Origin of the sequence: Lentibacillus halodurans, assembly GCF_900112045.1 — a bacterium.
GTDB lineage: Bacteria > Bacillota > Bacilli > Bacillales > Amphibacillaceae > Lentibacillus > Lentibacillus halodurans.
Genome location: NZ_FOJW01000009.1, coordinates 115,343 through 173,013, shown reverse-complemented (window position 1 = coordinate 173,013; position 57,671 = coordinate 115,343). Strand labels below are relative to the sequence as shown.

The following is a 57,671-nucleotide window of genomic DNA, read 5'->3' as shown; positions in this document are numbered from 1 at the left end:
TCTTCTTATTCAGTGGGGCAGGTTAAGATCGTGACGTCCTGTCGCAACACCGGCACTAGCACGTCCTGTGCGTCGAAGAATCCCACTGAATGCAGTTTCACTTTATTGACTGACGGCTTTGTGTACTGGTGAAAATGATTTCCTGTGATATGGTGAAACACCCTGTTCGGTCAGTGTGTCCAGATGTTGTTTTGTGCCATATCCCATATTGGACGCAAAACCATACGCCGGGTAGTCCTTATGTATTTCCTTCATTAAATTATCCCGGGTAACTTTTGCCAATATGCTCGCAGCTGCAATCGATATACTCTCCTGATCACCCTTTGTTATCGATTCAGACGTACAAGACAGCTGATCTAGTGACACTGCATCAATCAATATATGATCCGGTGCAGGATTAAGCTGCCAGATTGCATTATACATGGCCAGTTTCGTAGCTTCATAGATATTGACCTGATCGATTTTTTGATTATCGATCATGGAAATCCCATAACTCACAGCTTCATTTTTAATGATTGTAAAGTATTCATTCCGTGTTTCCTCATTTAATTGCTTGGAATCATTCAGTCCAAGCAATTTAAATTCCCGCGGTAAAATAACTGCAGCTGCAACAACCGGTCCTGCCAGCGGTCCGCGACTTATTTTACTTTTTAAACTCATGCATATATCGGGTGACTAGACCAAAACATATGATACCACAAGATTTCAGCTTATCTATCAATTAATTTTTGTCTAAGTACCTTTAATCCAAATATGTCTAAGTATAACCACCTGAAATCAGGTTATGTTCTACGATTTTTCATACTAATTTGTATGACCTGTGTATATCTATTCTACCATATAATCTATTCCTTACATTTCCTAACATAGAGCTTTTTATTAAATTAATAACGTTAAACAAAACATTTATGTTATTTATCGGCTCCATAAACTTCGATTTTACTTCTGGTCCATCATGAAATCATGGAAATGCCCTCTCCTTTTTACTACCCTTCAATTCAAACGCATCAATCTATTTTAAATCCTTCATAGAATATTAATTATTTTGATTGCTGACCCTCAATTTAAACATCTTGCCCTACTAGAAAAAACTTCTCTTAACCATTATAACTGTTTAGTTTGGGGTCACTTTCATTTATATATAAATTTTTTCTTCTATTATATATCATTATCTCTTCCGCACAGACTTTGCTTTTCTGATTTTTGTTAATTTTAATGAATAAATAAGTTGAAATGAATAAAGCCCGCCAAAAGGCAGGCTTATAATCCACTTTATATAGTGGAGTATTTATGGCCCTTGTGTCCTCAATCCAAAAATTGGTGACGCTTGTCCTTCCTCACGAAGACAACAAGGGTTGATAAAAATATCGGTGTTCCATTTAGTAGCATCCAAATCACTCCTGAAAGTTTAGTTAATTCAAGTAAATTAGCGATATTGGTGGATAATAAGCCAGCCCATAGGATTCCGACAAACCATCCTTTTCCACTTAAATGCATTGACAACGATTTGAGAAAGTGTGGTACCGCCCCACAACCAATAAATTGGTAATCTTTATAATTAAAGAATAATACAAAACAAAATTATTTTCAAGTTGATATCACTTGGTAACCTATTTGTCAAACACTGGTACAAAAAAATAGCAGAGGTGGTAAAAACGCTGACCGTAATCACACCTGATTACGGCCAAAAGAATGTACCGCTTCTGTCATCTTTTTTACCAGTGATTGCCACAAGACTTACCACTTGTTGCCACCGCATTTACCAATGGGGTAATATTTAAAATAATGAAGGATAAAAAAGTCTATTTCCTCCTTTTTTCAGCAAGGAATTAGGCGTTTGGTCTTCAACAATCGCGCCCGTTTGCGTAAGATCGATGGCACAAATATTGGCTCTCTCTATAGTGTGCTTCTACCATGTATCTCCACCTGTAGGAGGTGGCCACTGATTCAGAAAGCGTCTGATAATCACAACTTGCCCGGAATGATAACTATTATGGGAAATTAACGAAAGAAGATGCTCCATCTGACCATTTGAAACGCCATGCTCGTTTTCTGCAAATCGTACAGCTTCATTTAAACCATCTGTAAATTTGTTAACAGCCAATTCCCAATCCTTTTTGGCAGGTGGTTTTACCTCTGTTGGCCATGTCTCTGAAGCATGTTTTGGCGATACTGTCTCTTCTCCCTTCAAAAGACGTAAAATATATTCTTGCCAGTAGATCATATGATTTAGAATTTGCCAGATTGAATGCTGGTTAAGAACCACCTCACCTGCTTGCTCGATGCCTAATCCATCGAAAATCGTCAATGTGTTAACGTGAGCATTTTCTCCGTATAATCCTTTGGTTAAATGGTTCATAGCTTAGTCACCTCTATGTAAAAACTACTGAAACATTCCATCATTATTAAATTTTTGCGCCCGATTGCTTAGGAACCCAAACACTTTATCAACATCTTAATTTTAAAAGCACAACAACCCATACAACACCGCCATATCATCACGAATTGACAACGGTAGTTTCTTCGTTAGTTTTAGTGAATAACTGCTTTGATTTTAATGAATATTTTTTCTCTCTTTTCTCAAAAGCATCTTCTCCTCCCTCAAGGATTTCACATACATGTTCTTTAATACCTTGATGGGTGAGAGTTTCACTACTTTCACTATCATAATTTACAACTCTAAAAGTATTCTCTAATGAACCGGAAATGTAGGAGAGACTTTCAGAATCGTTGTGGGCAACAATAACTTGATCAGCATCAGCATTAACTACAATATTTGCATTGTGTGTTACGACAATAATCTGTCTATACTCCTTTAAATCATTTAGGACCGGCATTAATTTATCAACTATAAACTTGTTATCCAGATCATCTTCAGGCTGGTCAAAAATAAATGGGTTGGAAAAAGGATCAGTCGCTAATTTTAGTGAAATAAATAATGTCCCACGTTGTCCTATACTCAACTCGCCTGGCTTTTTACCATAGTATTCAACCCTAGGTATTACTTTCAGGTATTTTTCTCTTTCGGTAGATGTGTAAAGAATACTGATTAATTCAGATTCCCCATCACCACTCAGAAACTCCGGGTAATAGTCCAGCAGCATTTCTAATGAAATATACGGCTTGTCTAAATCCAAACATATTATTTCCTCATTTGATATTAATTTTAAATAGTCCCGTTCATTACGTACGTTAAAGAATTTTTTTAATTTGTCTATCTTGGATTCATTATTAGCTCTAGCGGTCCTAAATTTCACACCATTAACACATTTTTCTATAACCTCATAGAATTTATCTTCATCAAAAAGAATTTCTCCGTATACATTTATCCCATCGAGAATTTTTTCTATCAGTTTTCTTTGTTTTTTTGTCCAGCTTGGGTTTGACTTTAATTCATCCCACTTTTTGTCTATATCATCTTTTTGTTGATCTAATCTATGTTTAAGATATTCACTAAATTTCTTCCTTCGACTAAGATAATCCGCCAATTCATTTCGTTTTTTTTCATTCAATTTTAACTTATCGTCGTGTTTTTCTATTTCGTCTTGAAACCCTTTGACTTTACTTAGCAGAGTAGATATATCACCTTCTAAGCCTTTCTCTCTAAATTCTTTCTCAATCTGATTGTTCTCTTGACTCGAATTTTTTAGTGAGTCTTTGATTTTGTTTTTTAAGTCTTCAATAGACTGTACATGGCTTTTTAAATCAATTGTATCAACAGTTATATCGAATTTATTTTCGTTCAACTTTTTAATTTTATTGTTTATATGTGTCTGGGTTTCATCAATGTATTTTAACAGCTCTTCTGTTTCTTCTTTTAATTTAATACTGATATTGTTACTTTTATTATTCTCAGTATATTTTTCAATTAGCCTCCTATTCTTCTCATTAGTTATACTTTGTATTCGCTTTTCATAATCTGATTTCAAACGGCTATTGTAATCATTTGAATTTATTCGATTTCCCTCTTCATCCTCTGTAAAAAACCAATCCTTTAAAACCTTAATTTCGGAGTTTATATTCGAAATTGTTGCTTCTTCTCCTTCTGTTAAGGTATTGGAGTGCAACAATAGTAAACCAAATATTGTTTGTCCTAATTTTTTCGGATCTTCGACTATGGATTGAACCTCACTTTGACTAACATGAGTATATTCTAAAAAATTATTTTCACTATTACCTGAATAATACTCACTAAGACTACTATCTTCATGGCTGTATACAATTTCAAAATCCTGTAAGGAATTCATTTTTGTTACTCTTTTAGTAAAATCCGTTTTGTTAAGAGTTTTCGCAATAGAATCTAACAAAAGGCTCTTTCCTGTTCCACGTCCCCCGATAATTGCTACCATATCCCTGTTGAGTGACAAATCACACTTCTTAAAGCTAACATCTTTATCTTCAAATATTTTGCTTTCCGGTATTCTAATCTCAGAAAAATAGGGCTTTAAATTATCATGAATAGGGTTATTATATTGTATCTTAATCCTTTTTGGCTCATGGGAAATCTGTTTTAAACCTTCGAAAGTTGGATCAGCTTTAATCCATGTGTTACAGCTATAATTATCAAAAGTTGTTAAATCATGGATGTCCAATGAATGAAAAAGACTTTTTGTACCAAACGCGGATAAAGTATCCTGCTTCTTAGGAATATCCTCAAGCTTTGAGGCAGTAAATATTGCATCAACATTGTCATATAAATTTTGCTTCAAAGGCTTTACTTGGTTACCCTTATCAGTATTAACCCATTCTTTAAACCCAAGAAACAGGAATACTTCTTCTCTCCACCTATCTCCCTTTATTAATTCAAAAACCTCTTCTGTTTTAGGACAGTGCTCTTCAAAACCTTTTTGCAACGTTCCATCACTTGACGCTTCAACAAAGCTTTTACGACTAAGTGCTTTTGTTGGGTGATGCCTACTAAGATTCACCCTAGATATAAACTCATCTTTAATGTCCTGCACTTCTGCTTTATAATTTTCCATTTCTACGTTGAATAAAATATGTAAGTTAGTCTTTAAAAAATTCTTGCCATTATTTGTTCCAAAGGTATCCACCCTAAACTCCAAAACGGGAAGAATAAGTTCTAAATTGGACATTCGACCTTTATTAATTTTATAATCCATAACTTTCTCATATCCATCAATAAAGTAATAATCGTTTATGCCTACCACTTTTACTGCTTCGGGAAGTTGTTCTAACTTAGATATAAACTCCTCCCAAACCTTGTCATCGTCTCCCCCGTAATTATTCTCGATTGATTTAGGGGTGTGAATATGTAAATCCCATATACGCCAGTCAGCCCCTTTTGGATAGATAACACTCATAGGAAACTCCTCCTAAAATGACAATATCATTGTAGTTCTTTAATCATGAATTTTCTATCGATTATATTACTCCGCCTCCCATCTTAGGTATTTGACTTTTTGGCTCTATATTTCACTTTCTCCAATCGGTCTAGCATTAATTTTAACATATATTATTCAACAAAATGGCCCTTTTCCGCAGGATTCGGAATTGCGCCCGCTTTCGGAACATGGTTTTCTATCACCAGTACTGCAGTATGTAATTCCCTTATAATATTAAAACGAGAAACCTATTCCTGTCCGAAGCCAAGTTCGTTACCATCCAAATCTTTAATAGTAAATTTCCGACTGCCATATGGAGTATTGAACAATTCCTCAACTACTTCAACTTCAACTTTATCTTTAATCTCTTCCCAAAAAGCGTCAACATTTTCTACCTTAAAATTAAATCGCCCACGCGAAGGGAATTCATCATGTTCCATAATGGAAAACGTTGCCCCTTTATCAAATTCAAAATGAGCATAATTCGGATTTTCATGTGGCCAATAACCAGTTACCTTTAACCCCAAGGTCTCCTCATACCATTGAATAGACTTTTGCAAATTTGAGACATTCGCCCTTACTTGTTCCAAATAAATATTCAAAACAATCCCCCTCGTAAATTAATCTCTTTGTTCTGTATTGCTGCCGATTTACTCAAAATAATTATGTCAAAATTTCGTTATTTATACAATGAGTTATTCCATTAACTGGCCCGATTGTTGAAGACGTTTCTTATTTAAAATCAATCAAATTAGTACAACAAGTATAACATTTATAATTCAAAATACGTATGGCTTTTAACTTAAATCAACCAGAAGATGTGGTGGTAATTATCTGTCATTTACTGGTACATTTCCTTGGCTGAAATCATCACACCAGAGAAATTGGCATTTTGGAATTTAAGAAGGTCACATAATCAGATGGCAATGACTGGATTGTGAACGGGAATGAGAGCGGGAGTGATTGGAAGGACAGAGCTACGATATTGCCATTTTTCAACATTCAGAAAAGCAAAGGAAAAAGAAAAGCCCTTCAGAGATTTTTATCTACAGGACTTAACTTCTAGTCAAAAACTTCCATTTGACATTTTTATGCAGTGACTACAAGCCCCCCCTTTTCCTTTAAAGGGGGATAACAATCACCAAAAACTATATTTAAAAATCATTAATTATATTATTTATTTCATTTGTGATTTCCATTTTATAAACGTTTATATCTCTGTTATCAATCTTTATATCTGAAACATTGTTGTTAAAAATTGCCCCGTATAACGTTAGTAGAAATCCTATAAGAGTTACTGAATCTAAGATAATCTCTTTGATTGACTTTGAAGTATTCCCCTGAACATTCCTATTAAAATTTTCAATATGAATGTATGGGACTGAGTTGAATTGATTGTTAATTTGTTTTAGCTTCTCCCCGAGGATATTTAAAACTAAAAAATGTTTTTTGTAATCAAACGTATTACTACTTTCAATATAGTCATCTATTAATACTTTTGTGAATTTATCACTGTTAATATTTTCAAATACAAGGTTTACTAATTTCTTTAAATGTTCTTTAACATATGCCGCCTCTGAAAATTTCATAACAAAATCAGACGGTATTTCTACATTAGAAATATTGCGCAGATAATCAACTGAAGAGATCTTTGAGCTTAACTCTTTTAAATCTGCATTAATTTCCTCCACACTTTTATTTTCATTAATCCTACTCATAATTAAAGTCTCTAAACTTTTTCCCATAATAACTCCCTCTTAAAAGATATTATATCACAACATATGGCCAAAGACTTTTCCCAAATACACTTAGCATCATCTAGAGAAATGATTTTCCTCCTATATACAACTAGATTCCTTTATATCTATTACAGTTCAAATTACACATACCAAGGGGAAAAGTTAAAACAACAGACAATCCACCCCAAAGCCCACTTTTTTCTGATCGTTTCTCTTCATTTATGAAAAAAAGAATCCCCTACTGAGAGCAATCTCAAAAGAGTAGTCTTCAAATCTTCCACTTACTCGTCATTTTCACATCTACATAGAGGTGTATTACATAAATCTCATTTCCCATGTCAGAAAGATGCCTTGTGTAAAAACTTGGCAATTGTTGTTCTTCAAGATATGGGAATAAATCTAAGATATTCCCATTTGCTTTAACTGAATAACTGCTATCATTCCATGAAAGCACAATATCTTTATACTTCTTCCATAACGTAGATGGGCTATCACTAAACCCCCAATTGATGAGAAAGTAAAAATGGGCATCACCTGCGTCGTATCGGAACAGCTTTTGAAAATGAGATAGAATGTCTTGCTTATTCGCATATGAAAGGCGTAAACCTTCTATAATTGTTAATTCTCGATTATTACCGTCGTAAATGACAACATCACGCTCTCCTATACCACCCTTCGCATTCGCTTGATTTCCTGTAAATCCTCCACGGGGTTGAGTTGAAGCTGTCCAACCAAGAGATTTAAAACTCTGATTTAGCAATATCGCAAGAATATCATTATAATGATCCTCTTCCCCTTGCTTTGGTTCACCGTTGTCTACATATTTTAATAAGGTGGGGGCCATCAATTTCATTTTATTACAAGCATCGAATAATTCCGCTACTAAAACATCCTTTACTTTAGCATCAGCTTGATTGAAGTAAGCTCTTGCTTGATCGTAAACAGTTAAACCTTTTATTGAAACCCTTGCTGATCCAACAAACTTCCAATCAACTGGAGATAAAGCCATTGTTGGTGCTAAAACTGTAGTCATTGACTCCTTTTCTTCTATTTCCTTTTTTAGTTCTACCAACATATCATTGTTACCATGCCTGTGTAATAAATCTTGTAACAGAAGATTTGCATGTTCCCAATCTTCCTGTTCGAGACTAACCTGAACAGCATATGACCCAACTTTTAAATTTGTTTTCAACTCTTCATCTAGGGAAGAATATACATTCCAAAAATCAACTTGATCTTTAATTAAGATTGACATATATAGTCGATTTTCCACCAAGATAGCCGCACCACTACGATTATTATCTAAAGAAATATCGGATTTATATTCCTCAAAAAGTTTACTAATCTTTTTAACATGCTTGTGGATTTCATTGGTATCTGTATCACTGGATTTAACATATTGCTCTAACAACCTAACATTTGCTGCAATTAAGTTAATTTTATAACCTATATTTTCAGGTTGGGTACTTATTAAGCCTTCAAAAGTTTTAATTGATTGCGCAATTTTATTACCGTCTTTACTATTTAAAAGTACTAATCCCTGATAAAATTTACGAACATCTTTGGTCTTTTTCCTGTTTTCTAGGTTCTCCGGAATTATGGCACTTAATATCTCTTCACCATTTCCTAAAATAAAGTTGGCACGCAGTCTCTCGCCAAACTCCCACTCCATCCAATCTATAAGATTTCTTTTCTTGACCAACTCTGCGTAACGGTCCATAATATCAATGGCCATTCTTGCTAACTCTTCATTTTCAGTATTCAACATTTCCCTTACCATATTTTGTACATCTGGCAGCATACCAATCGACTCTAAACTCTTATCAACCAAACTAGGAGTAATAGATTGAATAATAAATGCCTTATCCTTCTGTCTATCCATTGCATTATATAATGTACTTAATCGATTAATATTAACTTGATTATCCTTAAATTCACGAAGAGTATCTTTTCTCGTGTTATCAGCAAAGTTATTAATGGCTAATGACACTTTTTCAAATAAATAAGAATTTATATTACCAATAAATGGATTATATTCATAATGGGAATCAAATACATCAACTTTACCATCTTCAGGTTTATCAAATTGAAAATGCAGCAGAAGTCTAGAAAGCATCGGGTTAATAACGTTTAGTAATTCTTCATTTTTCAAATGTAAAGATAGATAAGATAGTAATCTTATGTGGGTTCTAATTTTTCCTATAGTCTCTCTTCGCTCTTTACTATATTTTTCATTATCTTGATCAACTAAGTTTTCAAATTCAGTAGGAAAAAGAAATTTCCCCCAATGTTCCCTTTCCATAACATAAATTTTGTCGGCTATAAACATCCAACCTTCTGATTCAACTTCCTTTTCTATTACTTCAATCCAGCGATCATATGGCTCTCGATTAGAAAAAGATTGAATATAATACCCAGCTATTTTTTCGGCAAACATATTAAGTATATTATTCTTATCCTCTAGATGCCCTTTATGAGCTTGCTCAAATAGCCACAGTCCAAATGGCCATAGTTCTTCCTTTAACGGACAATCGCTGTTGTTGTAAATAATATTTAATTTTTTTATCAACTCTGGCAATAAGTCCTCTAGGAATAAATCATCCGTTCTTGAGTGTCGAGGCATTTCCAGTAATAATTGTAAAATACTATTTAATTGACTTTTCCTTCTAAAATGATTTTTAGAAGAATGGATGCTAGGTTTTCGTATTTCACGATAAAACCACTCGACTAGCTCTAAAATAAAATTTGTCGCCTTTTTAGGAGTTTGCTTGTGAAGCTTATATGCAAGAAATGAAAGACCTTCATCCCAAATCTCCTTAGTTTTATCCTCTCGTATTTTTGATTCACTTCCACTTAGAATACCCATATTTTCTGCCTCATAGTGAATAAGTGCATACATACCAATTAAGGAAGCACCATCTTCAAGCAGTAGATATGGTATTATATGAGATTGATATTTGTCTCTTGATAGCATTTTATAAAAGTAAGGTCTATCTTTTCTATTGTTTATTAAACTCTTCACACGTAATTTTCCTCCATCATCATATCGGAGAACGATTGAAAAAATCACGTCTAACATTTGCCTTGGCCGATCCATTAAAATACCCGCATCAAAACTCCCAATAGAAGTAAGCCAATCCATTCTATCTAATTCTTTCTGCGATGAAGGAGAGTAATAATATGAGAGATCTGGCAAAATAGTCATTTTTTCAGGATATCTTGATAAACCCTCGACTGATAACTTTACCATTTCCTCTTCCCAGCCAATACAATCCTCTTCAGAAAGGAGTCTTTCAACGGCAGCATCTAGAAAGTTACTTTTACTATTGTTATTTATATATTTAAAGAAAGACAATCCCGTTCCGAAAACCTCAAAATAATTTTTCCACCATGTTAATCGTTCTGTAATGTTTAACGGTCCAACAACTTCTTCCTCCCATAACTTCGCTAGAAGAAATGATGAATAATGGGCAACAAAATTATGGCGACAATTTAAAAATAAGTCATTTTCATTTTCAAAAATAATTTCTTCTGATAAAAACCAATCTAATTCTGGTAGTTTCGGATAGTGTTCCCGATGCAAATCCAATTCTTTTGAAACAGAATTAAGTTTTAACTTCCTTTCATCTGGATAAGGAACTTGACTTAGTAACTGCATAAAAATAACTAATGGATTATTAGAAGATTTTTTTCTGGAATAAATAAATTCTTGAGGAAGATACCATCTATCCCATACTACTCGGACCCACCCATTTTGAATCACCTCATCAAGTGTAAAATCTATATTAGGATAATCCACGCAAAATTCTTCCCATATGTCGACTAATTTGTCATAACTGCGTGGGTCCTTTTCAACTTCACCTTTTTGTATCAAACGGAGAAGTAGAATATCCAATCCCCACTTCGATTGCACTTGATCAGCATCCTTATCTACTGGTTTATAATGAGACTTTCTATGTAAAAGCTTATTGAATAATTGGTTAACTACTTCTTGTTTTTGATAATCAAGATATAAATAATCGTAATTGTTCCCCATAAAATCACCTCTATTTCGGATGCATTTACTTCTTTTACTATTACGGTAGCAAACTCAAGATCACATGCTAATATTAAAACTAAGTAGTCTTAATTTTTGATCTAGCACGTCAAGTATAATACTGTAAAATGTTAAACCCCCGTATATTAACCTTTCTGTACTGATGCCTATTTATCTTTTTATTGCTACCCCAATACTTCTGTAAAATTAACACTTGGCAACATTAAAGAATAAAAGTTATTAACCGAGGTCAATATTATCTAAATCTAAGTCATTGATTTTTTTATCTTGGTTAATAGTAAGGGTGAAATCCATTGAAATTGGTTTTGAATCAGATCCAACATTTTGGATTTCATCTTCTTCAATAGCCCAAGTAGGGTTAAGAAAACCTACATTAAACTCAATATTAGCATCTAAAAATCCGGTAATGACAACTGTATCAAGTACAACTTCGACATTAATGTCACCAACATCAATTAACTCAATGCTAGTTGCATCAAGTTCAAAATCAACATAATCGGGTTTCATTTCATAATGGTACTTGGTAAATATGCGATCAGAATACATATGTAAATAATCCCATACTTCCTCAAATATTTCATCGCAACATTGCTCTTCTAATAAGTCCAAAACTACTTGTGGACTATTCTCAAAGTCTTCACCTTCGACCCAATTAACTAAATTCAATGTCTTTTGCAGTTGTTTTACCTGATCGGTGTTTTGAAAGAACTCCTGTGTATTTTTATAAAAAATAAAAGCGGTAGAATCTTCTTGCAAGTCAGGATGGATTTCACCATTTAAGGTAAAATCGCTCGTATTATTAGTGATAAAGTAGCAAGTACCAATAAAACGTTCTCTTGCTTTCGTGAAATTAGCATAAGTAAGCCAGATGATTCCATCACGAAATTCCTGCTTTTTATCGGTAAATGGTTTCTTACGTTTAATCGAGCGCTCAACAAGTTCAGGTAAGATATTATTATCAAAATCCAACACATTAATCAGGCCATAGTCCTCTAATTCTTCGTAATGCTCTTTTAATTTTAATACATACTCTCCAACCGTTACTTTCCAGTCGAACGGTAATCGCTCATTTTCCCTTAATATTTTCTTAATTTTGACTTCACTTTTTTCAATTTCCTTATAATACTTGGATAATTCCTTTTCGAAGTTGTTTATGATTTCTTTCTTTACAACTTCAGATATATAAATTGTAACGAAGTCTTTTTCAGCAAGTTCTAATAGAAGTTTATTATATATATTTTTATTCATAAATGGATCGGTAAAAACAACATTTGAATCTAGAAATATATTCACCTTTGACAACTCCTATTCCCATAGATACATAAATTCCCCCACATTACAGAGAGGGATAGTTGTTTTAGAACAATACGGAATGAATAGCTTACATTGCTAGTTAGCATTGAAATTATTATTCTGCACTTCGATAGTATAGTGAAAATGGCAAAGTAAACTTTACTAATTGTACATTTTTGGGAATGAAAGAAAAGGAAACGCCCTGCAGAGATTTTACTTTCTACGAGCTTTCCTGTCAATGAAATGCGAAAACCGTCCCCGTGTTCCAGAGAAATATCTTTTTCGAATGTTCACCTTCTACTCAAATGATTTAATTTACGTAGGTTATTATCCATTTATAAACATTATGACAAGATAACTAGGCATTGAGAGAATTTTTATATTGCTCTCACTTCCCAATCTGTATCGTATCTAGATGAAAATCCTATTCATTAAGGGAATCTGTGATTATATAAACTTATAGATTAAAAGGTTTTGAAGGAGGTGAATCATGCCTCCCTTCAATTCCTGTTAATTTATGAATGGTTTCCCTCAGAATTAAAAATTGATTTGATATTTTACCTATCCGTTCAAGTCGAATGGATTTTTTATAACCGTCTATAGAATTAAAGTAAATTTCTATGTCATGAAAGTATGGTTGTGAAAAATACCTTTTACCACGCTCTGCACGAACAAACTGATGAACGCTACTTACTTTATTAATTTTATCCATTGGGATTGTTGCAGTATCGTTAAATGTAATTTTATCTGCATAAACTTTAATTGTTACCTCTGCCTTTTGATCAAATCCTTCTATATAACTAACCTTTGAGAAGATTTTTAACAAATACCCTTGATTTTTCTTTTGTGTATATTCATATAACCTAATTCCACCAATAATTAAAAGTACTATTAAAAAACATAAGAAACCAATCAAATGATTAACCCCCACATCATTTGTTTTTATGCTATAAACCAACTTCAACTAACACATAATACAAACCTTTTCACAGCTCCTACATTAATCATTGGAATCTTCATCCGTATCTTCACCAAATACTTCATTGCTTGACAATTCTTGTTGATTATTGTTTGCAATTCCAGCAAGAACTGCTACCCCCAATAGTGCCAATGGAGTCCCTATTGCTCCTACTATCTTTAAGAGGTATGATTTATTGTCTGCATCTAATTTGATAGCCATTCTATTTATCTCAAGGTTCTGGTTTCCGACAATCATTCTTTCTTCCGGTGTTAGCTCTTTAGTATTGTTATCTAGAAATGTTTGCAAGCCTGTTCGCGTTGCTTTAAATAGTTGAAATAAGTGATTTGATGAGTTATTATTTGCTTCGGTAATTTTCCCCACATGCTCTATATAATTAGATGCAATCAAAGAAAAATCTCACTTTCAACAAATATACTTAAATATTTCTCCGCCAATTTATCATTTTGGGACAGTATATTTATGAATTCTCCCAATTACGTTCTTATAAACTATCGCTTAATTGTTTCTCCATTCTATTTTGAACTAATTTACTATCCATTACGCGTTTTTTGATTCCCAAAACAATTTTTCTCCAGAATGTTTATATACAGTTTGATAAAACTTAATGTCTTGGTAATAAAACCTCTTCTTTGTACACCTTTTGGGGCAACAATCATGCGAAATTCTTATAGATGAGTCCCTGACCTAAAAACATTATTACTTTTCAAAGGCATTAAGTATTTCTTTGTTGACTGGATCGTCCATAACATCCAATAACCCATTATGAAAATAACGATTTACCAAATGGACATAGTGTTTATATGTAGTTTCAATATTCTCATGCCCCATCCACTCACGCAATTCAGCATCGATTACTGCATTATAAACATAAGCTTTTCCTAGTAAATTGAAATGTTTTAATCTATCCAAAATAAAGTATGTTGCAAAAGCATGTCTAAACATATATGGAGTAATTTTCTTCTCAGGACACCTTGGATCTTGGGCTACTTTGTTAAAGTTGTCCCGAAGCATTTTTGGTGTAACAACCCTTCCATCCTCTGATAAAAACAACGCATTATTTGGCGGCATTTTACCGTTATTTCTTTCTTGATATCTTACAGCACGTTTAACCCGTTCGGGCATCCATTTCCTGCATATTACAGTCCAAACATCGGGTGGAAACTTGATATCCCTATCTTTTCCTTTTGATTCAAACCGAAACAAGATTTCTTTAAGAACTGATAACTCTTCTTCTCGATACCGTTTCAATCCGGCATTTAACCCTGCACCCTTATATGGTAACTGGAATAACTCTTTAGGTCTTAGTGCTGTTTTCCATAAAACAAGCACAATGAAGGCATATACAACATCATCAAATAATTCCATAATTTGGGGAATGTTTTCCCTGTGAATAAACTTATCTTGCTCACGGTCAACATGCATGGTTGACCCATTATCTATTTGAAATCGTTTTTCTACTTGTTTTTCCGTTTTAACCATAGATGAGCTACCCTTAATTTGAATGGTTACTTTCTTTAAATCCATTTTCCAATAATGTTTATATCCTTTCTTTGTTGCCCATTTAAAAAAGTAACTCAATGTAGCTATATAATCCTCAATAGTTTTGTTACTTGGCCTTCCCTTAATGTCCCTATTATTTATTAAATAGCCGATATAAGCGTTTATTACATCCTCATCTGTCATTTGCCAATTCGTTGCTTTGACTCCTTTATCATCTCGCCATTGAAGGAATCTTGCTAAAACTGTTGTGTATTGTTTAAGAGTATCTATGCTTCTAGACCTTTTTTGCGCCAATGCTATTGCCCAATAACTTGGGCCTTCTATAACTCGAAAGTCATCATCTAAAAAAATGGGAACAGTATCTTTAGGAAATACATCAGTATTTTTCAAGCCATCAGTATTAAATAGATGCATATTATCTCCACTACCTTTTCTAACAATTATGCCTTTTTGAGAAGATGTCAGCCGAATAAATCTATCAATCTAATCTTTCCAATTCCGATTGATATAAAGCAATCATCTTGTCAACCAGATCCATACTATCTCTCAGTCTTGTCAACTTTTCATCGTATGACTTAACAAACTCGTCTTGGTCAGGATATTTAAAACCTTCTTCCTGCAAGCATTTATTTCGTAACACTCCTTTTTGCAGTAACTCCCTCTCAAGATTTTTTAACATATCTTTAAGCAATGGATTTTGTCTCAATGCACTTTTACTAAAGCCACACTCTTCACATATATCTGATCTTCTTAACTTTACTTTACTAGGGTTAAGGTAATTGATCCAATCGTCTTGTTGATTATGTAACTCAATAAATTCCTTAAATGCCTTTACATTGTTAGCTCCTTTAATCCTTCCCGATTCAGACATTACGCGCCCCCCTCGATGATGATTTCATCAAATCCTTCTTTAACCGTAACCTCTTCAAATATCTCAGCAAACCTAATAATTATATCTCTAGGAATAGTAGTATTAACTCTAATCCTGCTCTCGTTCACATTTCTTTCTAAACACTCGCTCGTATCACACAAAACTCTCACACAAACTATTTTACAATCAGAATTTAGATTTCTTATATACTTCAAGATCATTCTCCTTAATGATTGAGTATGGTTTGTTCCATCAAAGTACACTACAGAACCTACATTCTGTGTTTTGTGGTCTGCAATCCAAGAGGATTTTCCACTTGCGAAGTTTCCGCATAATACATAAACGACTTTAGGTGGATAACTTTTACGAAATAAATTATTAAAATTCAATAAAGCTTCGTATGTTAACTCAAGTAAATCCAACTTACTAATATTTGCTCTTTGAGTTTCTGAGTAAACGTCAATTATTTCCTTTTTTACAAAAGGAACCATCTTGGTATTACGACCCGAATCAATTTTTAGTCTTTTAATTTCTGCTTCATAGAATTCACAACGATCTTTTAGTTCGTTTAACTCTATAAGAGTATTGGCTTCTCTTTCTATTTGTTCAGGTGTTTTTTTTGCTAGATACATATATTTATGAAGTTCATCAAGAAGTTTCTTGAATACATTGTCAGCCTGTCCACTTATGAAATCCAATTCTTCTTGGCAAGTTCTTAATTCATTTTCAAGTCGTTGAGCATCTATTTGCCATTTGGTTTGTTCATTATTTTTTGTCGAAGCTAATTTAAGCCATGAAGAGGGCTTATTGTTTTTTATGACATTACGCACCTCAACCCAGTCAGGGTGTTTAGAGTAAATGGTTGCACGACTAACTTCAGAGATTTCAGCTACCTCTGTAATCGTAATTTTATCCTTTCCACTTTCTCGTAGCGATGCAATCACGGAATAAACTAGTTTAAGTGCTTCATCATGCTTTAGTATCTTGTTTGCCATAATTACGTCCCCCTGCCTCCAAAGTCAGGAAATTTTCTTTTATGAGTTTAGGAAAACAACTTTTCACATAATCAATTCCTTTTAATTCATACAACCTTTCAACGCAATCTCTGATAGTTTTATGCGAAAAACGCTTCTGTTTCTCACTACAAAAATCATCTTTCAAAAAATTGTCATGAAATTTGATGGTATTTTCAAGGTCTTCTATAGAGTTGGCGGTGAATACAGACCAATTGCAGTCCGTAACATTGCAATTACAAGATTCCGGCGCTAAATGAACTAATCCAGAATGAGTATTTGTACAAATTGCTCCGAATGATGTTCGATGCAAAATGCTTAAACCATCCTGTAGTAAGATTTGAATATACTGTTCAAGACCCTCCCAACCATCGTCGTTCAATTTGGCCTTAAATATCGTTGATTCATCAACTAGTCTCTTAATCCTACTTCCTGCTTTACCGCCAATACATTTTTTGTCTATAGCCTCAAGTAATTCACTAAGTAACTCTTTATTTCTTTCTATAACAGCTAGTTTGATTTCTTCAGCCATACCGGGCATTTTCACGATATATGAAAGCGTCATCGCTAGACTTTGGTGAGAAAATAGTCTCCTTATAACACTAATGTTATTCGGATTTTGGTAAATCGCAAACATTGCAATTGTTTTACGAAACTGATGAGGATGAATGTGTTCTATTCCAAGGTCTTCAAACCAACGTTTAAGAAACTGATTGATACTTCGGGCAACAATCTCCTTTCCGAAGTTTGAAGTAGAACTAACCATCAGTTTCTTTGATCCCCCCCATACCCGAGCTTTATCTGTTAAAGCTTCTAAGCATTTAAACGCTTTGTACGCTATTTCCGGTACTGGAAGGACTACCGGATCGCCTGTAGAACCTTCGGATGTTTTAGGAACTGTTATGCTAATTCGAAAATCATCTTCAGACCCTTTAAGCTGCCAGCAATTACCGGCTTCTAGAAGATACATTTCACTATTACGCATTCCAGTAACCAAAAAGAGAATGACAACGCATGAATTTCTTAACTCCGTTACGAGTTCCATAACCTTCATCTTAATCTTCGATACATCATAAACAATAGCTAAGTCAATACTCTCTAATTCGATCCCTAGTTCCAAAGCTATATTTAATATTTCACTTTGCTTTATTTTCCAAATATTAGATAAGTAAAATGGATTATTCTTATTCCACTCAGGGTGATTCTTAACGGCATATCTAAGTTTGGTATTTAAGTCTTTACTCATTTTAACTTGACTATAGTCCTTGAATTTATACATTTGAAGATCTATTACCTTCAAATCCATACTTAACAATTCGTAAATAGCCTTCCCCCATTCAAAGGGTTGGGTTTTAGCAATATCTCCACCAGCAATAACAGGCCAAAGGACACTGTAGAATTTCAAAATTTCGGCAGAATTTTTTTCAATATTATCTATGCAAAAAGGCACTAACTCTGAAAGCGTATCAATTGATATAGGTAAATACTCGCCCTTATTATCCTCCGCATTTTTAGCCAGTTTTGAATACATATCAGCATCGAATGGTTCAAAATTCAGTCGATAATCCATAGGAATCAACTTGCTTTTAGATAATCCCACCCAGTGTTTAATTTGTTTAGCAAAGTCATAGATAGCACCAGAATCTTTCAAATCATTTTTAATGAATTCTGTAAAATGTTCTTTTGTTAAGTAAATAGTATTAGTAAAAGACCCATTTCCTTGAATATCAACAAAAAGCTTATGTTTATAAAGAAACTTTCCTAAACTTTGAAGATGCTTTAAAATTGCTTTCGATGTATTAAAAGATTTTACATTTTGTAGACAAGCATTTTGAGGTAAAGAATAAAACGCTATCATTTTGAGCAAACGACATAGGTATTTATTTTCATTTGCAAGCAGCGAAACGCCCTCTGATACTTCTTTGTCCCAAGAAAAAAAACAATCATCTTTATAAATTTGGCTTCCTTCTTGCCTCCAATCCCAAATAATATCTTTAAAGGTATTTAGTTTACTAACATTAAAATCTTGTATTTTATCAAATGGGATTTCTGATAGGCTATAGAAATTAACAGGAATTTCATCTATTTTTTCTTCCTCGATTTGAGAATTAACATCGTCTATCTCTTCAGCCATTAGCTCTGTTTTATATTTTTCTGCTATATGGTCAATAGCTAGTTCATACAGATTCTTCCCCATTCTATACACCTCTCATTATCTGTGGCAATACGACAAAACCCATCCTAGCCAATTCCCATGCATTTTTTACTTGTTCCTTGTTGTTCCAATATTCCAAAATTTGATTCCATGCGTCATACTCATCACCGTATTTAAGTACCCATTCAGAAGAACTATGTGACTTTTTTAATTTATCCAAATCTAAAATCCGTCGTGCAATATATGGCAAGGCCTCTGGGAATACAATAGCTTGTCTACAAAGGGCGCACTTGTTAAAATATCTACATTTTTTACCTTCACCAACATAATCTTCCCAGCCCGGCCACGATGGGTTCGTAGCGTCTTCACAAGCAAGAATATATTTTTGCGAACCTGCATCTAGTAGGTGTATTATCGTATTTTCATCCAAGTGATGTTTTACTGATTCTTTTTTTATTAGTTTCAACTTCTCTTGCTCCGTCTTTGCATCATTGATGGCGCTACGAAGGGATCTAAGGGATGTTGACTCCACTAACCGAACTTTATAATTAGTCAGATCTTTAACAAATTGCTTTTGAATCTCTTTTATTGCTAAATCAAGTACAAAATTAGTACTTTCATCAGATATATAATGTTCTATAGAACCTTTGTCTTTTTGACTTAGATCTTCACCGAGTTCCCGTTCAGTTTCACCCATAAGTTGTTTAATTGATACATACCCAGATCTTACCTTGGGATGAGAAATACCGGTTGTATCTGAAAAATATTTAAAGTTATGACGCTCGGTAAATCTTTTACTAACTAATGTAAAATATGGTTGTTCATTGAATGATGAAATAATATCTTTTTGAGATTCAGGTATAGTAAATTGCCATAAAAACCCCGGTCTGTAATAAGGACTATCCTTATATTTGGTAATTATGCTTTCAACATATTTGAGCAGCTGATAAGTGTCTAACATTTTGTTTTTGTTCGAGCGACGTGTAACTTTTGAAAATTTCCTATCATTTGAACCGCGTATTTTCCTTCCGTGAATTATCACATAATTTTCGGGATCAATTAAATCTGGCGTTACATGCGCATCCACATCATCACTTATAGAGAGTAAACTTTCAACATTCCACCCCGTATTTATTAAAGCAAGAAGGAAAAATGGATATAAAGTATCACTTACAAAGTGTTTTGCGGCGTGGACTGCCATTTTCCCTAAAGTTCCGTCCATGAATTTAATCTTACGACAACTATTGAATATAGCACGGTTAACCATGTATGCCAAAGGATCTTTAGCTTTTAAAATTGTAGAGTTATCAACATTGTTGCTATTTAACAAACCCTTAGCCTCATTAATAGGCAAATAATAAGGGAATAGTGGGAACCGTTTCTTTAACGTCCCTAGACCTAAATTGAATTGTGCTATAGCTCTTTCTTGATCAGGGCGTTGAGAGATTCGAGTCGCAAATGGGGAACGCCCACGGGAAGCTAGTTCCAATCCTCTTTGTATGTATAAATCTTGTATCTGTTCAATTGTGTATCCTAGTTCCGCAATTACTTTCTGAGCATTTGGAGCGCTACGTATAAGCTTTTTAATCCAAGCTTTTTTAGATTGCTTTTGCTTTAAACGACTTTCTTCATTTCTTATCAAGCCATCATGAAGAAAACACATAAGGTTCTCTAAATTCCAATCTTCAGTCACAAGCTCTTCATCAAGTCTTAAATACGCCTTATGAAAACTCTTGATAATCTTTATATCCTCTATGCAAGCATCAATAAGCTCTTTCATTTCTCTGGGATGATAGCCTTCAACTGTACCATCATTTTTTCCCGGACCAGTAGGCCAAGAAAAACTCAACCCTATTGATGGGTCCTTTGGAAATAGCTCTTGTAATCGTTGAACAATTCGTCTAATTGCTGCAAACCATTTGCGGGAACGAGTGTCCTTCGGGTAGGTACTCCGTAAGTAGTTAGAGAATGATTTAGCTACTATTATGTTAATGTCATTTAGATTTGTTACATAATTATTACTCAAATTCTTGTCACTGTTAAGAAACTCAAGAAAAATCCTTATTCCTTGAGTTGTATCCTCAATAGTTGTTAGGCTACAATTCGGTACTATTGTTTCGTTCATGCCTGCGATAAGCTGCTCAATTAAGGACTTATATTTTGGATATTTATGGACTAATTCAGAGAAATCAACTGTTTTGGTAGATGCTTTTCCTCTATCCTTTACCAGATAATCATTTACATATGATACAGAAGGCAAATACTCTCTTGTAGCAGCCCTTGAAAGAATGGACTTCTTGGAAACATCCAGCGTTAGAGAATCGGCCTTTGAAGGTTTATCAGCAGGTTTTACTACAGTTTTCTTTAGATTCGCTTTTTTTGCCATCAGAACAACTCCAATTGTTTCTCTAATAACCTGCGAACAGGAGCATATGTTTTTCGATGGGCAGGACAAGGTCCATATTCCTGTAACGCCAACATATGATTTTTTGTTAAATAACCTTTGTGTTTATCAATACCATATTGGGGGTATATCTGGTGCAATTCCTTCATTACTTTATCCCGTTCGACTTTAGCTAAAATAGAAGCTGCACTTATGGCAGGAACCAAATCGTCCCCCTTAACAATAGCCTCAGCTGGAATATCAATGTCAGGTAATTGATTCCCATCGACAAACACTTTATTAGGCTTAATATATAACCCTTCTACAGCCCTTCTCATTGCAAGAAGTGTTGCATTCAAGACATTAAGAGTTTCTACTTCTTCAAGGGAAGCTACTTCTATACTCCAGCTAAGAGCTTTATCTTTAATTTCTTCAGCCAGCTCTTCCCGTCGTTTAGCAGAAAGTTTCTTTGAATCTTTTAAACCCTCAATAGATTTGTCGGGATCAAGAATACACGCTGAAACCCATACCCCTGAAATTGCCGAACCCCTCCCTGTTTCATCCACTCCACATACAAACATTACACATAACTCCCCTTTTAATTACTTAGTACCTTAACCTGCTTTATATCAATATGAATTTTAGGTTATATTCTATGTAGCCTTCTGACACAATTATATATAAAGTATCAGATTTTTCCAGTATTGCTTTCAACCTTTACTAAAACAAATTCACATATCTTATGGGACAACATTGCTGCAAGTTCTACACGATAAATTAACTCCAATAGGGATAGAGTCTTACCTTTCAATAATATATTACTTACCTTTGCTCCCCACAAACCTCAAAGCACCACCCAATTAATAAAAAAAAATCACCCTTTTAGGTGACATATATCTATATTCATTCTAGACAATAACCCATAGTTAGTCAAACAAATTTGTGGTAATATATCTTTAAGTTAGACACTCTTTTCTAAAGTCATATAACGCGACCTGCCTCATCCATCCCGGCGATATAATGACACCCTTCAGCATAACGCTTTTGTTCATATTGGGACATTCGAATAAAATTTTCTTCCAATGCTTTTTCTTTTAACTGTTGTCTTTCATATCGTTCAATCAGCTGTTGTACGCCTTTTCGCTCATCCGATTTCAGTTTATTTATGTACGTTTCATCCAATTTATCTGCTTCAAATAATTGTTTCAGAACTGCTATCGATTGTTGTTCCAAATTGATCACCTGCATTCTATAGTATTTATATCGGCTCGATTATGTAAGAGTGAATAGGAAAATCTATTCAGTCCATTTGCCCACTTCAATTGCTTTTCCAAGTTTTATTTTCATAGCTACTAAGCCTGAATATGGCAGAATTATAATCTATTTTACCATATATGCAGTGATCATTTCAGAGACACTAAATGACACACAATTCTTAAAAACAATACGTATTTTGCTCTCCTGTCAAGAAAGTGAACAAAATCGTTTCAGGTTTTTTGCTATAAGTACTTTATACATAAATATTCTGCTATTTTTTAAAATCCATCCTCAGATATATTTCTTGGGCTTTCACGCTTATTCAAAAAATATGAGGGAAATTTGCTGCGGCAAATAATTGACAGATCGAATTATTTATCATAATATAAATACAATTAAATCAATAGGATTAGTTTCTTATCCAGAGAGGTGGAGGGATATGGCCCGCTGAACCCTCGGCAACAGGTTCTTATATGGGAATACTGTGCCAATTCCATCAAGCGTTGTTTGCTTGGAAGATAAGAAAAGATGATATGCATCATAAACTCTTTTCTTATTCAGAAAAGAGTTTTTTGTTTTTTATCCAACGATAACTTAAAAGGAGCGTAGAACTTATGAGATACGGCTTTTGGCTGCCCATTTTTGGAGGATGGCTTAGGAATGTGGAGGATGAGGGAATGCCGCCAACATTTGATTATGCAAAAAATGTGATTCAGTCTGCCGAAAAATGGGGCTATGATACATCATTGATTGCTGAACTATACCTAAACGATATTAAAGGAACAGATGCTGATGCACTGGAAGCATGGTCAACTGCAGCAGGACTTGCGGCTGTAACGGAAAACATTGAAATTATGACAGCGGTGCGCCCCGTGTTCCATAATCCAGCCGTTACAGCAAAAATGGCAGCCAATATCGACCACATTAGTAATGGCCGATTCACCTTGAATATTGTTTCCGGCTGGTGGGCAGAAGAGGCGAAACAGTATGGCGGAGAATTTACGGAACACGATGAGCGCTATGACCGGACAACGGAATTCCTGGAAATTTTGAAGGGACTATGGGAGGAAGAAACGTTTTCATATGATGGTAAATTTTATCAAATTGAAAACACAAAATTATCACCAAAACCCGTTCAGCGTCCTAATCCGATTTTGTATGCAGGCGGAGAGAGCGAAAAAGGAAAACAGGTCATAACTTCTCTTTGTGATGCCTATGTCCTGCACGGGCACACAGTAGAAGAAGCCAGAGAAAAAATTGCTGATATGAAAGAACGAAGAGGGGAGGCTGGTAACGCGCCGCTAAAATCGTTTGGTATGGCAGCATACGTTATCTGTCGTGATACAGAAGCGGAAGCACAGTCAGAACTCGAAAGGATTACAACCGTAAAAGATACAAGCGGTTATGCCGGATTTAAGGATTTCACGTCCAAATCACAACTGGAGCAACAAATTCAACTGCAGGATTATTCGGTATCCAACAGAGGCTTACGTCCAAACCTTGTTGGCACTGCTGAACAAATTGCCAAACAAGTCCTGGAATTCGAAAATGCAGGTGTTGACTTGCTATTATTGCAATGTTCCCCACAACTGGAGGAATTAGAACGTTTTTCACAAGATGTCATGCCTAAAGTGGAAGAATTACGAGCAGCATATACCAACCATTAATTCGGAGGGATTGAAATGCAGAAAATATATGTGTTACACGAAAATCATGAATGGACGGATCATTTAATCAAACGATTGGAAGAGCTTAATCTTCCCTATGAAAATTGGCTGCTGACGAACGGAACAGTCGACCTTTACTCAAAACCGCCAGAGGGCATATTCTATAATCGGATGAGTGCATCTTCTCACACTAGGGGAAATCGCTTTTCTGCGGAATTGACAAATGCTGTATTGGCATGGCTTGAGCATCATGGCAGAAAGGTGATTAATGGCAGTCATGCACTGCAGCTGGAAGTCAGTAAAGTGCTGCAATATTTAGAGCTTGAGAAATACGGCATTCAAACACCCAAAACGATTGCAGCAGTTGGAAAAAACGAATTACTGGAAGCTGCGAAAGCATTTGAAGGCAAGCAGTTTATTACAAAGCATAACCGTGCTGGAAAGGGACTTGGTGTGCAGCTATTCCAGTCCGCAGATGCCCTTAAGGATTATGTGGAAAGCGAGCGTTTTGAGGAGCCAGTGGATGGGGTCACATTAATTCAGGAATATATACAATCCCCTCAGTCTTTCATTACACGCTGTGAATTTGTCGGCGGCAAGTTTGTTTATGCCGTCCGTGTCGATACATCAGAAGGCTTTGAGCTATGTCCGGCCGATGCATGTACCATTGACGATTTATTCTGTCCGGCAGGTGAGGAAGCATCAAGTGATTCCAAGTTTCAAATCATTGACGGATTTGATCATCCTATTCTGCAAAAATATAAGCGTGTGCTTGCGGCGAATGATATTCAAATTGCAGGAATCGAATTTATTGAGGATAAGGATGGCAACATGTATACGTATGATATGAATACGAATACGAACTATAATAGTGACGCCGAAGCGAAACACGGGAAATATGGAATGCTTGAAGTTGCCAAATTTTTAGGCAGCGAATTGAAGAAACTAGAAGAGCCAGTAAAGGTATAATCAATGCAGCGGGTGTACTGTTAGAAAAAAAGACACTCCCGTAATTTCAAGCATGATCCGGGGGTGTCTCAAGCGTAATATCACCCAATTTTCCTGTCCGAAGATCACGGATGACCAGATCGGCTACTTTATCAAAATTGACGTTCCCGCCACTTTCCAGTGCTCCACGCTGTTTGCCGATGAAAACGAATATATCCCACATATCTGCGCTCTCATCTTCAATTCCGTAACGTTCCTCCAATTGCTCCGGATAATGTTGCTGCATATACCGAATGACAAATGCAACAACATCATCCAGCGGCAACAGCTGATCTTTAATGGTACCAATAGCCGCCAGCCGGTAACCGACCAATTCATCGTCAAACTTAGGCCATAGTATTCCCGGTGTATCAAGCAGTTCAAAATCATTTTTCACTTTAATCCATTGCTGCTTCTTGGTGACACCCGGTTTATCCCCGATTTGTGCAATTTTCTTATTTGCCAGGCGGTTGATCAATGTCGATTTTCCGACATTCGGAATACCGAGAATCATGGCACGCACAGGACGAGGATTAACACCCTTTTCCTTCAGTTTGTCCATTTTAGCTTGACCAAGCTCTTTACCTTTTTGGACAACACGTTTTATGTCAGCTTTGTCATTGACATTGATCGCCATAGCAGAAATTCCCTGATCATTAAAATAAGCAAGCCATTCTGCTGAAATCTTATCATCGGCAAGGTCTTTTTTCATCATGACGATCATTTTGGGTTTCTGCTGCAAAACATCCTGCAGTATTGGGTTTTGAGCTGATAGCGGCGCCCTCGCATCCACAAGTTCCATAACGAAATCAGCCAATTTCAATTTCTCTTCCACTTCACGTTTTGCTTTTGCCATATGTCCCGGAAACCATTGTATCGTCATTTCTGAATCATCCTAATCATGTAATATCTGAATCCGATCAAACGGCCAATAGATCAGACTTGTTTTTCCGACCATTTGATCCATCGAAACAAGCCCCAGTATCCGACTGTCCGTTGAATTTTTCCGATTATCTCCCAGCACCAGCACGTGGTTTTCGGGAATTGTTTCATATTCCCCCGGAAGGTTCTCAAGCTGAAAATCGCCTGTCATTGTCTGGTAGGATGACATTTTTTCCTTTTGTTCCTGCAAAAAAGGCTCCTCCACCTTTTCGCCATCAATATATAACGTATCATTCTCCACTGCAACATGTTCGCCCGGCAGACCAACAACCCGTTTAATGAAATCCTTGCGATCAGAAGCATGGAATACGACAATGTCAAATCGTTCAGGCTCCTTCATTTGATAAAGAAATTTATTGACAATCATTTGATCACCATCATGCAGTGTTGGCATCATGGATGGGCCGTCGACCACAATCGGGGCAAAAAAGAAAGTCCGGATGACAAAAAACAGACCAAATGCGATTAATAACGCCTTTATCCAGTCAAACCATTCACTTTTCAGTTTCTCCATATATTCCCACCGCCTGCAACAATATATGTATAGCTTATCTTAACTGTATATCTTTAGTATACCATGCCGTTCCGGTAAATATTGAAACAACCTTCAAAAGCAAAAAGGAGCTTGCATGAATACAACAAGCCCCTTTCCAATAACAGGTTTAATGGCCGGATTAGCGACGTTCTTTAATACGTGCTGCTTTTCCGCGCAGATTACGAAGATAGTACAGTTTCGCACGGCGAACAATACCACGACGGGAAACTTCAATTTTCGCAATGCGTGGTGAATGCAGCGGGAATGTACGCTCAACACCAATACCGTAAGAAAGCTTTCTTACTGTAAATGTTTCACTGATTCCACCGCCCTGACGTTTGATAACAACACCTTCAAACACCTGAATACGTTCACGGGTGCCTTCAACAACTTTAACGTGAACTTTCACAGTGTCACCCGGGCGGAAATCAGGATGATCTGTACGAAGCTGATCTTTTGTCACTTCTTCGATAATGTTTTGCATCCTGCTTCACTCCTTCCAAACCAATGCTCTTATCTCACTACGGACAGCGGAACATCGTTTTTACGCGCTCAAAACGTACTTAAGCACAATCATAAATATATCATAATAACACAGTGAGTTCAATACTATTTTTTACCCAGTATTTTTTTATCCGCTTCAGATAGGCACTTCTCATCAAATAAATCCTTCCGCCGTTCATACGTCCGTTTCAGCGACTCTCTCCTGCGCCATTCGGCAATTTTGGCATGATCACCTGATAACAGTATGTCCGGGACTTTCATGCCGCGGAAGTCAGCAGGGCGTGTGTAGTGCGGATGTTCCAGAAGCCCAGTGGAAAAGGAATCTTCCGGTGCAGATTCTTCGTTGCCAAGTACATCCGGCAACAGTCTCACTACACTATCAATCACAACCATCGCACCAAGCTCACCGCCGGTCAGGACATAATCACCGATTGATATCTCATCCGTCACGAGATGTTCCCTGATCCGTTCATCATAGCCTTCATAATGGCCGCAAATGAAAACCAAGTGATCTTCTTCAGCCAATTCTTGTGCTTTCTGCTGGTTATACGTCTCTCCCTGGGGACACATTAAAATCACCCGCGGGTCTGTCTGTTTATCATTTGCGACAGCATCCACTGCATCAAATACCGGCTGCGGTGTCAGGACCATGCCTGCACCGCCGCCATACGGATAATCGTCCACTTTCATATGTTTGTTTTCCGAGTAGTCACGGAAATTGACCAGGTTATAACTGAATTTTTCTTTTTCCTGTGCCTTTTTTAAAATCGAAGCATTGAAAACACCTGATATCATTTCCGGAAATAACGTCAGAACATCGATATGCATCAGTCAAGCAGTCCTTCCATTGGTTCGATAACCACTTTTTCAGCGGAAACGTCGACTTGTTTCACCACATCTTCAATATAAGGGACCAGCACATCTTTTCCTTTTTCCCGTTGTACGACCCACACATCATTTGCACCTGGAGCCAGGATTTCCTTGATAGCGCCGATATATTCACCATTTGTCAGATAAACATGACTGCCGATGATTTCATGATAATAGAATTCATTTTCGTCTAATTCGGTCAGTTGGTGTTTACTGATTGTCAGGTAACGTCCTTTAAAATGCTCGACATCGTTGATATTGTCATAGTCTTTAAAGTGAACCAGGTCGAATCCCTTATGAATGCGGTGACCATCAATTTCCAGTTCCAGCTCTTGACCGTTTTCCTTTTGCAGGATCAACCTGTTACCTTTCTCAAACCGGTCATCAAAATCAGTGATCCGGTGTACTTTCACCTCGCCTTTTACACCATGTGTATTTACGATTTTGCCTACGTTAAACATTTCTGTCATACTGCCATCACCTGCTATTCATCAATGCGGACGACGACATCATCTTTTATGACAATCGCCGTTTCTTCCATAATTTCATTCCAATGCGAACCTTCTTTGACCTCAACAAGAGCCTCAACTTCTTTTTCAGTAATGTCACTGCCAATCTCCATGATATCGAGCTGTTCCATTTTAAAGTCAATGAGCTTGATCTTTTCTCTGCGATTTTTAATTTCCTGCTGAAATCGCTGGGACAGCTCCTGCTTTGACATGCTTCGTTTATTTTCCAGTTTGCGCTGTTCAAACCTTAATTGTTGACACTCTTGTTCAAGCCGCATTTTATGGTCATTAAAACTGTTCCGTAATTTTTCCTTGCTTTTCTCTGTAACGATTTGTTTGATAAGGACCTTTTTAATGATTTGCATAATGGTTCCCCGCTCTCTAAACGATCTTGGTATAGAGATAAATCTATTCAATTTGTAAAAAGGGAAAGGTATGTCCTCTCCCTTTACATAATATCTAAATAAATACGTTTATTTGTTTCGGTTTTGGCTGCATAGACAACCGTACGTATCGCCTTGGCAATCCGTCCGTTTTTCCCGATCACCTTACCGACATAGTTCTGGTTGACGGTCAGATGATAGACAATTTTTGAATCTTCTTCTGTCTCCGTCACAACGATGTCATCAGGATAATCAACTAATGGTGTTACAATGGTTTCAATCAGGGCTTTCATGATATCACACTACTTTACGATTAATTTTTCTGTTTGTGAAATTTTTTCATGATGCCTTGTTTGGAGAAAAGATTACGGACTGTGTCACTCGGTTTGGCACCTTTTGTCATCCAGTCCAGTGCTTTTTCTTCATTGATCGAAACTTCCACCGGATTTACAACAGGATTATACGTTCCAATTTGTTCAATAAAACGCCCATCTCTCGGTGACCGTGAATCAGCCACGACAATACGGTAATATGGATTACGTTTTGCCCCCATACGCTTCATACGGATTTTTACTGCCATGATGTCACCTCCAATACCTTTTGTTTCACAGTTTTAGATTCTAACAGAAAGATTAATGTCTGTAAAGTGTTTTTCCATTACAGACCAGATGAAATTAATAGTTACCTGAAATTGGCTATTTCGCTGATTTCCTCTAATTTTGGCATTTCCCAGAAAGACGGAGTGAATGCCTGATTTTCCAATTTACATAAACGGCAGGTTCATGCCTTTTCCTTTTTTGCCTTTTGGCATGTTCGTCATTTGCTTCATCATTTTCTTCATTTCATTAAATTGTTTTAATAATCGGTTCACCTGAGATACAGACGTTCCGGAACCTTTAGCGATCCGTTTCTTTCGGCTGGCGTTCATCAAGCTTGGGTCCTGCCGTTCGTCTTTAGTCATTGACTGAATGATTGCCTCTATATAAACAAGCTGTTTTTCATCAATCTGTGCATTTTTCAGGCCTTTCATCTTATTGGCGCCAGGAATCATGTTCATCAGATCTTCCAGCGGCCCCATTTGTTTCACCTGGCCCATTTGTTCCAGAAAATCATCAAACGTGAATGACATCGTACGCATTTTTTCTTCGAGCTCTTTAGCCTGTTTTTCATTGACGTTCGTTTCGGCTTTTTCAATCAGACTTAATACGTCACCCATGCCAAGGATCCGTGATGCCATGCCTTCCGGGTGGAACGGTTCCAGCTGATCAAGCTTTTCACCCATGCCGGCAAACTTGATCGGTTTGTCGGTGACCGCTTTAATGGACAGTGCCGCACCCCCGCGTGTGTCACCGTCAAGTTTTGTCAGGACGACTCCGGAGATTTCGAGCTGATCATTAAAACTTTCGGCAACATTGACGGCATCCTGACCGGTCATGGCGTCGACAACAAGGAAAACTTCATCGGGTTTGACCGCTGCTTTAATCTGATCCAGTTCGTCCATCAGGTTTTCATCAACATGCAGCCGGCCTGCAGTATCAATGATGACATAATCATTGTGTTCTTCCTTTGCCTTTTCAAGTGCTTCCTGTGCTATATCAACCGGGTTTGCGTCCGTACCTTTGGAAAAGACAGGCATGCCAAGCTGCTCACCAACTGTTTCCAGCTGGTCGATCGCTGCCGGGCGGTAAACGTCGGCTGCAACCAATAGCGGTGATCGATTATGTTTCTTCCGTAAATGGTTGGCCAATTTGCCGCTTGTTGTCGTTTTACCGGCACCTTGCAGACCGGCCATCATGATGACGGTTGGCGGGCGATCAGCGACAGCGATCTTGCTTTGTTCTCCGCCCATCAGTTCGGACAATTCCTCTTTCACAACTTTAATGACTTGCTGTCCAGGTGTTAGGCTTTCCATTACTTCCTGGCCGATGGCACGTTCTTTAATACGTTTAATCAAATCTTTGACAACCTTGAAGTTAACATCTGCTTCCAGCAGGGCCAGACGGACTTCACGCGTCATTTCCTTTACATCCTGCTCGGAAACCTTTCCTTTACCGGTGATTTTTTTCATCGTACGCTGTAAACGGTCGGCCAATCCTTCAAATGCCATAAGAAGGTGTCCCCCTACTCTAATTCTTTTAGTTGATGGATAAAAGCCTGCATTTCACTATTTCCAGCCGCACTATCCATCCTGTCCAAGATAGCGGCGCGCTTTTGAAATTTGTCATATAACCCTAATTTTGTTTCATAGGATTCGAGCATCTTTTCGGTTCTCCTGATGTTATCATAAACGGCCTGCCGTGAAACCTGCAACAGATCGGAAATTTCACCAAGTGAGTAGTCTTCACGATAGTACATATCCATATAATTCCGTTGTTTAGGGGTCAGCAGTGACTGATAAAAGTCAAATAAGTAATTGACTCGTGTTGTTTTTTCCAGCAATTCATTCACCCCTTTAGCAGATAGGAATTCAGCATCTTGTTAAGTGAAATCTCTTTACAAAAAGTTTACCATCATTCAGCATCATCTTCAAGCAGATCCGCAAATAACCCATAGACAAATGCGTGCGCGTCAAACTTTTGCAGGTCTTCGATTTTTTCACCCAGACCGGCGAATTTGACTGGGATTTGCAGCTCATTTCGGATTGCCAATACAATCCCGCCTTTAGCTGTACCATCCAATTTCGTCAAGACAATCCCGGAAACATCGGTTGCCTCGGAAAATGTCTTCGCCTGGCTCAAGGCATTCTGGCCGGTTGTCGCATCCAGCACCATCAATACCTCATGCGGTGCACCCGGTATTTCCCGTTCAATAACCCGTTTTACTTTGGCAAGCTCATTCATTAAATTCACCTTATTTTGCAGTCTGCCGGCAGTGTCACAGATCAGCACATCAGCATTACGCGATTTTGCCGACTTGATTCCATCGAAAATAACAGCGGCCGGATCACTGCCTTCACTTTGTTTAATGACGTCAGCATCGGCCCGTTCGCCCCAGATATCCAGTTGTTCAATAGCTCCGGCACGGAATGTATCACCAGCAGCGAGCACAACGTTTTTGCCTTCCCGTTTTAATTGATGCGCAAGCTTGCCGATTGAAGTTGTTTTGCCGACACCATTCACACCCACGACGAGAATGACAGACAATCCGTCTTCCTGCAAATTCAACTCTTCCACTTCTTCATCGTCATCTCCATAGTAGATCTCGACCAGTTTTTCGGAAATGACATCTTTCATTTCCTTCGTGTCCTTGATATTTTGTCGCTTCACTTCCATTTTCAGTTCATCAACTAAACTCATCACCGTATTGACACCGACATCCGCCGATATCAGCACTTCTTCCAGTTCTTCAAAAAAATCTTCATCCACTTTGCGGTAACGGGCGATCAGATCATTGATTTTGCCTGAAAAAGAATGGCGTGTTTTCTCCATGCCTTGTTTATATTTTTTAGAAACGTCTTCTGTTTCTTCTTCGTTCTGTCTGAATTTACCTTTCAGTTTATCCATGAATCCCATATAAACGAATACCTCCTTACGCGTTGATCAGCTCTTCGGTTTCCTCCAGGCGGACTGAAACTAGACGTGACACACCGGACTCCTGCATCGTGACACCATACAGGACATCCGACTCTTCCATCGTTCCCTTGCGATGCGTAATAACAATAAATTGTGTATTTTCACTGTATGTTTTCAAATATTTGGCAAACCGGACAACATTTGCTTCATCAAGGGCTGCTTCAACCTCATCCAGTACACAGAATGGCACCGGACGGACGCGCAGTATCGCAAAGAGCAAGGCTATCGCCGTCAATGCCCGCTCACCGCCTGATAGCAATCCAAGATGCTGCAGTTTTTTGCCTGGGGGCTGAGCGATGATTTCCACACCGGTATCAAGCAGATTTTTTGGATCGGTCAGTTTCAGTTCAGCCTTGCCGCCTCCGAATAATTGTTTGAAGACAACGGCAAATTCTTCTTTAATCTGTCCGAACGTGTCGCCAAAGCGTTTTTCCATTTCTTCATCCATTTCCGCAATAACCGAATGCAACGTCTGTTTTGCCTCGACAAGGTCGTTTTGCTGCTCGGACAGAAAATCATATCGCTCGGAAATACGGTCATACTCGTCGATTGCCCCGAGATTAACCGTGCCCAATTGGTCGATGGCCTGTTTGATTTGCTCCACCATTTGTTGCGTTTCTTCAATATTATCCGTCTTATCATAGTCTTGTTTAGCCTTTTCAAATGTCATGGTGTAATCAGTCTGCAGTTTGGACAGGCGGTTCTCCAGCTCGACATCAAGACGGTTTGTTTTGACTTCTTTTTCCTGTATCGCTTCCTTAAATGCCTGATGTTTCTTGTTTTCTTCCTTGAGTTCACGATCCTGATCCTGCATGAACTGTGTGCGTTCGGACCGATTGGCGCGCATTTCCTGAATTTTCGCTGTAATCGTATCTTTATGCTCTTTTGCTGCGGAAATATTGGCTTCAATTTCCTCTTCGGAGTCTTCTGAATGCTGCATATCCAACAGCTCGTTCAGGTCATTGGCATAAATCTCGTATTGCTCCTGATAATCACTTAACTGTGTCTGTAAGCTATTTGTCTTTTCACGCTGGTTCTTCAGGCGTTCTTCCTGTTCGGCCAAAGCAACTTGTGCCTTCTGGAACTCTTTTTTCAGCTGATCCTGATTCTCCTGGAAAGTTTTCTCTTGCTCAGACAGCTTATCGATTTGCTGCTGCGTTGTTTCCAGCTGCCCAGAAATGGTATCGAGTTCTTTTGTCAGTTGTTCGTCGCGTGATTGCAGGTCGCTTTTATCCTGATCAAACTGCTGTTTATCCTGATCGTATATTGCAAGATTATCATTCAATGATGTGAGTTTCATTTCGGCTTCTTTGAAGGATGCGCGAATTTCCTGCAGTTTTTCCTGTTCCTTGTTGATTTCTTCTTCTTCAGCCGCAATCCCCTGCTCAAGCTGGCTGATCTGCTGCTTTTGATCCTTAACCTGCTGTTCAAAGGCGTTTGCTTTTTGCTGGAAATCCTCGAGTTTTTCGGTCACTTCCTGTAAATCTTTTTCCCTTGTAAATAACGATTGCTTTGATTTTTTCTGTGCCCCGCCGGACATGGAGCCGCCTGGGTTGACCACATCACCCTCAAGTGTGACCACACGGTGTTTTCGCTTGAGGATTCCTGCAACTTCATTGGCATCTTTTATTGTTTTGGTAATAAGAACGTGTCCCATTAAATGGCTAACCGCTTTTTGAAATTCAGATGGTGCCGACACAAGGTCACCGGCAACACCGACAAAGCCGGAATGGTTCTTCGCTTTCGCAAGCATATCATTCGGAACAAACCTTGTCTGGATGGAACTGAGCGGCAAAAAGGTGGCTCTGCCGCTGTTTGTCTTTTTCAACCAGCTAATCGCTTGACGTGCTGCCTGATCATCATTGACCACGACATGCTGTGCCTGACCGCCCAATACCGTCTCGATGGCGGTAATATATTGTTTCGGGACATCAATTAGCTCAATTACAGCTCCGTGGATACCGTCAAGTTTCTTTTCCTCCCGGGCTTTGAGAACTGCTTTCACCCCGTAGAAAAAACCTTGAAAATCTTCTTTCATATCTTCCAGCATTTCTTTTTTCGACTTCAGCTTTTCAATATACTGATAACCCTGATACAGTTTTGTCTGTGCTTCCTGAAAAGCACTGCGTTTATTTGTCAGGTCATCTTTCATCTGTTGTACTGCCTGAGACTTCGCTTGATACATCTCTTCTTGCTGATCGTAATCAGATTGCAGCTTTTCCGTTTTGGTGCTGAGTTCTTTCCGTTCCTCAAGCAGATCTTCAAATTTTTCCGCCTGCTTTTCCTTTTTGCCGGAAATTTGCTGAAGCTGCTGATGAATCGATTGCTTTTCATTCCGTTTGGCGGCCTGTTCATTCAAATACTCAATATAATCTGACTTCAGCTCCTCGATTTGTTCGGCAATATTTTCTTTCTCCGTTGTTAGCTTTGTTTCCAGGCTCTTCACTTGCTCTTTTGTTTCATCGCGGCTTTTCTGCAGTGATGTGAGCTTTTCATTTTCCTGACTGAGTTCATATTCGAGCATCTCGATCCGTTCTGCCGTTTCTTTTTTCTGCCCTTCCAATTTTTCTTTGTTCTCAGAAAAGTGTTTCGTCCGTTCATTGAATACTTGCTTTTTCCCTTCGTATTGCTCAAGCTCTTGTGTGGTTGACAGCAGATTCGCCTGCAGCTGTTCAATTTCTTCATCCAATTTCTGCAGTTTCTGCCGTTCCTGTTCCAGCTCGGCTTGTTTTGTTTGAATGGCTGTTTTCTGATTCCATTCATCCGTTTTTTCTTTTTCCAATTCATCCAGCAATGCCTGCCATTCGCCATGAAGCTGTTCAATCTCAGTAATAAGCAAAGAAATTTCCTGCTGTTTTAATTGTTCTTTTTTATCCAAATATTTGCGTGCTGTTTCCGCCTGCTCTTTAAGCGGTTCGATTTGCTGTTCAATTTCGTGGATGATATCTTCCACACGATTTAAGTTTTCTTGTGTTTCCGCTAATTTATACTCGGCCTTCTTCTTGCGCTGCTTATACTTTAAAACACCGGCAGCTTCTTCAAAAATAGTGCGCCGTTCATCCGCTTTGGAACTGAGTATCTCCTCGACTTTTCCCTGACTGATAATCGAGAATGCTTCACGCCCAAGTCCCGAGTCCATAAAAAGATCGACAATGTCTTTCAGGCGACAGGATTGTTTATTGATATAAAATTCACTTTCACCGGAGCGATAAACACGTCTGGTGACACTGACTTCCTCATAGTCAAGCGGCAATGCTTTGTCATTGTTCTCCAATACCAGCGTAACCTCCGCAACATTGAGTGCCCGCCTCGTGTCACTGCCCTGGAAAATGACGTCTTCCATTTTCGAACCGCGCAATGACCGTGCAGACTGTTCACCAAGCACCCATCTAATCGCATCGGTAATATTGCTTTTTCCGCTTCCATTCGGGCCAACCACAGCTGTTACACCTGGAACAAAATCAACATTGATCCGTTCAGCAAATGATTTAAAGCCCACACTTTCCAATCGTTTCAAATACATAAACATTCTCCTAGTGTCTTTCAGGGATTGTCCAAAATATGTACATTAAGAAGGTTGTTCAAAAAATCCGGTAAAAATGACACGTCGATGGAGGATCTTCTGCTAAAGCCGCCCACATCCTGTGGACAACGCGGAAGTAACCACATCGTTTGAAAGCCCGCCCCGCTACGCAAAGCTACACCGCCTCGAACTTTCGACTACAGGATGTACCAGTGCCGGCGTTACGACAGGACAAGGAAAACTCCGGCAACGATACATCGCACGAAGAAAAAGTGCTATCCTTTTTCGAGGACGTCGCGAACGTAGGCGGCAGATCATTGTTATCTTCTTTTTGAACACTTATTCTTTCCCGGTTGGCATTTTAACGCATTTATTTTATCATAAAGAGAAGCACAAAAGAAGACTTAATCCAATACATAAGCTTTTATGGGCTTTTATGGAACTATTTCAAGGGGGTGTTCATATGAATCTGGAAAATCCGACACAGGAAAACCTGAAATTTATGCTTGACGAACTGACAGAACAGTTAAGTGTTGTCAATCCCGAATTGATGGATGCGGAAGACTATGATATTGACAAGTACGAAGACATCAAATTTATGTATGATATGGTGAAACAAAAAGGACAGCTTAGCGCATCTGAAACACAGGCATTCATTGCTGAGCTGAGGTCTGTGAGGAAATCATAATATGTTGTGTCACGTAAAAAACTAGTTTGCCATTTATGTAAGATGAAAATAAAGTCTTTTCCCTTTTAACGATGTGAAGCCGTATTCTTACGTTGAATGCGGCTTTAGCAAAAAAATTTCACAATGATCACGAAGTATTGCACTGTGATTTGCGGAAGTAAAGTTGTTGATCATTACCACAGAAGCGGCCAATTGCGTAAGATCGTTATTCCACTAATGCACCCTTAGTAAAAAATAAGATATTGACTTTATAATACCTTCGTCATAAAGACACTATTAGGGTCTTTTTTGTAATCTGAAAATGGATGACAATATTCAAACCCAAAACTGCCATATAACCTTCTAGCAGGTTCAAAAGCATTCATTGAGCCTGTTTCTAAACTCAACCTAGAATACCCGCGTATTTTTCCTTCCTCAATTATGTGCTCGAGCATTCGTTTTGCAACACCTTTTCTTAGATGTTTAGTAGCAGTTCGCATTGACTTTATTTCACCGTGTTGCTTATTAAGCTCTTTAAGCGCACCACAACCGAGTAATTCACTTCCTTCCCATACACTCCAGAAGGTGATCTCCGGTCTTCGCAATTGATCAAAATTTAGTGCGTGTATGCTTTCGGGTGGAGAATTTAATGCCATATCTAAATGATGCTCCTTTATCAATTCAATGATTTCAGGTCCAGTTAAATTATCAATTTTAATATCCATCATGCCCCTCCGTTTATTAGTAATATAAGAATTTCACAAAATATGCCGAAGTAAGACAGCCCAACTACTAAAACAAGTTTAAATGTTTTAGATATAGAAAACCACTTCCACTCTGTATATAACACTATTTGTTAATTATATTTTATAATATTCTTGTTCAAACCTACTACCCGTTAGTTGAACACTAATAAATACCTGTTAATGCAAGCATAATTCTTCTATAAACTCTTTCTAACATGAATCTTTTGAAATGTTCCTAAAGAAAAAATCAAAAATTTATTTTCCATGCCCCCCTTTTCACAACCTCTTTCGATAGTAGTTGTAAGAGGGGACATTTATGGGAAAGAAAATACCAGGACATTTAGTTGGATTAAGTCCATATACAATAGATCTTTTTTTTAACTTTATGCCTCAATTTACCTTTAACATTTATACTTATTCCATTCTTGCGCCAGTTCGTATTATGAGGTCAGCCAGTCTTTTCTGATATTAGCTGGTATACCGGAACAGGGAAATCATCTGGAGATTTCGCCTTTGTCGTACTTATTCAGTTCTTGCAATTGCCATTCTCTTTCTTTTGTTATCTTATACATGTCATTATTAAAAGCGAGATTAATTGTAATAATTGCATAATCTGTAGCCATCATTGCATGACCTCTCATATGATCAACACCAACAGCCTGTCCAACAGATCTTGCAGCTGCTTTTGCCGTTTCACTTTTATATTCCCTGGCTGCTTCATGGACTTTATAACCCGCTTGTCTAACTTGATGAACGGTTGCTTCTCCTTTTTGCCATAACTCGTTAAATTTAAATCCATTTGCTATTTTTTCGTTGTCCGAAAATTCCTTTTCAAGATACGGAAGCACGTGTTTTGCAACATTAATTGCCCATTTGGCTAGGTTGACTTGACTAATAAGATCAGTGTTCTTCTCAATTTCTTGTCGCAATTCCGTATCATCAACAATTTTAATTTTAGGTTTACTTGCCACAAAAGCGCCCTCCCTATATCTATCTGTAAAATACTGTTCCATTAAATGGTCCTTCGTATTCAATTTGGCGCTAATACTTATTCCTGATTTGCGCCCGATGATTGAATAAAGGAAAATTAAGTAGGTTGCTTTTGAATTCAATCGTGTTGTATAGCTTATTGTGCCTGAAACAACCATCTGGAGGGCTTTCATCACGCTATATTTTATTTTCCCGGAGGAACCCCTAGGTCACGGCTTGTCTTGGCAGTAGTGTCGATCGGTGGCGGTGGCCCTGGTGCCAAGGTCGTCGGAGTGTCCGGCCTCAAGCCGAGACCATTGGGCGGTCGGGCGGCCGTCCAGCCGAAACTGACCACCTTTGGAGCCCCAATGCTGCGGCCAGCCCTCGGGCGAATCCTCCCAGAACTCCTGCCGGCCGTAGACAGTCAGGTCCAGCAGTCCGTACGACGGTGCCATCAGTTCGTTGCCGCGGCCGGTGGTCCAGTAGGTCTCGTAGACCTTGTCACCGTCCCGGAGATAACTGACCAGGATGCCGAAGTGCCGGTCTGCGATCAACCGATCCACGGCGTCCTGGGGCACCGAGTACCAGGGAACCGTCCAGCCCATGAAGTCGCGATACCGCGAGCTCTCCTCGTACGGCCCCTGACAGAAAGTCGCGTAGCTCACGTCCCGCGAGTTCAGATAGGACAGCTCGTTGATGTGGGTCGTGGAGAAGGTGCAGCCCTCGCACTGCTCCGCGGCGGGCCTGCCGGTGTGCCACATGTGGTAGTACGCGACCAGCTGGTGGCGGCCCTCGAACGTCTCCAGTAGCGTGACCGGGCCATCCGGGCCGATCAGCGGGATGGTCGAGTCCACCTCGACCATCGGCAGCCGCCGTCGGGCCGCTGCGATCGCGTCACCTTCTCGGGTGTGTGCCTTCTCCCGGATCCGCAACTCATCCAGTTTGGCCTGCCAAGTAGTCCGGTCGACCACCGTTGGCAGAACAGAGGTTTTATAATTTTGATTCATGCAAATATCTCCTTTCGCTATTGTTTACCTACACACTTGATAGTTTATCAAACATAAATACAAAGGACTTCTTCTCGATTGCTAAAAATCTTCTTATTCAACATAATGGCCCTATAAATCAATAAAGAGCGCAATTCACTACTTCAGAATCGCGCCCTTTTCTGGAACAAAGTGATAAACCAATTTACTGATCCCTTGAGATCCCTTGAAGCTTTCAAATATATAAAATCTGTCTAATGTGATCGAATCATGTATAGCCATGTCTCCCAGAACAACCTTAAGTGGAGTTCCTTCATCAATCTGCTGGTTCATCAAACCGTGAATCATCTAATGGTGAAACTGTTGTAACTGCTAGATTAGAATAAACAATCTCTGCTTGATAGAATTGAACACTTTTTCACCACTAAGGCCCTTTATCATGTAGACTTAATACGTTAATCCGATGGAGGGAGTAAGGAGAAGTGAAAAAGTTGGAGGTAATTGTTTTAGTACATCAGTTACAAAAAGAAGGTTTTAACATATCAGCAATAGCGCGAAAATGCGGGATATCGAAAAACACTGTATAGGCTTATCTGGAAATGGATTTTGAAACAGCTGTGGAATGGGCAGAAACGTTAAAGACTAGAAAGAGAAAATTGGATGATTATCAAGAAACTATATTGGATTGGCTCAAAGAGCACCCAGACCTTTCAGCCTCCCAAATATCTGATTGGCTGGAGGAGCGATGTGGATACCGGGAAATTGGGGAGAGCACTGTGAGGACTTACATAAAGGAACTGCGGGAGAAATATCATATCCCTAAGGCTTTAAACAAACGACACTTTGAAGCTTTATAGGAGTTACCGAAAGGAAACAGATGCAGGTTGATTTCGGAGAGTTAAGAGTAAAGAACACTGATGGGAAATTCATTAAAATTTATGCGATAGCCTTTGTTCTTTCACATTCTCGATATAAGTATGTGGAGTGGCAAGAAACTCCATTCACGACAAGGGATGTTTTGCGATGTCATGAAAATGCTTTTGAATATTACGAAGGAATCACAGAAGAAATTGTCTAATTCCACCGGGAAAGGGAAGCTTATTAAGAATACTAATCATTCTAGAGACAAGTCAAAAGGAATAGCTGCTTACATGGATACCATAAAAAAGTCATTTCAAGATGAAGGAAACATTCAGGTTTTCCTCGACGAACTGTATCAACGGTACCCTCGCTATATACGGGATCAGCTGCAGATTCTTCAGAAGGCAGTTAAAGATTATGAACCATTCATTCAGCAAGCATTGGATACTTGTCTTCAGGAAAAATTGTGGAGTGCGAACGACTTTCACGATGTCGTAAAGCACCTTTCCAGGATCAATGGAGTTAAAGATCAAATTCTCACGGATGAACTTACAACCGCCAATATTCCTACGGATCTATTGAAACAAAAAGCTGCACTCCGCGATATAGATAGTTATATCAAAATCTTGGGAGGTGTGTAATATGGGAGGATCGGTAGAGCAACTACAAGCTCAATTTCATCAGTTAAGAATGTCAGAAACATCCAAGGAGCTTCCATCTTTCTTAAGAAAGGCAGAACTAAAATCCTGGACATACCAAGAATTATTACATGAACCTCTTACTTACGAAGAGAAACGTCGAGAGGAGAAGATGATTGAAAAACATTTGAAATGGGCCAAGTTTCCATACGAGAAAAGTCTTGATGAGTTTGATTTAGGAGAGCAACCATCGATAAACAATCGGCAGCTCAAACAGCTCCAGGAGCTCTCTTGGCTAGACCAAGTATTTAATTTAATATTTCTTGGACCGCCCGGGGTAGGAAAAACACATCTGGCAATAGGTCTCGGTTTAGAAGCCATTCAACATGGACAACGTGTAGCCTTCATTTCCATGGGGGAACTGGTGTCTCTTTTAAAAACTGAGGAGAATATCCGAAAAGCACAATTACGTCTCAAACGTATTAGAGACGCAGACTTAGTTATCATTGACGACCTGATGTATATGGCAATGGACCAACATGAAGCAAACCTGTTTTTTCATTTAATTAATCATTTGTATGAACGAAGTTCCATTATACTAACATCCAATAAAGGACCTGAGGATTGGGGAGAATTAATGGGCGATCAGGGAATCACAACAGCCATTCTGGACCGACTCCTTCACCGAGCTGAAGTAATTCATTTAAACGGTTCCAGTCACCGTATTAAACACAGGCAAACTGTATTTCAATCGAAAAATGTTCAAAATTAATCAGCAAAAAGTGTTCAAAACTACTTGACGGTTACACTGTTTGTATACTTTGTTAATCTGAACAGAAATACTATTAATGAGCATATACTTTGATAATAGCAGTAAATGTCATTTATCTTTATTAAGCAAGCTAATGCATAAGGAGGATTGCAAGATGGCACATAAACAAATTCTTATGGTCGTCACGAATCATACAAAAATAACGGATGATCACAAAACAGGCCTTTGGCTAGAAGAGTTCGCAGTTCCTTATAACGTTTTTAAAGCCAACGGCTATGACATTAAACTAACCAGTATCGATGGCGGTGAGGTTGCACTAGATCCAAACAGCATACCGGAAGAGAAAAACGAAGAATGGCAGGCGGCCGAGGAAGAATTAAAAAATACAGTGAAACTAAGTAAAGATGATGCACATGGTTTTGACGCTATCTTTCTTCCTGGCGGACATGGTACAATGTTTGATTTTCCAACCAGCGAAACACTGCAATATGTTCTCCAACAGTTTGCCGAAGATAACCGTGTAATCGGCTCTGTCTGCCACGGACCAGCAGGACTCGTCAACGTTACCTATAAAGACGGTACACCACTTGTGGAAGGCAAAAAGGTGAGCGCTTTTACTGATAGCGAAGAAAAAGATATGAGTTTAGATCAACATATGCCATTTTTACTTGAATCTAAACTACGAGAAAAAGGTGCTGAGTTTGTCCGTGGTGATGATTGGACAGATTTTTCAGTTCGTGACGGTCATTTGGCTACCGGGCAAAATCCAATGTCTAGCCAAAGCACAGCTGAAAAAGTCATCAAAGCACTGGAAAGCTAAACAAAAAGTAGCAAATTGTGAATTCCAAGTGTTTGGAATTCACAATTTTTATATTGGGTGTCTCTGGCCATCCCCTCGAAAAAGTGGAATAAGGGATTTTCGATAAACAAATTTCCATCAATATAATGAATGGGTACCTTCTTATTCAAGAAAAGCACCCTTTAGTTGAAGAAGTTGAAACATCTTTTTCAGTTTGTCTCAATCGCTATAATTTTGTGAGGTTGAAATGCCTTCTTTTCCACCTATAGGTATGAAATTCCAATACTGCAAATATCGGTTTCGCATTTTGAATTAGTCGTTGACTTGCTTCCATTGATAAAGAAGCTTGATGAGCTTCCTCGCTGGACCAAACCTCATAAACATAAATGGCATCACTCATCAGCTAGGCTTACAACATATAATTCGCACTCATCCAATTTCTCCATTGACTTTGAAGCTTCGGACAACAGTTTTGCTAAGGAATCACGTCTACCTTCAACAGCAGTAAACTTGTTGTACAACCCGAATTTACTTAATGTTACGCCCTCCATTTGATTAATGTTTGATACAAATAATAATTTCTACTTAACTTTATAATTCTCCTTTTTTACCCTGCAGTGTGATCTTACGTTTAATTTATGGACTAATACTCATTCTTGATTAGCGCCCCGTTAATTGAGGATTAACTTTTATATTTACTTTAATAAGTTATAACATAGCTTACTCAATCAAAGTTTCTAGTATTGTATGCCCACATGAACCCCAGGCTAAAAAGAAAAGCAATTCTAGGATAATGAAGATCAGAAAATTTTTAAAAGAATTTAGTTTTAATTGTAGATAATAAAAAAACTCCCCAAATTAGATAAAAACTAGCTAAAAAGATATATTCTGCCGTATAAGGCTCATTTGGTGGAGTAAAATGCATACCAAGATAAGCAAAAAAAGTTAAATACTAATAAACCAAAAAGTAATATAATATTTGTTATATGAATTGCTTTTCTAATCTAATAATTCCACTTTCGTTTATTATAATTCCTACGATTAATTCAAGGACGACTAACCCCAATACATATAACCCAATTTGAAGGAAGTGATAAAATTCCCAAAACAATATGGACAACTGTGGAGATATATAGACCTATCGGCTTTTTGGCAAACATACTATAAATTGCATAGGCTAATCCACCCACTACTAACCCTACAGCAAACACCAGCAGTCCAAGGTGTCATCCAATCCCCCCCTTTAATAGCGCCGTTGATTGAATACCAAATATTAGCCTTTGCGAGGATTTATTATCATAGAGATTTTGATAATAAATATGGATATGAGCATACCAATACTGAGTACACCTATACCCAGACCCTTCCATCTCCCAATAACAAGAGATGTAATAAGCACAATGAAAAAAGCAATTATGCAAATTAATAATGATGTATCATTTGTTCGTTTTAGACTCTTAGCGATAATAAAAATCAGTAAATTTATGATAAAGCCTAAGCCAACGGGGATAAATATATCCATCTTACTAGCCCCTTTCAGGAATTTAACAAAAACCCGATTTGTTACAACACAATTTGACCAGATTTATAATTATAGAGCGCAATCTTTACTCCTGAAGTGCACCTGTTTGTGTACCTTTAACCTTTGGAATTCGAATTTCTTCTTAGCACCTTAATTTCGTTTAGCATTTCTTTTTGTATTTCCAGATTTTCTTTCGCATGTTATTTGATGACTTAGCGAACCTCAAGGAAAAAACGAGCAAAAAAATGGTGAATATTGCCATAATAACTACTGCAATGATTATTAAATTCAGAACTTCTATCAAATCCATCAATAATTCCCTCTCATATGTATTTTCGAGATAAGCGCCAATAGAATACGACTTATCTTTTCTCCAGACTTTTAATAAGTCTTATAAACCAATATAATAGTACCCAAGGAAGAATGAATTTCGTAGCCCATTCTATTAATTTTGGAACTAAGTATGATATATTTACTCCTATAAATTCAAGAACAAACAAAAGTGCCAATAAAATCACTATAGTGGTAATTATATTTGTAACAGACCTATCCATTTGTTTAGACCGTTTTGAATGTGTACGTATGGCTAACACAATTAATGCAGCAATCACTATAAAAACAATAAGAAACACTAGCTGAAATATAACATCGCCCCACAAAATTTCATTCATAAGAATCCCCGGACTATACACTCTAGATTAAAACATTACACTAATCATCTCGAATTTGGGTTATCTTTACAATAAGTTATTTCAAGAAATAAGCCGTTTGAGCGTTAACACTTATTCCTATTAGCGGCTATTTGCGTAAAACTGTGAATGGATAAGCGAACCTGCACTTTTTACACCTATACCTTTAGGAATTCTTCAACTTTATCAGTTCTACTACCCAATTTTAATTGATGTACAATTTTATTATTTTCTATGTATATATGAAAATATTTGCATCTTCCCTAAAATTCCATTTCTTGCCATAGGTTCTTTATTTTGTTCGTTAATACAATCGCGGTGTAATCAAGAAAATACATAATATTGGTCTATTACATAAATTTTATACCAAATATCTGACAACGTTTAATGAAATATTAAGCGATTGTCAACTTAACAGATTTTGGTGTCCAAACAAGATATCTCTTTGAATTAGAGATTAATGAGGATAATATGTGACTAGCCATTAAAAGTGGGAAAATATAAGAAAATTTATCATGAACAACATCTGAAAAAGGCTGGTGCTCATTCCACAAGCATACAGCCTTTTCAATGTTAATCACCCAACGAATCCAGCGCATGCTTGGCAGCACGCTGTTCAGCTTCTTTTTTAGTATGGCCTGTTCCCTCGCCAGAGATATTGCCATTGATAATCACCCTGGCAACGAATTCTTTGTCGTGAGACGGGCCTTTTTCATCTGCAATCACATAGTCAATACTGTGATTGCGGTGCTGCTGGACATGTTCCTGCAATTTGCTTTTATAATCCATCGCATGCGAAAAAGCACCTGTCGTTATTTTCGGATAGACATATTTTTTCAGGAATTGAATGACGACATCGTATCCCTGATCCAAATACAATGCGCCCAGGAACGCTTCAAACACATCTGCCAGTATCGCAGGACGTTCGCGGCCGCCTGACTGTTCCTCACCTCTGCCAAGCAATAGATAGGCACCAAAATTCAGCTCCCGCGAAAATTCAACAAGAGACGGTTCACATACAATTGAAGCGCGTAATTTGGTCAAATCCCCTTCTGCCAATCGTTCCTTTTGCTTGTATAAATATTGGGATACCCCCAGTTCCAAAACGGCATCACCCAAAAATTCCAACCGTTCATTATCCGAAAAATGTTTATCCCGATGCTCATTCACATAAGATGAATGTGTGAAAGCTTGCTTAAGCAAGTCTTGATCATTAAATGTTATGCCTAACTGTTTTTCCAGCTGTGAAATATTCATGTCGATGATCACCACTCAAACGAAGATAGATTTATTTTGCAGACGCTGAAATAACAGAAAGCCCCGCATGGTGCGGGACTTCAGCTATATAAAGTCAGGATTGATTGCTGTTTATGTAATTAACAGCATCACCAACCGTGTTGATTTTTTCGGCTTCCTCATCAGCGATTTCCATGTCAAATTCATCTTCAAGTTCCATAACAAGTTCAACCACATCAAGTGAATCAGCCTCAAGGTCATCTTTGAAAGATGCTTCCATGGTCACTTGTGGTTCTTCCACTTCAAGTTTATCTACAATAATTTCTTTTACTTTATCGAAAACGTCTGCCATGATTCGTCACCCCCTTTCAATTAGTATAATATGATTTGAACCGGTTGAGTCACCGATTTCATCAAAAATCGATCTTCCGCCCCATTTCTGTTCTACATCACCATGCCACCGTCGATATGGATTGTCTGTCCAGTAATATAATTTGCATCATCGGAAGCCAGAAAACGGACAACGCGTGCTACATCTTCTGGTTCACCCAATTTTTCCAACGGTATCAGTGACAGCATGCCCTCTTTTTGTTCCTCTGTCAGGGCATCCGTCATATCAGTTGAGATAAAACCGGGTGCAACGGCATTGACCAGTATGTTACGTGATGCGAATTCCTTTGCTGTCGATTTTGTCAGCCCAATGACACCTGCTTTGGCAGCCGTATAGTTAGCCTGTCCGGCGTTGCCGCTGACGCCGACAACCGATGAAACATTGACGATCCGTCCGCCTTTCTGTTTCATCATCTGCCTGGAGACGGCTTTCGTGCATTGAAAGACCCCTTTAAGATTCGTATCAATCACCTGATCGAATTCATCTTCTTTCATCCGCATTAATAAGTTATCCCGATTGATACCCGCATTATTCACTAAAATATCCAAGCTGCCAAAATCGCTGACAACTTGTTTGACCATTGCTTTCGATTCTTGTTCATCTGCAACATTGGCCTGGATCTTAAACGATTCTACACCTTTTTGCCTGACTTCTTCAACAACGGATTGTGCCCTGTCTTCACTGCCCGAATAATTGACCGCGACATTTGCTCCCTGCTTTGCAAGTTCCAGGGCTATCGCACGGCCGATTCCGCGAGAGGCACCGGTTACGAGTGCATTTTTTCCTTTGAGCATTAGGATTCCTCCCTATACCATGTTAAAAACTCATTCAATGAATCCAAATCCTGTACAGCAAATGTTTTGGCTTTGCGATCAATTTTCCGCACAAGGCCGCTCAATACTTTTCCTGTTCCGAGCTCGACGAAGGCATCAACACCTTCATTCAGCATATGACGGATAGATTCCTCAAACCGGACTGGTGAGTACAGCTGTCGGATTAACAAATCTTTTGCGTCATTCTTATCCGTTACAGGTTCAGCCGTCACGTTGGCATAAACCGGGAAGTCGTTACTATTGAATGTTACCCCGTCCAGTTCTTGTGCAAATTCCTCATTAGCCGGTTTCATCAATCTGGAATGGAAAGGACCGCTCACATTCAAAGGTAAAACCCGTTTGGCACCATTTTCTTTTAAAAGACCCGCAGCTGCATCAATGCCTTCTTTTGAACCAGAAATAACAATCTGTCCTGGGCAGTTCAGATTGGCGATATCAACAATTTCATCATCATTTAACTGATCCAGTGTCTGTTCGATATCAGCTTGCGACATGCCCAGCACCGCTGCCATAGAACCCTTCCCTTTAGGAAAAGCTTCTTCCATTAACCTTCCACGGGTAGCAACGAGCGGTATGGCATCCTCAAACGAAATAGCCCCTGCAGCAACAAGTGCACTGTATTCTCCGAGGCTATGGCCTGCAGCCATCACGGGCTTAATATTTTCCTTTTCGAGAAGCCTTTGCACAGCAATTCCAGACAATAATAATGCCGGCTGTGCATTCTCTGTTTCGGTAAGCTCTTCTTTCGGACCTTCAAACATCAGGTTAGTCAATTCTTTTCCCAGAAGCTGATCTGCCCGCCGGAATAATTCCCGTACTTCCGGGTATTCATCGTACAATACTTTTCCCATACCGACTGCTTGTGAGCCCTGGCCGGGAAATAAAAATACGACACGTGCCATGTTCAGTCCCCCTTATTCCAATCTATCGATTCAACCGTTGTTTTAATCGTGCCAGTCACATCGTTTTCAACCATATGCGATGCTTGTTTGATGGCATTGAATACGGCGCGACTATTCGATGATCCATGTGCTTTAATGACAGGAGCCGCAAGACCGAACAGACCTGCTCCGCCATACTCCGAGTAATCCAGTTGGCTTTGCAACCCTTTTAAATCAGACTTTACCATGCCGGCAGCAATCTTTGTTTTGACCGATGACATAAATGTTTCTTTTAGCATCGAAAACATGGTCATTGCTGTTCCTTCAATCGTTTTCAGTGCGATATTTCCACTGAACCCATCAGTAATGACTACATCTGCAGGACCGGTCAAAATATCACGTGCTTCCACATTGCCAACAAAATTGACCGGGGCTTCTTTTAATTGATTGTATGTTTTTTTGGTGAGGTCATTTCCTTTTCCTTCTTCAGTTCCAACATTCAGGAGTCCTACAGTCGGATTTTCAACCAACCGCACCTTTTTCGTATAAATGGACCCCATGATAGCGTATTGAACAAGGTTGTGGGCCTTCGCATCAACATTCGCTCCGACATCCAGCAGCAAAAAGCCTTTTCCGTCAACCGTTGGGAGTGTCGGACTCAGTGCCGGACGATCGATCCCACGAATTCTTCCGACGACAAATAAGCCTGCGCTCATCAAGGCACCGGTATTTCCTGCTGAAATACAGGCATCAGCACGATTCTCTTTTACTTCCCTGGCCATCCTTACTAGTGACGAATTCTTCTTGCTTCTCACTGCACGCACGGGTTCGTCATCAGCGGTAATGATGTCATCTGTATGGATTATATCAATCTGATCATGGTCGTTTAAATAGGGTTTGATTTTACTTTCATCACCGACCAGCGCTATGTTCAAATTGTCAATCTCGGGTACAGCTTGTTCAGCACCTTTTACAATCGCCTCTGGTGCATGATCGCCTCCCATTGCATCAATTGCTATCTTCATTTCCAATATCCCCTTTTGGATCGTTCGAACGATACATATGAAATAATCCGGTAAACACTTTCTCGTTGTCGACAAAACTGTTCACTTGAACCACTGTCATTCCTTTATCATCCACATCTTTAACCAATGCCTTGGCAACAACTCGCTCACCGGCTTTAACCTGTCTGGTAAACTTAATTTCTGATTTGGCCGTCAACGCAAGTTCATCATTAATGACTGCTACAGCCAATGAATTTGCCTGCGCAAATAAATGGTGCCCGCGGGCAATTTTATTCCGTGAAAAAACGTGTTCTTTTTTAATTTCCAGTATCGAAATGGCTCGCCTGTCGAGATCCAGATCGATAATTTCTCCGATCACCTCATCCAGGGAGAGTGCTTTTACAGTCTCGTTCCACTGATATGCGGCTACAGATTTAATTCGCTCACGGAGTTCCGGTATGGAAAGTTCCATCCGGTCAAGCCTGATCGTCTGTATACTGACATTGAATTTTTCCGCTAATTTCTCGTCGGTTATAAATGGTGTCGCTTCAATGGTTTCTTTTAATAATCGCTGTCGTTCCACTTTACTGATTTTCATATACAGCACCGTCCAATAGGAAAAGCACGGTATTTGCCAAGTTATGGTGGCGGCAACATTGTTTTCCCTTAGTTAATTAATGGTATATCGTATTCCTATGACTTGGTACTAATAGTAATATATAATACCAAGTCTGAATATGCAAGTTATCACAAATTATATCGGACGTTTGAACATTTTCTTTAGTCTAATTTCTCATAAAAAACCGAATTATTTTCCAAATCCATCTGTAAATGCTGAAAAGCCGGATCATTTTCCAGCATATTATGTTCAATGATTTCCTCTGCATCCTGACGAGCGGTTTCCAGTGCCCGGTAATCATGGATCATATCTGCTACCTTAAATTCAGGCATTCCACTCTGTTTTTTTCCGAAAAAATCCCCTGGCCCACGCAATTTAAGATCCTGTTCAGATAACGCAAAGCCGTTATTTGTTTCGGTCATAATCCGCATCCGCTCTTTCCCTGTTTCACCCTTTGGATCAGCAATCAAAATACAGTAGCTTTGTTTTTCACCGCGGCCAACCCGGCCTCTGAGCTGATGCAACTGAGAAAGGCCGAAACGCTCTGCATCATAAATGACCATAATGGTTGCATTGGTTACATTCACACCGACCTCAACAACGGTCGTTGATACGAGGACATCCATAACTCCTTCGGCAAACTGTTTCATAACCTGATCCTTTTCATCAGTTGAAAGCCGTCCATGCAAAAGTCCTATTTTTACGGAACCCTGATAAAAATGTTCCAGCTGATGATACAAATCAACCGCATTCTGGATATCGAGCTTATCCGACTCCTCGATCAGCGGACAGATTACATAAGCCTGTTCACCTTGCCGGACATGTTTACCAATAAATTGCAGGATACGATCGAATGTATTTTCCTTCGCCCAATATGTTTCAATTGCTTTTCGGCCTGATGGCATTTCATCGATGACGGATACGTCCATGTCACCAAATGCGGTAATCGCCAAAGTTCTCGGGATCGGAGTTGCTGTCATGAACAATACATCAGGGTGAAGCCCTTTTTCCCTTAATACCCGGCGTTGTTCAACCCCGAATCGGTGCTGCTCATCAACAATTACAAAGCCGAGATCATCAAAAAATACATCGTCCTGGATGAGTGCATGCGTGCCTACCACAATATCTGCTTCATGATTTTCAATAGTGGCAAGTGTCTCTTTCCGCTTTTTTCCTTTAACGGATCCGGTCAACAAAACGATCATGGCTCTTTCACCGAATGTTTCCTGCAATGATTGAAAATGTTGTTCAGCCAATATTTCGGTCGGCACCATCAAAGCTCCCTGCTTGCCTGCTGTAATAGAGGCATAAAGGCATACCTCTGCAACGGCTGTCTTACCTGATCCTACATCTCCCTGCAGCAAGCGGCTCATCCTGTATGGTGATTTCATATCGGCCAATATCTGGTTCAGTGCCTTCTGCTGAGCAGTTGTGAAGGAAAAAGGAAAGCTGTTCACAAATTCGTTAAGGGTCGCCGATTCATAATGCTGGGCATTCCCACTGGTTGATTCCCGTTTAATTTTCCTTAATAACTGCATTTTAAGCTGGAACAGTAAAAACTCCTCATATGTAAATCGCCGTCTGGCATGTTTCAGATCCATTCTGCTTTCAGGAAAATGCATAGTGCTGACTGCAGTGGAACGATCCGGCAATTTATAGGACTCCAAGTAGCGATCCGGGAGAAGCTCATCTATTTCATGCTGATATGTTTTGAGGGCGTTTCCGACTGCTTTCTTCAGCTTGTAATTGGTCACATCACCTTTCAGTGAATACATCGGCTGGATGGCTGCCAGTTCATTTGCCGGGCCTTTTTTATAATTGCTTACCGTTATTTGCAGTCGGTGCGCATCCCATTTTCCCGTTAATGTTACAGTGTCTCCGGAACTCAGCTGCTTTTTGGCAAATGCCCGATTGAACATGACTGCCTTAACTGCAACATGCTCCACTTCTACATTAAATGAAAGCCTTGATTTTTTCTTTCCATAAAAAGTAAGGGAAGGCTCATGGACAATCCTTCCCTCGATGGTGACCTTATCCTCATGAATTAATTCATTAAGCGGTTTGATTTCAAATACATCATAGCGGGAGGGGAAATAATAAAGCAGATCTTCCACGGTATGGATGCCCATTTCCCCCAAATCTTCAGCAAATTTTTCTCCAATACCTTTAATTACTGTTACTGGGTCGCTCAACATTATTCAGATCACTCTTTCCTAAACCGACATTCCAAATATTTTCTCCTTTAAGAGGCGTCCTGTTGGTGTATCGGCCAGACCGCCCTCTCCTGTTTCACGCAGGCTGGAAGGCATCTGTTTGCCAATCCGGTACATGGCACCAATTACTTCATCACACGGGATTGTGCTTGTTACACCGGCAAGCGCCATGTCGGCTGATACGATCGCAAGTGTCGATCCCCCTGCGTTCCGTTTGACACATGGCACTTCGACAAGACCGGCAACCGGATCACAGACGAGCCCAAGCATATTTTTCAGTGTCATGGCAAATGCATCGGCTGATTGCTGTGGTGTTCCGCCGGCCATTTCCACGATTGCAGCCGATGCCATGGCCCCTGCTGAACCCACCTCAGCCTGGCAACCGCCAGCAGCTCCGGAAATAAATGAATTATTGGCAACGACAAACCCGAATGCTCCTGAAGTGAATAAGTAATGCACCATCTGTTCACGCGTCGGATTCAGCTGATTTTTAACAGCGAATAGTGTACCGGGAACACAGCCCGCACTGCCTGCTGTCGGTGTAGCACAGATCGTTCCCATCGCAGCATTGACCTCGTTAGTGCCCATCGCTTTACTGACAGCATCCATGACAACATGGCCGGACAATGGCGTGTTTTCTTTCATGTATTCCTGGACTTTGACAGCGTCGCCACCGGTCAGCCCGGTGACAGACTCAACACCTTTCAGACTATCTTCCACCGCCTTCTCCATCACATCAAGGTTCTTTTCCATTTCGGAAAATATCTCTTCCCGTGATTTCTCCTTCATTTCCATTTCCTGTTGTATCATAACTTCCGAGATTAATATATGATCCTTTTCAGCTATTTCCACTAATTCAGCAACTGTGCGAAACATATGAAAACTCCTCTCCTGATCACGGGCAGGCATTATTGATTGTGCACGCTATCGGGCATAAATTTGGTGCGCCTTCTTAAGTTTGGAACTGCTCGAATTTAAGTGCACCCATTCAACCGTATACGATAACGATTTGATGGCTGTTGTGTGTTGTTTCCATTTCTCATGCGATTTATCCAGTTTATCGTACGATTCATCTGCCTATCACATGGAATTCAACCGTTCGCAGCGCATTTCTTGATCATCGACTCGCTAACTGACAATCTTGGCAACCTGATCAATATGATCTGCAATTTCCATTTCCTTCAAAACATTGTCATCCACATTCTGATCCACTTCAATGACCATCAGTGCTTCCTTCCCGACATCTTTCCGATTCACTTCCATATGACCGATATTGATCTCGTGTTTGGCTAAAATTTTCGTAACAGATGCAATCGCTCCGAACCGGTCATTGTGCATAATCAAAATGGCTGGGTGATTTCCGGACAGCCTTAATTCGAATCCATTCAATTCCGTAATTTCAATTTTACCGCCGCCAATGGAAATACCGACCAGTTCGATCTGATCTGTATCATCACCAATAATCAGCCTTGCAGTGTTCGGGTGGTCAACACCGGCACTGTCTTCAATAAATTCAATGTCAAGGTTTCTTTCTTTGGCAATCTCCAGCGCTTGATTCATTCTTGGATCATCCGTTTCAAATCCAAGCAGACCGCCAGCCAAAGCAAAATCCGTTCCGTGACCTTTATATGTTTTGGCAAATGATTCATATAAATGGATATGCGCCCATTTTGGTTCTTGACCAAATAGATTACGTGCTGCTTTTCCGATTCTTGTTGCTCCTGCTGTATGTGAACTTGACGGACCAATCATGACCGGTCCGATAATGTCAAATACCGAATGATACTTCACAACACAACACCGCCTATATTATAAGTATTCTTCCTTTGCTAATTATAACAAAAAACGCTATAATAATCACTCGTGGATTGTACATTATTGATGTATGATCGGGCGGGAGAGGGACAGAAATATTTGGTGAATACACATGTCCGATCAAGGCAATATGACTTCGCAAAATACCAAAGGAACATGGCTTACTGACATGACAGCCGGGTTAATTGGCTACCTGACAACAGTCTATATTGTGGCAGTGAACGGATCCATCTTGAGTGAGGCCGGCCTTGCACTGGAGGCTGGGATGATCGCTACTATCCTTGCTAGTTTTGCTGGAACCATCGTGATGGGATTGTTTGCCAGATTGCCATTGATCCTGATTCCTGGTATGGGTATCAATGCACTGTTTGCCTATTCAATCGTCGAAAATACTGGGCTTTCATTTCAGGAAGGCCTGGCGGTTATTCTGGTCGCATCAGTACTGTTTCTGATGACAGCTTTCACGAAATTGGGAGCTGTATTAAAAGAGGCCATCCCTGAATCATTGAAACATGCGATTACCGTAGGACTTGGCTTTTTCCTGATCCTGATCGGTCTGGAAAAAAGCGGTCTTGTCGTCAGTGGCGAACAAACAATCATCGCTGTCGGTGACTTTACATCGCCTGTATTTATCACCAGTCTGCTGACGTTATTTATGGCGATATTTTTATTTATGAAAAATATCCCGGCCAACTTCCTTGTGACAATGGCAGCCGGAACGATGCTCGCTTATCTGTTTGGAGTGATGGACACAACCAAGCGTTCCATCCATATCAATGCGGGCGATATGATTTTCACCCCTTCATTCGCAGCAGCAGGTGATTTTGAGTTTTGGCTCGCTGTTTTTCCGCTGGCCATTATTCTTATTTTCGAAAACATGGGTCTGCTGCACGGTCAGCTTCATATGCTTAAACGACAGAACAGCTACAATAGAGCCTATCAGGCTACAGCTTTTTCATCATTGATGAGTGCGTTTTTCGGCACATCGCCGACTGTCTCAGCTGCAGAAAATGCTGCTGTCATTACCTCCGGCGGCAAAACGGGCAAAGCTGCTGTGACAGCAGGATTGTTGTTTCTGGCAACGCTGTTTATCATTCCATGGATTTCCATGATCCCGAATACAGCGATCAGTCCGATCCTGATTATCGTTGGTGTATTAATGGCACAAAATCTTCGGAATGTACCGCTGAATGATCTGTCTGAAGCATTGCCGGCTTTTATGATTGTCGCCATGATCCCATTCACTTACAGCATTGCTGATGGCATGGCGTTCGGGTTTATTGCATATCCGGTTGTAAAAATTGCAATGGGTAAACAAAAAGACTTACCTGTTGTACTCATCATGATTTCAGCCTTGTTTTTGTTTTACTTTATCATGAAAATCGCCGGAATTTAATAAAGAGGCTGAGACAAAAGTATATTAGCTAAAGATAAATCCCAACGATGTGATATGCTCCCTTCTAAGTAGACAGATGAAAAAATAAAATCTGCTACTTTGAGGGGAGCTATTTTTATGCCAAGAAAGAATTATACGATTGAATTTAAACAAATAGTATTGGATGCATATGAACATAAAGGTTTTAGCTTAAAAGGTATTTATCAAAAGTATGGTGTACATCATACAGCGCTTATGGATTGGAAGAAATCCGTAACCAAATATGGATGAGAAGGTTTAAAGAGAACCTCTTCTAAGAAGAAAGTGTATACAAAAAAGTGAAGTTGGCAGCTATTTCTGATTATCTATCCAAACACTACTCACTTAAAGATGTGATCGAAAAATACGGCATATCCAGTACATCTGTTTTGCGAAAGTGGATAAGAGATTATAATGGTCATAAAGAAATACAAGGATCGGGAGGAAGGAGAAACGCTATGAACAAAGGGAGAAAAACAACGTGGTAGGAACATATAGAAATTGTGCAAGCAGCCTTAGACAATGAGAAGGATTACCTAAAAAACAGCGGTAACCCATATGAAACACAGTATGTCGAGAGTAGGAAGATGCATTGATAATGACCAATAGAATCGTTTTGGGGAACATTAAAATGTGAGAAGTATTATTTGCATCAGAACGAGTATCAAACATATAAGCAATTAGTTCAAGCAATTGAGGAATACATCCATTTCTATAATTTTGAGCGATACCAACAAAGATTAAACGGCCTCAGTCCTATGGAGTATAGGGAAGAAGGCCGCGTAAATCCTTTTTATTATTTCCACTGTCTACTTAACAGGGGGCAGTTCAAACGGTTCGGATTTATCTTTTGAGGTATGTTTGAAAATTGGTTGCGAATGATCCATCAACGAAGAAGTCACTTGCTCTTAGATTTGCTTGCTTCCATGCTTTTGTTGGTGAGTGCATGATGGTCGCTTCGGAAAAATACGCCCTTTCTGGGGGCACGGCCTCAGCTAACTTTGCCAAGAAAACCACTTGGCAAAGTGGATCTTCGGCTCGCGCTGTTCCCCCAGGCGTGTCGCATTTTTCCGCAGCTTAGAATCGTGTTCTCAAGGTGACTGCAAGTTCAATGAATATTGTTCCGTGCGTGCTTTTCTTTCAACAATTGTCACTCGTTCAAAGTAAAATGCTGCACTTCCTGCCCTGTAATCGTCGCCTTTAGCGTGAAACGTTTTAATGTGTCTCAGCCTTATTTTTTAACTTTATTCCACTGAAAAAATAAACGAATAAATCGGCTGATTACCTTTATGAACTTCTATTTCAACGTCTTCAAATTTTTCTTCCACATATTGCTCAATGGCTTTCACATCCTCATCACTGGCACTTTCGCCCTGTAAAATGGTAAGAATCTCATCGTCCTCGACAATCATGTCATTGAGCAGTGATTTAACAGTTTCCAGTAAATCTTTATTTGAAGATTTGATTTTTCCATCGGCTATGCCCATAAATTGATCTTTTTCGATGGTCATGCCATTAATTTGTGTATCACGGACCGCATATGTAACTTGTCCGGTTTTGACCTCTTTGCCTGCAGCTTCCATTGCTTCACGGTTCGCGTCAATTGCTGCCGCCGGATGAAATGCCAGCAGTGCACCGATCCCTTGTGGAATTGTTTTAGTCGGGACAACTGCCGTACTTACTTCAGCCAGCTTTGCCGCCTGTTCTGCTGCCATGACAATATTTTTATTGTTCGGCAGGATCAGTACATTATTTGCATTCGCTTCCTTGATAGCTTCGGCAATGTCCTGTGTGCTTGGGTTCATCGTCTGTCCGCCTTCAATAACAACCGTTGCCCCCAGGCTTTCAAACAATTCCTTTATGCCACCACCCATTGCTACTGTCACAATCGCGTAATCAGCTTTTTCTTTTGATGCTTCCTTGTTATCATTTTCTCCGACAATCGCTGTATGCTGATCACGCATGTTTTCAATTTTCATGTTGGTAAGGCTGCCAAACCGTTGCCCCAGCGTCATGACTTCACCAGGGTATTCCGCATGGACGTGAACTTTAACGAGATCATCATCTGAAACTACCAACAGTGAGTCGCCATGTTCGCTTAATTCTTGACGGAAGGCTTCCTCATCAAATGGATGATCTTTTAGCTTGTCTGCTTCAAATCTGACCATGAATTCCGTGCAATAGCCATATTCGATTTCCGACGTATCCATAAAATCCTGGGCAATCTTATGGTGCTCGGCATTGACCATTTCTTCCATTTCAATTTTGTCTGTATCCTGTTCCGGTACCTCTTCACCTTTCAGCGCCGCCAGAAAACCTTCATAAATCGTTACAAGGCCTTGTCCACCTGAATCAACTACACCTACTTCCTTCAATACAGGCAAAAGATCCGGTGTACGCTTCAATGAAGCCTTTGCTTCCTTGACAACCCTTTCCATTAAAGCGGTTACATCATTCTCTGCCTCCGATTCAATGATCGCAGTTTCTGCAGCATCTTTGGCAACCGTTAAAATGGTGCCTTCAACAGGC

53 protein-coding genes, 1 pseudogene and 1 riboswitch (1 of these 55 cut by a window edge) are annotated in these 57,671 nt (G+C 38.9%); of the genes and pseudogenes, 12 read left to right on the top strand and 42 right to left on the bottom strand.

Annotation, left to right across the window (positions count from 1 at the left end; genetic code table 11):
* Nucleotides 1-102 precede the first annotated feature (102 nt).
* From BM195_RS12280 to BM195_RS12205, 16 genes are all read right to left on the bottom strand, one after another.
* Nucleotides 103-660: a ribonuclease HII gene (locus tag BM195_RS12280; RefSeq protein WP_090238580.1), complete on the bottom strand. Its 558-nt coding sequence runs from the start codon at nt 658-660 to the stop codon at nt 103-105.
* A 1,249-nt stretch (nt 661-1,909) separates the two neighbouring features.
* On the bottom strand, nt 1,910-2,359 hold the full coding sequence (locus BM195_RS12275; protein ID WP_090238576.1) for a DinB family protein: 450 nt from the start codon (nt 2,357-2,359) through the stop codon (nt 1,910-1,912).
* Between the two features lie 139 nt (nt 2,360-2,498).
* On the bottom strand, nt 2,499-5,324 hold the full coding sequence (locus BM195_RS12270; RefSeq protein ID WP_090238573.1) for a TrlF family AAA-like ATPase: 2,826 nt from the start codon (nt 5,322-5,324) through the stop codon (nt 2,499-2,501).
* A gap of 269 nt (nt 5,325-5,593) precedes the next feature.
* Nucleotides 5,594-5,947, bottom strand: coding sequence for a VOC family protein (locus tag BM195_RS12265; RefSeq protein ID WP_170848246.1), 354 nt, complete (start codon nt 5,945-5,947; stop codon nt 5,594-5,596).
* Between the two features lie 552 nt (nt 5,948-6,499).
* The gene (locus BM195_RS12260) at nt 6,500-7,090 is read right to left on the bottom strand and encodes a hypothetical protein (RefSeq protein ID WP_090238567.1); all 591 of its coding nucleotides are present in this window, start codon (nt 7,088-7,090) and stop codon (nt 6,500-6,502) included.
* A 262-nt stretch (nt 7,091-7,352) separates the two neighbouring features.
* Nucleotides 7,353-11,120: a hypothetical protein gene (locus BM195_RS12255; RefSeq protein ID WP_090238561.1), complete on the bottom strand. Its 3,768-nt coding sequence runs from the start codon at nt 11,118-11,120 to the stop codon at nt 7,353-7,355.
* 240 nt (nt 11,121-11,360) lie between these two features.
* Nucleotides 11,361-12,434, bottom strand: a complete 1,074-nt coding sequence (locus BM195_RS12250) for a PIN domain-containing protein (protein ID WP_090238558.1) — start codon at nt 12,432-12,434, stop codon at nt 11,361-11,363.
* A 457-nt stretch (nt 12,435-12,891) separates the two neighbouring features.
* Entirely contained in the window at nt 12,892-13,350 is a 459-nt protein-coding gene (locus BM195_RS12245; protein WP_090238555.1) for a hypothetical protein, read from the bottom strand.
* 84 nt (nt 13,351-13,434) lie between these two features.
* Entirely contained in the window at nt 13,435-13,803 is a 369-nt protein-coding gene (locus BM195_RS12240) for a hypothetical protein (protein WP_090238552.1), read from the bottom strand.
* A 309-nt stretch (nt 13,804-14,112) separates the two neighbouring features.
* Nucleotides 14,113-15,330, bottom strand: a complete 1,218-nt coding sequence (locus tag BM195_RS12235; RefSeq protein ID WP_244535753.1) for a tyrosine-type recombinase/integrase — start codon at nt 15,328-15,330, stop codon at nt 14,113-14,115.
* 64 nt (nt 15,331-15,394) lie between these two features.
* Nucleotides 15,395-15,787, bottom strand: coding sequence for a hypothetical protein (locus BM195_RS12230; protein WP_090238547.1), 393 nt, complete (start codon nt 15,785-15,787; stop codon nt 15,395-15,397).
* The gene (locus tag BM195_RS12225) at nt 15,787-16,782 is read right to left on the bottom strand and encodes a helix-turn-helix domain-containing protein (protein WP_090238544.1); all 996 of its coding nucleotides are present in this window, start codon (nt 16,780-16,782) and stop codon (nt 15,787-15,789) included. The genes BM195_RS12230 and BM195_RS12225 overlap by 1 nt, the downstream gene beginning before the upstream one ends.
* The gene (locus BM195_RS12220; protein ID WP_090238541.1) at nt 16,757-18,997 is read right to left on the bottom strand and encodes a site-specific integrase; all 2,241 of its coding nucleotides are present in this window, start codon (nt 18,995-18,997) and stop codon (nt 16,757-16,759) included. Before BM195_RS12220 ends, BM195_RS12225 begins: the two co-directional genes overlap by 26 nt.
* A gap of 1 nt (nt 18,998) precedes the next feature.
* Nucleotides 18,999-21,341 carry a hypothetical protein gene (locus BM195_RS12215; protein WP_090238538.1) on the bottom strand — a complete coding sequence of 781 codons (2,343 nt, stop codon included), beginning with the start codon at nt 21,339-21,341 and terminating at the stop codon, nt 18,999-19,001.
* On the bottom strand, nt 21,341-21,919 hold the full coding sequence (gene rnhB, locus BM195_RS12210; protein WP_090238535.1) for a ribonuclease HII: 579 nt from the start codon (nt 21,917-21,919) through the stop codon (nt 21,341-21,343). The genes BM195_RS12215 and rnhB overlap by 1 nt, the downstream gene beginning before the upstream one ends.
* A 400-nt stretch (nt 21,920-22,319) precedes the next feature.
* On the bottom strand, nt 22,320-22,571 hold the full coding sequence (locus BM195_RS12205) for a hypothetical protein (RefSeq protein ID WP_211772925.1): 252 nt from the start codon (nt 22,569-22,571) through the stop codon (nt 22,320-22,322).
* Nucleotides 22,572-23,009: 438 nt separating this feature from the next.
* Nucleotides 23,010-23,120, top strand: a riboswitch (SAM riboswitch).
* A gap of 89 nt (nt 23,121-23,209) precedes the next feature.
* On the opposite strand from BM195_RS12205, the gene BM195_RS12200 reads away from it, so the two are divergent.
* Entirely contained in the window at nt 23,210-24,262 is a 1,053-nt protein-coding gene (locus BM195_RS12200) for an LLM class flavin-dependent oxidoreductase (RefSeq protein WP_090238533.1), read from the top strand.
* Between the two features lie 15 nt (nt 24,263-24,277).
* The gene (locus BM195_RS12195; protein WP_090238530.1) at nt 24,278-25,231 is read left to right on the top strand and encodes an ATP-grasp domain-containing protein; all 954 of its coding nucleotides are present in this window, start codon (nt 24,278-24,280) and stop codon (nt 25,229-25,231) included.
* Nucleotides 25,232-25,277: 46 nt separating this feature from the next.
* Here BM195_RS12195 and ylqF read toward each other — a convergent pair whose 3' ends face one another.
* From ylqF to smc, 12 genes are all read right to left on the bottom strand, one after another.
* A complete protein-coding gene (gene ylqF, locus BM195_RS12190) occupies nt 25,278-26,132 on the bottom strand; it encodes a ribosome biogenesis GTPase YlqF (RefSeq protein ID WP_090238527.1) in 855 nt (284 codons plus the stop codon).
* Between the two features lie 12 nt (nt 26,133-26,144).
* On the bottom strand, nt 26,145-26,705 hold the full coding sequence (gene lepB / locus BM195_RS12185) for a signal peptidase I (protein ID WP_090238523.1): 561 nt from the start codon (nt 26,703-26,705) through the stop codon (nt 26,145-26,147).
* Nucleotides 26,706-26,865: 160 nt separating this feature from the next.
* Nucleotides 26,866-27,210 carry a 50S ribosomal protein L19 gene (rplS, locus tag BM195_RS12180; RefSeq protein ID WP_090238521.1) on the bottom strand — a complete coding sequence of 115 codons (345 nt, stop codon included), beginning with the start codon at nt 27,208-27,210 and terminating at the stop codon, nt 26,866-26,868.
* Nucleotides 27,211-27,335: 125 nt separating this feature from the next.
* Nucleotides 27,336-28,058 (bottom strand): tRNA (guanosine(37)-N1)-methyltransferase TrmD, encoded by a 723-nt coding sequence (gene trmD, locus BM195_RS12175; RefSeq protein ID WP_090238518.1) that lies wholly within the window; start codon nt 28,056-28,058, stop codon nt 27,336-27,338.
* Nucleotides 28,058-28,570 carry a ribosome maturation factor RimM gene (rimM, locus tag BM195_RS12170; RefSeq protein WP_090238515.1) on the bottom strand — a complete coding sequence of 171 codons (513 nt, stop codon included), beginning with the start codon at nt 28,568-28,570 and terminating at the stop codon, nt 28,058-28,060. The genes trmD and rimM overlap by 1 nt, the downstream gene beginning before the upstream one ends.
* A 14-nt stretch (nt 28,571-28,584) precedes the next feature.
* Nucleotides 28,585-28,974, bottom strand: coding sequence for a YlqD family protein (locus tag BM195_RS12165; protein ID WP_090238513.1), 390 nt, complete (start codon nt 28,972-28,974; stop codon nt 28,585-28,587).
* Nucleotides 28,975-29,057: 83 nt separating this feature from the next.
* The gene (locus BM195_RS12160) at nt 29,058-29,285 is read right to left on the bottom strand and encodes a KH domain-containing protein (RefSeq protein WP_090238510.1); all 228 of its coding nucleotides are present in this window, start codon (nt 29,283-29,285) and stop codon (nt 29,058-29,060) included.
* Nucleotides 29,286-29,305: 20 nt separating this feature from the next.
* Nucleotides 29,306-29,572, bottom strand: a complete 267-nt coding sequence (rpsP, locus tag BM195_RS12155; protein ID WP_090238507.1) for a 30S ribosomal protein S16 — start codon at nt 29,570-29,572, stop codon at nt 29,306-29,308.
* A 183-nt stretch (nt 29,573-29,755) separates the two neighbouring features.
* Nucleotides 29,756-31,099: a signal recognition particle protein gene (ffh, locus tag BM195_RS12150; RefSeq protein WP_090238504.1), complete on the bottom strand. Its 1,344-nt coding sequence runs from the start codon at nt 31,097-31,099 to the stop codon at nt 29,756-29,758.
* 14 nt (nt 31,100-31,113) lie between these two features.
* Nucleotides 31,114-31,431, bottom strand: a complete 318-nt coding sequence (locus BM195_RS12145; RefSeq protein WP_090238502.1) for a putative DNA-binding protein — start codon at nt 31,429-31,431, stop codon at nt 31,114-31,116.
* A gap of 71 nt (nt 31,432-31,502) precedes the next feature.
* Nucleotides 31,503-32,504 (bottom strand): signal recognition particle-docking protein FtsY, encoded by a 1,002-nt coding sequence (ftsY, locus tag BM195_RS12140; protein WP_090238499.1) that lies wholly within the window; start codon nt 32,502-32,504, stop codon nt 31,503-31,505.
* 16 nt (nt 32,505-32,520) lie between these two features.
* Nucleotides 32,521-36,087 carry a chromosome segregation protein SMC gene (smc, locus tag BM195_RS12135; RefSeq protein ID WP_090238496.1) on the bottom strand — a complete coding sequence of 1,189 codons (3,567 nt, stop codon included), beginning with the start codon at nt 36,085-36,087 and terminating at the stop codon, nt 32,521-32,523.
* A 463-nt stretch (nt 36,088-36,550) separates the two neighbouring features.
* Here smc and BM195_RS12130 point away from each other — a divergent pair, with 463 nt between their 5' ends.
* Nucleotides 36,551-36,775, top strand: coding sequence for a DUF1128 domain-containing protein (locus tag BM195_RS12130; RefSeq protein ID WP_090238493.1), 225 nt, complete (start codon nt 36,551-36,553; stop codon nt 36,773-36,775).
* A gap of 248 nt (nt 36,776-37,023) precedes the next feature.
* Here BM195_RS12130 and BM195_RS12125 read toward each other — a convergent pair whose 3' ends face one another.
* From BM195_RS12125 to BM195_RS12115, 3 genes are all read right to left on the bottom strand, one after another.
* Nucleotides 37,024-37,479 (bottom strand): GNAT family N-acetyltransferase, encoded by a 456-nt coding sequence (locus tag BM195_RS12125; RefSeq protein ID WP_090238490.1) that lies wholly within the window; start codon nt 37,477-37,479, stop codon nt 37,024-37,026.
* 515 nt (nt 37,480-37,994) lie between these two features.
* Complete coding sequence (locus BM195_RS12120; protein ID WP_139224000.1) at nt 37,995-38,471, bottom strand: putative immunity protein; 477 nt, start codon at nt 38,469-38,471, stop codon at nt 37,995-37,997.
* A gap of 228 nt (nt 38,472-38,699) precedes the next feature.
* Entirely contained in the window at nt 38,700-39,476 is a 777-nt protein-coding gene (locus BM195_RS12115; RefSeq protein ID WP_090238485.1) for a DUF899 family protein, read from the bottom strand.
* A 461-nt stretch (nt 39,477-39,937) separates the two neighbouring features.
* Between BM195_RS12115 and BM195_RS18615 the strand changes: the two genes are divergently transcribed.
* The 5 genes from BM195_RS18615 (at nt 39,938) to BM195_RS12095 (ending at nt 42,546) form a co-directional block, all read left to right on the top strand.
* A complete protein-coding gene (locus tag BM195_RS18615; protein WP_244535752.1) occupies nt 39,938-40,042 on the top strand; it encodes a helix-turn-helix domain-containing protein in 105 nt (34 codons plus the stop codon).
* A gap of 12 nt (nt 40,043-40,054) precedes the next feature.
* Nucleotides 40,055-40,312, top strand: coding sequence for a hypothetical protein (locus tag BM195_RS18610; protein WP_244535751.1), 258 nt, complete (start codon nt 40,055-40,057; stop codon nt 40,310-40,312).
* A 171-nt stretch (nt 40,313-40,483) separates the two neighbouring features.
* Nucleotides 40,484-40,957, top strand: a complete 474-nt coding sequence (locus BM195_RS18600) for a hypothetical protein (protein WP_244535757.1) — start codon at nt 40,484-40,486, stop codon at nt 40,955-40,957.
* A 1-nt stretch (nt 40,958) separates the two neighbouring features.
* On the top strand, nt 40,959-41,726 hold the full coding sequence (gene istB, locus BM195_RS12100; RefSeq protein WP_090238479.1) for an IS21-like element helper ATPase IstB: 768 nt from the start codon (nt 40,959-40,961) through the stop codon (nt 41,724-41,726).
* A gap of 154 nt (nt 41,727-41,880) precedes the next feature.
* Nucleotides 41,881-42,546 carry a type 1 glutamine amidotransferase domain-containing protein gene (locus tag BM195_RS12095; RefSeq protein ID WP_090238476.1) on the top strand — a complete coding sequence of 222 codons (666 nt, stop codon included), beginning with the start codon at nt 41,881-41,883 and terminating at the stop codon, nt 42,544-42,546.
* Nucleotides 42,547-43,798: 1,252 nt separating this feature from the next.
* Here BM195_RS12095 and BM195_RS19190 read toward each other — a convergent pair.
* The 10 genes from BM195_RS19190 to sdaAB all read right to left on the bottom strand — a co-directional run bounded on the left by BM195_RS19190 (nt 43,799) and on the right by sdaAB (nt 53,704).
* Nucleotides 43,799-44,047, bottom strand: coding sequence for a YesK family protein (locus BM195_RS19190; protein WP_090238473.1), 249 nt, complete (start codon nt 44,045-44,047; stop codon nt 43,799-43,801).
* Between the two features lie 1,262 nt (nt 44,048-45,309).
* A complete protein-coding gene (gene rnc, locus BM195_RS12070) occupies nt 45,310-45,993 on the bottom strand; it encodes a ribonuclease III (RefSeq protein WP_090238467.1) in 684 nt (227 codons plus the stop codon).
* 94 nt (nt 45,994-46,087) lie between these two features.
* On the bottom strand, nt 46,088-46,324 hold the full coding sequence (gene acpP / locus BM195_RS12065) for an acyl carrier protein (protein WP_090238464.1): 237 nt from the start codon (nt 46,322-46,324) through the stop codon (nt 46,088-46,090).
* Between the two features lie 92 nt (nt 46,325-46,416).
* Nucleotides 46,417-47,157, bottom strand: a complete 741-nt coding sequence (gene fabG / locus BM195_RS12060) for a 3-oxoacyl-[acyl-carrier-protein] reductase (protein WP_090238461.1) — start codon at nt 47,155-47,157, stop codon at nt 46,417-46,419.
* Nucleotides 47,157-48,098, bottom strand: a complete 942-nt coding sequence (gene fabD / locus BM195_RS12055) for an ACP S-malonyltransferase (RefSeq protein WP_090238458.1) — start codon at nt 48,096-48,098, stop codon at nt 47,157-47,159. The genes fabG and fabD overlap by 1 nt, the downstream gene beginning before the upstream one ends.
* Nucleotides 48,099-48,100: 2 nt before the next feature.
* A complete protein-coding gene (plsX, locus tag BM195_RS12050) occupies nt 48,101-49,102 on the bottom strand; it encodes a phosphate acyltransferase PlsX (protein ID WP_090238454.1) in 1,002 nt (333 codons plus the stop codon).
* The gene (fapR, locus tag BM195_RS12045) at nt 49,086-49,679 is read right to left on the bottom strand and encodes a transcription factor FapR (RefSeq protein ID WP_090238451.1); all 594 of its coding nucleotides are present in this window, start codon (nt 49,677-49,679) and stop codon (nt 49,086-49,088) included. The genes plsX and fapR overlap by 17 nt, the downstream gene beginning before the upstream one ends.
* 182 nt (nt 49,680-49,861) lie before the next feature.
* A complete protein-coding gene (gene recG / locus BM195_RS12040; RefSeq protein ID WP_090238448.1) occupies nt 49,862-51,895 on the bottom strand; it encodes an ATP-dependent DNA helicase RecG in 2,034 nt (677 codons plus the stop codon).
* 18 nt (nt 51,896-51,913) lie between these two features.
* Nucleotides 51,914-52,789: an L-serine ammonia-lyase, iron-sulfur-dependent, subunit alpha gene (gene sdaAA, locus BM195_RS12035; RefSeq protein WP_090238445.1), complete on the bottom strand. Its 876-nt coding sequence runs from the start codon at nt 52,787-52,789 to the stop codon at nt 51,914-51,916.
* Between the two features lie 252 nt (nt 52,790-53,041).
* Nucleotides 53,042-53,704 carry an L-serine ammonia-lyase, iron-sulfur-dependent subunit beta gene (gene sdaAB, locus BM195_RS12030; RefSeq protein ID WP_090238442.1) on the bottom strand — a complete coding sequence of 221 codons (663 nt, stop codon included), beginning with the start codon at nt 53,702-53,704 and terminating at the stop codon, nt 53,042-53,044.
* Nucleotides 53,705-53,840: 136 nt separating this feature from the next.
* Here sdaAB and BM195_RS12025 point away from each other — a divergent pair, with 136 nt between their 5' ends.
* The 4 genes and pseudogenes from BM195_RS12025 to BM195_RS19180 all read left to right on the top strand — a co-directional run.
* Nucleotides 53,841-55,124: an NCS2 family permease gene (locus tag BM195_RS12025; RefSeq protein WP_244535749.1), complete on the top strand. Its 1,284-nt coding sequence runs from the start codon at nt 53,841-53,843 to the stop codon at nt 55,122-55,124.
* Nucleotides 55,125-55,241: 117 nt separating this feature from the next.
* Complete coding sequence (locus BM195_RS18370; protein WP_170848242.1) at nt 55,242-55,394, top strand: hypothetical protein; 153 nt, start codon at nt 55,242-55,244, stop codon at nt 55,392-55,394.
* Nucleotides 55,395-55,441: 47 nt separating this feature from the next.
* Entirely contained in the window at nt 55,442-55,630 is a 189-nt protein-coding gene (locus tag BM195_RS19185; RefSeq protein WP_090238438.1) for a helix-turn-helix domain-containing protein, read from the top strand.
* 70 nt (nt 55,631-55,700) lie between these two features.
* Nucleotides 55,701-55,918: pseudogene (locus BM195_RS19180) on the top strand (IS3 family transposase); the annotation flags it as partial.
* 468 nt (nt 55,919-56,386) lie between these two features.
* Here BM195_RS19180 and BM195_RS12010 read toward each other — a convergent pair.
* Nucleotides 56,387-57,671, bottom strand: the 3' portion of a protein-coding gene (locus tag BM195_RS12010; protein ID WP_090238432.1) for a DAK2 domain-containing protein. It continues 380 nt past the right edge of the window; the window shows 1,285 of its 1,665 coding nt (coding positions 381-1,665); its start codon lies beyond the right edge, outside the window; its stop codon occupies nt 56,387-56,389.

Bases quoted from the DNA above. Each gene is read 5' to 3' on its own strand.
- BM195_RS12280 (WP_090238580.1), bottom strand. From the start codon at position 660: ATGAGTTTAAAAAGTAAAATAAGTCGCGGACCGCTGGCAGGACCGGTT.
- BM195_RS12275 (WP_090238576.1), bottom strand. From the start codon at position 2,359: ATGAACCATTTAACCAAAGGATTATACGGAGAAAATGCTCACGTTAAC.
- BM195_RS12270 (WP_090238573.1), bottom strand. From the start codon at position 5,324: ATGAGTGTTATCTATCCAAAAGGGGCTGACTGGCGTATATGGGATTTA.
- BM195_RS12260 (WP_090238567.1), bottom strand. From the start codon at position 7,090: ATGGGAAAAAGTTTAGAGACTTTAATTATGAGTAGGATTAATGAAAAT.
- BM195_RS12255 (WP_090238561.1), bottom strand. From the start codon at position 11,120: ATGGGGAACAATTACGATTATTTATATCTTGATTATCAAAAACAAGAA.
- BM195_RS12235 (WP_244535753.1), bottom strand. From the start codon at position 15,330: ATGCATCTATTTAATACTGATGGCTTGAAAAATACTGATGTATTTCCT.
- BM195_RS12230 (WP_090238547.1), bottom strand. From the start codon at position 15,787: ATGTCTGAATCGGGAAGGATTAAAGGAGCTAACAATGTAAAGGCATTT.
- BM195_RS12225 (WP_090238544.1), bottom strand. From the start codon at position 16,782: ATGGCAAACAAGATACTAAAGCATGATGAAGCACTTAAACTAGTTTAT.
- BM195_RS12220 (WP_090238541.1), bottom strand. From the start codon at position 18,997: ATGGGGAAGAATCTGTATGAACTAGCTATTGACCATATAGCAGAAAAA.
- BM195_RS12215 (WP_090238538.1), bottom strand. From the start codon at position 21,341: ATGGCAAAAAAAGCGAATCTAAAGAAAACTGTAGTAAAACCTGCTGAT.
- rnhB (WP_090238535.1), bottom strand. From the start codon at position 21,919: ATGTTTGTATGTGGAGTGGATGAAACAGGGAGGGGTTCGGCAATTTCA.
- BM195_RS12200 (WP_090238533.1), top strand. From the start codon at position 23,210: ATGAGATACGGCTTTTGGCTGCCCATTTTTGGAGGATGGCTTAGGAAT.
- BM195_RS12195 (WP_090238530.1), top strand. From the start codon at position 24,278: ATGCAGAAAATATATGTGTTACACGAAAATCATGAATGGACGGATCAT.
- ylqF (WP_090238527.1), bottom strand. From the start codon at position 26,132: ATGACGATACAATGGTTTCCGGGACATATGGCAAAAGCAAAACGTGAA.
- lepB (WP_090238523.1), bottom strand. From the start codon at position 26,705: ATGGAGAAACTGAAAAGTGAATGGTTTGACTGGATAAAGGCGTTATTA.
- rplS (WP_090238521.1), bottom strand. From the start codon at position 27,210: ATGCAAAACATTATCGAAGAAGTGACAAAAGATCAGCTTCGTACAGAT.
- trmD (WP_090238518.1), bottom strand. From the start codon at position 28,058: ATGCATATCGATGTTCTGACGTTATTTCCGGAAATGATATCAGGTGTT.
- rimM (WP_090238515.1), bottom strand. From the start codon at position 28,570: ATGACAGAAATGTTTAACGTAGGCAAAATCGTAAATACACATGGTGTA.
- BM195_RS12165 (WP_090238513.1), bottom strand. From the start codon at position 28,974: ATGCAAATCATTAAAAAGGTCCTTATCAAACAAATCGTTACAGAGAAA.
- BM195_RS12160 (WP_090238510.1), bottom strand. From the start codon at position 29,285: ATGAAAGCCCTGATTGAAACCATTGTAACACCATTAGTTGATTATCCT.
- rpsP (WP_090238507.1), bottom strand. From the start codon at position 29,572: ATGGCAGTAAAAATCCGTATGAAGCGTATGGGGGCAAAACGTAATCCA.
- ffh (WP_090238504.1), bottom strand. From the start codon at position 31,099: ATGGCATTTGAAGGATTGGCCGACCGTTTACAGCGTACGATGAAAAAA.
- ftsY (WP_090238499.1), bottom strand. From the start codon at position 32,504: ATGGGATTCATGGATAAACTGAAAGGTAAATTCAGACAGAACGAAGAA.
- smc (WP_090238496.1), bottom strand. From the start codon at position 36,087: ATGTATTTGAAACGATTGGAAAGTGTGGGCTTTAAATCATTTGCTGAA.
- BM195_RS12130 (WP_090238493.1), top strand. From the start codon at position 36,551: ATGAATCTGGAAAATCCGACACAGGAAAACCTGAAATTTATGCTTGAC.
- BM195_RS12125 (WP_090238490.1), bottom strand. From the start codon at position 37,479: ATGGATATTAAAATTGATAATTTAACTGGACCTGAAATCATTGAATTG.
- BM195_RS12115 (WP_090238485.1), bottom strand. From the start codon at position 39,476: ATGAATCAAAATTATAAAACCTCTGTTCTGCCAACGGTGGTCGACCGG.
- BM195_RS18610 (WP_244535751.1), top strand. From the start codon at position 40,055: ATGGATTTTGAAACAGCTGTGGAATGGGCAGAAACGTTAAAGACTAGA.
- BM195_RS18600 (WP_244535757.1), top strand. From the start codon at position 40,484: ATGAAAATGCTTTTGAATATTACGAAGGAATCACAGAAGAAATTGTCT.
- istB (WP_090238479.1), top strand. From the start codon at position 40,959: ATGGGAGGATCGGTAGAGCAACTACAAGCTCAATTTCATCAGTTAAGA.
- BM195_RS12095 (WP_090238476.1), top strand. From the start codon at position 41,881: ATGGCACATAAACAAATTCTTATGGTCGTCACGAATCATACAAAAATA.
- BM195_RS19190 (WP_090238473.1), bottom strand. From the start codon at position 44,047: ATGGATATATTTATCCCCGTTGGCTTAGGCTTTATCATAAATTTACTG.
- rnc (WP_090238467.1), bottom strand. From the start codon at position 45,993: ATGAATATTTCACAGCTGGAAAAACAGTTAGGCATAACATTTAATGAT.
- acpP (WP_090238464.1), bottom strand. From the start codon at position 46,324: ATGGCAGACGTTTTCGATAAAGTAAAAGAAATTATTGTAGATAAACTT.
- fabG (WP_090238461.1), bottom strand. From the start codon at position 47,157: ATGCTCAAAGGAAAAAATGCACTCGTAACCGGTGCCTCTCGCGGAATC.
- fabD (WP_090238458.1), bottom strand. From the start codon at position 48,098: ATGGCACGTGTCGTATTTTTATTTCCCGGCCAGGGCTCACAAGCAGTC.
- plsX (WP_090238454.1), bottom strand. From the start codon at position 49,102: ATGAAGATAGCAATTGATGCAATGGGAGGCGATCATGCACCAGAGGCG.
- fapR (WP_090238451.1), bottom strand. From the start codon at position 49,679: ATGAAAATCAGTAAAGTGGAACGACAGCGATTATTAAAAGAAACCATT.
- recG (WP_090238448.1), bottom strand. From the start codon at position 51,895: ATGTTGAGCGACCCAGTAACAGTAATTAAAGGTATTGGAGAAAAATTT.
- sdaAA (WP_090238445.1), bottom strand. From the start codon at position 52,789: ATGTTTCGCACAGTTGCTGAATTAGTGGAAATAGCTGAAAAGGATCAT.
- BM195_RS12025 (WP_244535749.1), top strand. From the start codon at position 53,841: ATGTCCGATCAAGGCAATATGACTTCGCAAAATACCAAAGGAACATGG.
- BM195_RS18370 (WP_170848242.1), top strand. From the start codon at position 55,242: ATGCCAAGAAAGAATTATACGATTGAATTTAAACAAATAGTATTGGAT.